Source organism: Sphaerisporangium sp. NPDC049003 (assembly GCF_043197795.1).
Classification (GTDB): domain Bacteria; phylum Actinomycetota; class Actinomycetes; order Streptosporangiales; family Streptosporangiaceae; genus Sphaerisporangium.
Genome location: NZ_JBICTU010000018.1, coordinates 1 through 57,671 on the forward strand (window position 1 = coordinate 1; position 57,671 = coordinate 57,671).

At 70.6% G+C, this 57,671-nt stretch carries 50 protein-coding genes (1 of these 50 running past the window's edge); 20 read left to right on the forward strand and 30 right to left on the reverse strand.

Going from position 1 to position 57,671, the window contains the following annotated elements:
- The 5 genes from ACGFIV_RS20465 to mshB form a co-directional block, all read right to left on the reverse strand.
- Positions 1–920: MBL fold metallo-hydrolase (locus ACGFIV_RS20465; protein WP_392836894.1), on the reverse strand; the 920-nt coding region annotated here is incomplete at its 3' end.
- A 159-nt stretch (positions 921–1,079) separates the two neighbouring features.
- On the reverse strand, positions 1,080–1,505 hold the full coding sequence (locus tag ACGFIV_RS20470) for a hypothetical protein (RefSeq protein WP_392836897.1): 426 nt from the start codon (positions 1,503–1,505) through the stop codon (positions 1,080–1,082).
- Positions 1,506–1,549: 44 nt separating this feature from the next.
- Positions 1,550–2,065 carry a flavin reductase family protein gene (locus ACGFIV_RS20475; RefSeq protein ID WP_392836900.1) on the reverse strand — a complete coding sequence of 172 codons (516 nt, stop codon included), beginning with the start codon at positions 2,063–2,065 and terminating at the stop codon, positions 1,550–1,552.
- 9 nt (positions 2,066–2,074) lie between these two features.
- Positions 2,075–2,542: a DUF6113 family protein gene (locus ACGFIV_RS20480; protein ID WP_358546258.1), complete on the reverse strand. Its 468-nt coding sequence runs from the start codon at positions 2,540–2,542 to the stop codon at positions 2,075–2,077.
- 10 nt (positions 2,543–2,552) lie between these two features.
- Entirely contained in the window at positions 2,553–3,461 is a 909-nt protein-coding gene (mshB, locus tag ACGFIV_RS20485) for an N-acetyl-1-D-myo-inositol-2-amino-2-deoxy-alpha-D-glucopyranoside deacetylase (protein ID WP_358546255.1), read from the reverse strand.
- 70 nt (positions 3,462–3,531) lie between these two features.
- Here mshB and ACGFIV_RS20490 point away from each other — a divergent pair, with 70 nt between their 5' ends.
- Positions 3,532–5,601: an LpqB family beta-propeller domain-containing protein gene (locus tag ACGFIV_RS20490; RefSeq protein WP_392836905.1), complete on the forward strand. Its 2,070-nt coding sequence runs from the start codon at positions 3,532–3,534 to the stop codon at positions 5,599–5,601.
- Between the two features lie 518 nt (positions 5,602–6,119).
- On the opposite strand, the gene ACGFIV_RS20495 is transcribed toward ACGFIV_RS20490, so the two are convergent.
- Positions 6,120–7,877, reverse strand: coding sequence for an ABC transporter ATP-binding protein (locus tag ACGFIV_RS20495; protein WP_358546282.1), 1,758 nt, complete (start codon positions 7,875–7,877; stop codon positions 6,120–6,122).
- Between the two features lie 143 nt (positions 7,878–8,020).
- Positions 8,021–9,712, reverse strand: coding sequence for an ABC transporter ATP-binding protein (locus tag ACGFIV_RS20500; protein ID WP_358546249.1), 1,692 nt, complete (start codon positions 9,710–9,712; stop codon positions 8,021–8,023).
- A 169-nt stretch (positions 9,713–9,881) separates the two neighbouring features.
- On the opposite strand from ACGFIV_RS20500, the gene ACGFIV_RS20505 reads away from it, so the two are divergent.
- From ACGFIV_RS20505 to ACGFIV_RS20515, 3 genes are all read left to right on the forward strand, one after another.
- On the forward strand, positions 9,882–10,115 hold the full coding sequence (locus tag ACGFIV_RS20505; RefSeq protein ID WP_114028781.1) for a helix-turn-helix domain-containing protein: 234 nt from the start codon (positions 9,882–9,884) through the stop codon (positions 10,113–10,115).
- Positions 10,116–10,117: 2 nt separating this feature from the next.
- Positions 10,118–10,678 carry a Clp protease N-terminal domain-containing protein gene (locus ACGFIV_RS20510; protein WP_358546246.1) on the forward strand — a complete coding sequence of 187 codons (561 nt, stop codon included), beginning with the start codon at positions 10,118–10,120 and terminating at the stop codon, positions 10,676–10,678.
- Between the two features lie 177 nt (positions 10,679–10,855).
- A complete protein-coding gene (locus ACGFIV_RS20515) occupies positions 10,856–11,449 on the forward strand; it encodes a hypothetical protein (RefSeq protein ID WP_358546243.1) in 594 nt (197 codons plus the stop codon).
- A 47-nt stretch (positions 11,450–11,496) separates the two neighbouring features.
- On the opposite strand, the gene ACGFIV_RS20520 is transcribed toward ACGFIV_RS20515, so the two are convergent.
- The 5 genes from ACGFIV_RS20520 to ACGFIV_RS20540 form a co-directional block, all read right to left on the reverse strand.
- The gene (locus ACGFIV_RS20520; RefSeq protein WP_358546240.1) at positions 11,497–11,958 is read right to left on the reverse strand and encodes a MarR family transcriptional regulator; all 462 of its coding nucleotides are present in this window, start codon (positions 11,956–11,958) and stop codon (positions 11,497–11,499) included.
- 795 nt (positions 11,959–12,753) lie between these two features.
- Positions 12,754–14,580 (reverse strand): glycoside hydrolase family 15 protein, encoded by a 1,827-nt coding sequence (locus tag ACGFIV_RS20525; RefSeq protein ID WP_392836911.1) that lies wholly within the window; start codon positions 14,578–14,580, stop codon positions 12,754–12,756.
- A 235-nt stretch (positions 14,581–14,815) separates the two neighbouring features.
- Positions 14,816–15,553: a succinate dehydrogenase/fumarate reductase iron-sulfur subunit gene (locus tag ACGFIV_RS20530; RefSeq protein WP_358546235.1), complete on the reverse strand. Its 738-nt coding sequence runs from the start codon at positions 15,551–15,553 to the stop codon at positions 14,816–14,818.
- A gap of 56 nt (positions 15,554–15,609) precedes the next feature.
- On the reverse strand, positions 15,610–17,535 hold the full coding sequence (locus ACGFIV_RS20535; RefSeq protein ID WP_358546232.1) for a fumarate reductase/succinate dehydrogenase flavoprotein subunit: 1,926 nt from the start codon (positions 17,533–17,535) through the stop codon (positions 15,610–15,612).
- Positions 17,532–18,320, reverse strand: coding sequence for a succinate dehydrogenase cytochrome b subunit (locus ACGFIV_RS20540; RefSeq protein ID WP_358546229.1), 789 nt, complete (start codon positions 18,318–18,320; stop codon positions 17,532–17,534). The genes ACGFIV_RS20535 and ACGFIV_RS20540 overlap by 4 nt, the downstream gene beginning before the upstream one ends.
- A gap of 309 nt (positions 18,321–18,629) precedes the next feature.
- Here ACGFIV_RS20540 and ACGFIV_RS20545 point away from each other — a divergent pair, with 309 nt between their 5' ends.
- The 7 genes from ACGFIV_RS20545 (at position 18,630) to ACGFIV_RS20575 (ending at position 26,687) form a co-directional block, all read left to right on the forward strand.
- On the forward strand, positions 18,630–19,568 hold the full coding sequence (locus ACGFIV_RS20545) for a LysR substrate-binding domain-containing protein (protein WP_358546226.1): 939 nt from the start codon (positions 18,630–18,632) through the stop codon (positions 19,566–19,568).
- Between the two features lie 150 nt (positions 19,569–19,718).
- Positions 19,719–20,915, forward strand: a complete 1,197-nt coding sequence (locus ACGFIV_RS20550; RefSeq protein ID WP_358546223.1) for a SpoIIE family protein phosphatase — start codon at positions 19,719–19,721, stop codon at positions 20,913–20,915.
- Between the two features lie 21 nt (positions 20,916–20,936).
- Entirely contained in the window at positions 20,937–22,514 is a 1,578-nt protein-coding gene (locus ACGFIV_RS20555; protein WP_392836917.1) for an ATP-binding protein, read from the forward strand.
- On the forward strand, positions 22,507–22,956 hold the full coding sequence (locus ACGFIV_RS20560; RefSeq protein ID WP_358546218.1) for a response regulator: 450 nt from the start codon (positions 22,507–22,509) through the stop codon (positions 22,954–22,956). Before ACGFIV_RS20555 ends, ACGFIV_RS20560 begins: the two co-directional genes overlap by 8 nt.
- Positions 22,957–23,179: 223 nt before the next feature.
- Positions 23,180–23,995 (forward strand): hypothetical protein, encoded by an 816-nt coding sequence (locus tag ACGFIV_RS20565; RefSeq protein ID WP_358546215.1) that lies wholly within the window; start codon positions 23,180–23,182, stop codon positions 23,993–23,995.
- Positions 23,996–24,003: 8 nt separating this feature from the next.
- Positions 24,004–25,911, forward strand: a complete 1,908-nt coding sequence (locus ACGFIV_RS20570; protein WP_358546212.1) for a fumarate reductase/succinate dehydrogenase flavoprotein subunit — start codon at positions 24,004–24,006, stop codon at positions 25,909–25,911.
- Positions 25,911–26,687: a succinate dehydrogenase/fumarate reductase iron-sulfur subunit gene (locus ACGFIV_RS20575; protein ID WP_392836921.1), complete on the forward strand. Its 777-nt coding sequence runs from the start codon at positions 25,911–25,913 to the stop codon at positions 26,685–26,687. The genes ACGFIV_RS20570 and ACGFIV_RS20575 overlap by 1 nt, the downstream gene beginning before the upstream one ends.
- 150 nt (positions 26,688–26,837) lie before the next feature.
- Here ACGFIV_RS20575 and ACGFIV_RS20580 read toward each other — a convergent pair whose 3' ends face one another.
- From ACGFIV_RS20580 to ychF, 11 genes are all read right to left on the reverse strand, one after another.
- Positions 26,838–28,073: a hypothetical protein gene (locus ACGFIV_RS20580; protein ID WP_392836924.1), complete on the reverse strand. Its 1,236-nt coding sequence runs from the start codon at positions 28,071–28,073 to the stop codon at positions 26,838–26,840.
- 96 nt (positions 28,074–28,169) lie between these two features.
- A complete protein-coding gene (locus ACGFIV_RS20585; protein WP_392836927.1) occupies positions 28,170–29,897 on the reverse strand; it encodes a hypothetical protein in 1,728 nt (575 codons plus the stop codon).
- A 153-nt stretch (positions 29,898–30,050) separates the two neighbouring features.
- Entirely contained in the window at positions 30,051–30,440 is a 390-nt protein-coding gene (locus tag ACGFIV_RS20590; RefSeq protein ID WP_392836930.1) for a (deoxy)nucleoside triphosphate pyrophosphohydrolase, read from the reverse strand.
- Positions 30,441–30,521: 81 nt separating this feature from the next.
- Positions 30,522–31,610, reverse strand: coding sequence for a bifunctional lytic transglycosylase/C40 family peptidase (locus tag ACGFIV_RS20595; RefSeq protein ID WP_358546197.1), 1,089 nt, complete (start codon positions 31,608–31,610; stop codon positions 30,522–30,524).
- The gene (locus ACGFIV_RS20600; RefSeq protein ID WP_358546194.1) at positions 31,607–32,257 is read right to left on the reverse strand and encodes a hypothetical protein; all 651 of its coding nucleotides are present in this window, start codon (positions 32,255–32,257) and stop codon (positions 31,607–31,609) included. The genes ACGFIV_RS20595 and ACGFIV_RS20600 overlap by 4 nt, the downstream gene beginning before the upstream one ends.
- 2 nt (positions 32,258–32,259) lie before the next feature.
- Positions 32,260–34,779: a hypothetical protein gene (locus ACGFIV_RS20605; RefSeq protein WP_392836936.1), complete on the reverse strand. Its 2,520-nt coding sequence runs from the start codon at positions 34,777–34,779 to the stop codon at positions 32,260–32,262.
- 58 nt (positions 34,780–34,837) lie between these two features.
- Positions 34,838–37,321 carry an ATP-binding protein gene (locus ACGFIV_RS20610; protein WP_358546188.1) on the reverse strand — a complete coding sequence of 828 codons (2,484 nt, stop codon included), beginning with the start codon at positions 37,319–37,321 and terminating at the stop codon, positions 34,838–34,840.
- 37 nt (positions 37,322–37,358) lie between these two features.
- Entirely contained in the window at positions 37,359–40,091 is a 2,733-nt protein-coding gene (locus tag ACGFIV_RS20615; RefSeq protein WP_392836941.1) for a TcpE family conjugal transfer membrane protein, read from the reverse strand.
- Positions 40,092–40,129: 38 nt separating this feature from the next.
- Entirely contained in the window at positions 40,130–40,417 is a 288-nt protein-coding gene (locus tag ACGFIV_RS20620; RefSeq protein WP_392836944.1) for a hypothetical protein, read from the reverse strand.
- Positions 40,418–40,516: 99 nt separating this feature from the next.
- Positions 40,517–41,347 carry a conjugal transfer protein gene (locus ACGFIV_RS20625; RefSeq protein WP_358546182.1) on the reverse strand — a complete coding sequence of 277 codons (831 nt, stop codon included), beginning with the start codon at positions 41,345–41,347 and terminating at the stop codon, positions 40,517–40,519.
- Between the two features lie 874 nt (positions 41,348–42,221).
- Positions 42,222–43,298 carry a redox-regulated ATPase YchF gene (gene ychF, locus ACGFIV_RS20630; protein ID WP_358546179.1) on the reverse strand — a complete coding sequence of 359 codons (1,077 nt, stop codon included), beginning with the start codon at positions 43,296–43,298 and terminating at the stop codon, positions 42,222–42,224.
- A gap of 83 nt (positions 43,299–43,381) precedes the next feature.
- Between ychF and rmuC the strand changes: the two genes are divergently transcribed.
- From rmuC to ACGFIV_RS20645, 3 genes are read left to right on the forward strand one after another with little or no spacing between them, the layout of a single operon-like run.
- Entirely contained in the window at positions 43,382–44,782 is a 1,401-nt protein-coding gene (rmuC, locus tag ACGFIV_RS20635; RefSeq protein WP_358546176.1) for a DNA recombination protein RmuC, read from the forward strand.
- Positions 44,783–44,832: 50 nt separating this feature from the next.
- Entirely contained in the window at positions 44,833–45,351 is a 519-nt protein-coding gene (locus tag ACGFIV_RS20640; protein ID WP_358546174.1) for a DUF6542 domain-containing protein, read from the forward strand.
- A 51-nt stretch (positions 45,352–45,402) separates the two neighbouring features.
- Positions 45,403–45,963, forward strand: a complete 561-nt coding sequence (locus ACGFIV_RS20645; protein ID WP_358546171.1) for a hypothetical protein — start codon at positions 45,403–45,405, stop codon at positions 45,961–45,963.
- Between the two features lie 59 nt (positions 45,964–46,022).
- On the opposite strand, the gene ACGFIV_RS20650 is transcribed toward ACGFIV_RS20645, so the two are convergent.
- Entirely contained in the window at positions 46,023–46,994 is a 972-nt protein-coding gene (locus ACGFIV_RS20650) for a 4-hydroxy-3-methylbut-2-enyl diphosphate reductase (RefSeq protein ID WP_358546168.1), read from the reverse strand.
- A 187-nt stretch (positions 46,995–47,181) separates the two neighbouring features.
- Here ACGFIV_RS20650 and ACGFIV_RS20655 point away from each other — a divergent pair, with 187 nt between their 5' ends.
- Genes ACGFIV_RS20655 through ACGFIV_RS20665 form a run of 3 tightly spaced genes read left to right on the forward strand, consistent with a single transcriptional unit; the run spans position 47,182 to position 49,509 of the window.
- Positions 47,182–47,994 carry a hypothetical protein gene (locus tag ACGFIV_RS20655; protein WP_358546165.1) on the forward strand — a complete coding sequence of 271 codons (813 nt, stop codon included), beginning with the start codon at positions 47,182–47,184 and terminating at the stop codon, positions 47,992–47,994.
- 26 nt (positions 47,995–48,020) lie between these two features.
- Positions 48,021–49,232 (forward strand): exodeoxyribonuclease VII large subunit, encoded by a 1,212-nt coding sequence (xseA, locus tag ACGFIV_RS20660; RefSeq protein ID WP_358546163.1) that lies wholly within the window; start codon positions 48,021–48,023, stop codon positions 49,230–49,232.
- 13 nt (positions 49,233–49,245) lie between these two features.
- Entirely contained in the window at positions 49,246–49,509 is a 264-nt protein-coding gene (locus tag ACGFIV_RS20665) for an exodeoxyribonuclease VII small subunit (protein ID WP_358546160.1), read from the forward strand.
- Between the two features lie 87 nt (positions 49,510–49,596).
- Here ACGFIV_RS20665 and ACGFIV_RS20670 read toward each other — a convergent pair whose 3' ends face one another.
- Both ACGFIV_RS20670 and ACGFIV_RS20675 read right to left on the reverse strand, forming a co-directional pair.
- Positions 49,597–50,169, reverse strand: coding sequence for a DUF4245 domain-containing protein (locus tag ACGFIV_RS20670; RefSeq protein ID WP_358546157.1), 573 nt, complete (start codon positions 50,167–50,169; stop codon positions 49,597–49,599).
- 48 nt (positions 50,170–50,217) lie between these two features.
- Positions 50,218–50,814, reverse strand: a complete 597-nt coding sequence (locus tag ACGFIV_RS20675) for a TetR/AcrR family transcriptional regulator (protein ID WP_358546155.1) — start codon at positions 50,812–50,814, stop codon at positions 50,218–50,220.
- A gap of 144 nt (positions 50,815–50,958) precedes the next feature.
- On the opposite strand from ACGFIV_RS20675, the gene glpX reads away from it, so the two are divergent.
- Positions 50,959–51,993 carry a class II fructose-bisphosphatase gene (glpX, locus tag ACGFIV_RS20680; RefSeq protein ID WP_358546152.1) on the forward strand — a complete coding sequence of 345 codons (1,035 nt, stop codon included), beginning with the start codon at positions 50,959–50,961 and terminating at the stop codon, positions 51,991–51,993.
- Between the two features lie 99 nt (positions 51,994–52,092).
- Here glpX and ACGFIV_RS20685 read toward each other — a convergent pair whose 3' ends face one another.
- Positions 52,093–52,788 carry a DUF1707 domain-containing protein gene (locus ACGFIV_RS20685; RefSeq protein WP_358546149.1) on the reverse strand — a complete coding sequence of 232 codons (696 nt, stop codon included), beginning with the start codon at positions 52,786–52,788 and terminating at the stop codon, positions 52,093–52,095.
- A gap of 188 nt (positions 52,789–52,976) precedes the next feature.
- On the opposite strand from ACGFIV_RS20685, the gene ACGFIV_RS20690 reads away from it, so the two are divergent.
- Positions 52,977–53,378: a hypothetical protein gene (locus ACGFIV_RS20690; protein ID WP_358546147.1), complete on the forward strand. Its 402-nt coding sequence runs from the start codon at positions 52,977–52,979 to the stop codon at positions 53,376–53,378.
- A gap of 144 nt (positions 53,379–53,522) precedes the next feature.
- Positions 53,523–54,722, forward strand: a complete 1,200-nt coding sequence (locus tag ACGFIV_RS20695) for an MFS transporter (protein WP_392836955.1) — start codon at positions 53,523–53,525, stop codon at positions 54,720–54,722.
- 23 nt (positions 54,723–54,745) lie between these two features.
- On the opposite strand, the gene iolD is transcribed toward ACGFIV_RS20695, so the two are convergent.
- The 3 genes in view from iolD to ACGFIV_RS20710 are tightly spaced (each overlapping or abutting the next) and all read right to left on the reverse strand, a layout consistent with a single transcriptional unit that may run on beyond the window.
- Positions 54,746–56,587 carry a 3D-(3,5/4)-trihydroxycyclohexane-1,2-dione acylhydrolase (decyclizing) gene (gene iolD / locus ACGFIV_RS20700; protein WP_392836958.1) on the reverse strand — a complete coding sequence of 614 codons (1,842 nt, stop codon included), beginning with the start codon at positions 56,585–56,587 and terminating at the stop codon, positions 54,746–54,748.
- A complete protein-coding gene (gene iolB, locus ACGFIV_RS20705; protein WP_392836960.1) occupies positions 56,584–57,462 on the reverse strand; it encodes a 5-deoxy-glucuronate isomerase in 879 nt (292 codons plus the stop codon). Before iolB ends, iolD begins: the two co-directional genes overlap by 4 nt.
- Positions 57,462–57,671: the 3' end of a deoxyribose-phosphate aldolase gene (locus tag ACGFIV_RS20710; protein ID WP_358546137.1), read on the reverse strand. The gene runs 672 nt beyond the window's last position; the window shows 210 of its 882 coding nt (coding positions 673–882); its start codon lies off the right edge, out of view; its stop codon occupies positions 57,462–57,464. Before ACGFIV_RS20710 ends, iolB begins: the two co-directional genes overlap by 1 nt.

Sequence of the window (57,671 nt, forward strand, 5' to 3'; positions counted from 1 at the left end):
GGTGCGCGGCCGCCGGCCAGCCGGCGCGCGCGGGCCTCCTCCCGCGGGCCCCTCCGCGCCACCCCCTCCCGCACCCCCCCCCCCGGGGGCGGGGCCCCCCCCCGCCGCCCCCCCCCCCCCCCCCACGCCTGCACGGCCTCGGCGGGATCCACGTGGGAGACGTGCATGAACCAGCGCGGCTCGTACGCGCCCACCGGCATCAGCGCGAGGTCGATACCCGGGTAGCGATCACCGATGAGCTTGAAGCGGTCGCCGTAGGCGGTGTCCCCGGCGAAGTAGATCCTCTGGTTCGGCGAGGTGAGCACCCAGCCGCCCCACAGCGACTTGCAGGTGTCGAAGAGCGTCCTGCGGCTCCAGTGGTGGGCGGGCACGAAGTCGAAGGTCACCTCGCCGATCTGGGCGCTCTCCCACCAGTCGAGCTCGGTGACGTTCGTGAAGCCCCTCTTGGTGAACCAGCTCGCCAGGTTGGCCGGGACGAAGACCGGAGTGTGCCTCGGCAGGCGGCGCATCGTCGGCGCGTCAAGATGGTCGTAGTGGTTGTGGCTGATCACGACGGCGTCCACCGGGGGCAGGTCGGTCCAGGCCACGCCGGGCGGCGTCAGCCGCTGCCGTACCCCGGGGATCTTCCGTGACCAGACAGGGTCCGTCAGCACCGTCAGGCCCCCGATGCGCAGCACGTACGTGGCGTGGCCGACCCACGTGACCGCGGCGTCCGTCGCGGCGACGGAGGGCAGACCGGCCCGGAGCACCGGGATCTGGTCGGCGTCTCCGATGTCGGGGCGGAACCCTCCATGCCAGGCGACGCTCATGACCTCGCGGAAGTCGGGCAGCGGGCAGGTCAGTCGGTCCTTGAAGTCGGTGGGAAAGGTCCGCTCACGCGGCGTGACCGGGGAGAACTCAGGGCTGACGGTTTGCGACATGCGACCCCTCCTGTTCGTCGCCGAGTGGGGGGCGGGCTGTTCCTCGGGAACAATCACCACTCTGCACTGATCATCCCCCGTGGGCGAAAAACATGCCTCAGTCGTACGAGGTATCCGTCATGTCCTCCCTGATGTGGATCGGATGGCGTTCATCCGCGTTTACTCCAGGGTGCGCCTCCTCCATCGGGAGGGATGCCTCGGGTAGCCCCCCTCGTCCAGGTCGGCCAGGCGTTCGAAGACGTTCCAGGAGGCGGGATGGCCGCACACGGCCACCGAGACCAGCAGGGCGAGGACGTACAGCGGCAGCAGGGGCAGGCCGACGCAGAAGGCGTACTGGGTGGCGTGCCGGGCCTCGTGCCTGAGCAGGGCGCCGGTCAGGTAGCCCTCCCGCTGGGCCGTCAGGACCACGTTGCCGACCGTGAAGGCGCCGGCGACCGGGAAGGGGATGCGGTATCCGTGGGCGTACAGCAGGCCGTGCTCGCCCCGCCGCACCTCCGCACGCCCGGCCACCGCGATGAGCAGTCCCAGCGGCGTCGAGAGGTTGACGTAGTTGAGCACCTGCCTTGCCCGGTGCCGTCCGCGCATGTCTCTGATTGTGACTCACGGGCCCCGGCGGCCGGTAGGGCGGCCTACCGGCCCGGCGTGCGCAGGCGGCGGTAGCGGCCCTCGTAGTAGATGAGCGGAGGGACGTCCCTCGGGGTTTCCGCCGACACGACACTCCCGACCACGATCGAGTGGTCGCCCCCGTCGTGGACGACGGTCGTACGGCACTCCAGCGTCGCGATGGCGGCGTCGAACAGCGCGAGCCCCAGCCCGCCCCGGCGATGCGCCCAGCGGTCGAGCTGTCCTTCGAGCGCACGGCCGCGCGTGGCGAAGGCCTGGGAGGCCTCCTCGCCGTCCTCCCCGAGGACCGAGACCCCCCACACCCCGGCGTCGATCACGGCGTCGTGGAACCGGGCGATCTTCTCCACGCAGACCAGCACCAGGAGCGGATCGAGGGAGACCGAGGCGAAGGAGTTGACCGTCATCGCGTGGTCGACGCCGTCGGCGAGGGTGGTGACGACGGCGACACCGGTGGCGAAGCGGCCCGTCACCCTGCGGAAGACCGCCTGATCAACCTGGCTCTCGACAGATCCCTGATACACGCGGCCAGCTTATGCGGACATTCCATCCGAAATGTTCATGCGGCGCCGCTTGCCATACGAACCCTGGTGCATCAGCCACGAACCGGACGACGGGATGAGCAGGACCGCGATCACCAGGGCCAGGGCCCCGCAACCGAGATACCAGTAGCCGGGGACGTTGCCGGCGACGACCAGATCGCCTTCGGGCCTCTTGACCGAGAACAGCAGCGCGGCCAGCATCCACCCCATGCCGGGGACGAAGGCGCCCATCTTGCTGTCCATGAGCCGCCCCGCCCCGTACAGCAGACCGAACAGCACCAGGGAGAGGGCGATCGGAATGGGCGGGACGACGTCGCCCACATCCCACGAATGCTCCAGCCCCGCCACGACGCCGTAGACGACGCCGAGGACGAAGAGCATGCCGTAGGCGGCGCCCGTGATCACGGCGTCGGACCCCCGCCGCGTCGCGGTCTCGCTCTCGACCTGCTCTTCCTCCATGGCTGAAAGGCTAGCCGATGCCCGCGAACAGATCGTCTTCGCGGACGTAGGGCTCGCCGAGACCGCCGGCCTCCTGCGGCAGGCCCCTTCCCGCGGGCCCGCGCTCACCGGCCTTGAGGATGAAGTGCTCGATGCCGAGCGAATCTTGGCCCATGCTGCTGGAGATCACGAACCACGGCGCGCCGAGGTCGATCTGCGAGCGATGGGCCCGCATGGCGTCGAGCTTGGCGGCGGCGTGGGCGCGGGCGTCGATCTCGGTGGTGACCTCCTCGTCGGCTGCCCCGAAGGGCAGGTCGTCGAGGGTCTCCTCGGTGAAGAAGTCGAAGTCGGTGTCGCGCATCGCCTCGGCGACCCGCCGCATCCCCGACTTGGGCATGGTCGTGAAGTAGAACTTGGCGATCTGCCAGGGCTCGCCCTCGCCGAAGGAGGGATCGGAGGCCAGCTCGAAGGCCCGCCAGGCGACGCGGTGCGCCTGGATGTGGTCGGGGTGGCCATAGAAGCCGTTCTCGTCGTAGGTGACCAGCACCTGGGGCCTGACCTCGCGGATGATCTCGACCAGCTCGCCGGCGGCCTCGTCGAGGTCGGCGCGCCAGAAGCACCGGGGGTTGTCGTTGGTGGCGACGCCCATCATGCCGGAGTCGCGCCAGCGGCCGGGGCCGCCGAGGAACCGGTGGTCGTCGACGCCCAGCGCCTTGCAGGCCGCTTCGAGCTCTCCGATGCGATGCTCGCCGAGCCTGTCTTCCTGGTCGGCGGCGAGGTGGGCCAGGTCGGGCACCACGATCTCGCCCTCCTCGCCGAGGGTGCAGGTGACGAGCGTGACCTGGGCGCCCTCCGCGGCGTATTTGGCCATCGTGGCGCCCGTGCCGCTCGTCTCGTCGTCGGGGTGGGCGTGGACGAGCAGCAAACGACGTTCAGTCATGCGGTCGAGGGTATCCCCAGGCTCCGACAGGAAGCATCTCCCTGCGTGTTGGCCTGGCACTATGAACGACATGAGTGAGAGCTTCCCGCGTCTTTACGCCAGGACCCGCCGTTTCACCCTCGGAGTGCCCCGTGGCTTCGTGATCGCTCCCGACGGCGACCGCGTCGTCTTCTTGCGCAGCAGGTTGGGCACCGACGCGGTGACCTGCCTGTGGGAGCTCGACCTGGCCTCGGGCGCGGAGCACCTGCTGGTCGACCCCGCCGACCTCGGCGCGGCCGACGAGGATCTGCCCGCCGAGGAGCGGGCCCGCCGCGAGCGCGCCAGGGAGCAGGCCGGCGGCGTGGTGGCCTTCGGCGCCGACTCCGCGCTCACCTCGGCGGCCTTCGCGCTGTCCGGCGGGCTTTACCTGGCCGACCTGAGGTCGGGCGCCGTGCGGCGGCTCGACACCCCCGGCCCGGTGATCGACCCCCGCCTGTCCCCCGACGGCTCCCGCGTGGCCTACGTCACCGGAGGCGCCCTCCACGTCCAGGAGGTCGCCACGGGCGACGACCGCGCGCCCGCGACCCCTGAGAAGGCCGGCGTGACGTACGGCCTGGCGGAGTTCATCGCCGCCGAGGAGCTCGACCGCATGCGCGGCTACTGGTGGTCCCCCGACGGCACGGCGCTGCTCGCCGAGCGGGCCGACGAGTCGCCGGTCCAGACCTGGCACATCGCCGACCCGGCCAATCCGTCCAGCACGCCGGTGCCGGTGGCCTATCCCTCCGCGGGCACGGCCAACGCCACCGTCGAGCTGTTCGTCCTCGGTCTCGACGGTTCCCGCACGGCGGTCCCGTTCGACGACGAGTACCTGGTGGCGGCCTCCTGGGACCGTCACGGCCTGTCCATCGTCACGATGCCCCGCGACCAGAAGGCCGTCCGCGTCCTCACCGTCGACCCCGCCACCGGCGCGACCGAGCTCGTGCGCGAGGACACCGACCCCGCGTGGGTCGACGTCGTCGGCGGGGTCCCCGCGCGCCTGTCCGACGGCACGCTGGTGTGGGTGGCCGACGCCGACGGCGGCCGGCGCCTGATCATCGGCGACGCACCGGTCACCCCTCCCACCCTGCAGGTCCGCGACGTGCTCGGCGTCTCGGGCGACACCGTGCTGTTCCGCGCGAGCGCCGAGCCCACCGAGATCCACCTGTGGACCTGGTCCGGGTCCGGCGGGGCCATCTCCCCGGTCACCAGCGAGCCGGGCGTCCACAACGGCCGCCTGTCCGGCGACACCCTGCTGGTCATCAGCCAGACCCTCGACAGCCCTGGCACCACGGTTCGGGTCGAGAACGGCCACAAGCGCCTGCACATCGCCTCGCTCGCCGAGCGCCCGAAGCTGGAGCCCCGCGTCTCGCTGGTCCGTACGGGTGAGCGCGAGCTGGCCACCGCCGTGCTGCTGCCGAGCGGGCACGTGCCCGGTTCCAGGCGTCTGCCCGTCCTCATGGACCCCTACGGAGGGCCCCACGCCCAGCGTGTGCTGGCCTCGGGCCGTGGCTTCCTTGAGTCCCAGTGGTTCGCCGACCAGGGCTTCGCGGTGATCGTGGCCGATGGCCGGGGCACCCCGGGCCGGGGCCCGGCCTTCGAGCGCGAGGTGCTGCACGATCTCGCGACCCCCGCGCTCGAAGACCAGGTGGACGCCCTGAAGGGCGCCGCCCAGCTCTACCCCGGCGACCTCGACCTGTCGCGGGTGGCCATCAAGGGCTGGTCGTTCGGCGGCTTCCTTTCGGCACTGGCCGTCCTGCGCAGGCCCGACGTCTTCCACGCGGCCATCGCCGGGGCGCCGGTCACCGACTGGCGGCTCTACGACACCGCCTACACCGAGCGTTACCTCGGCCACCCCGGCGAGCTTCCCGACGTGTACGACCGGTCGTCGCTCATGGCCGACGCCGAGAAGCTGGAGCGGCCCCTGCTGCTCATCCACGGCCTGGCCGACGACAACGTGGTGGCGGCCCACACGCTGCGCCTGTCGTCGTCCCTCGTCGCCGCGGGCCGTCCCCACACCGTGCTGCCGCTGTCGGGCGTGACCCACATGACCCCGCAGGAGGTCGTCGCGGAGAACCTTCTGCTTCTCCAGGTGGAGTTCCTCAAGAAGTCCCTGGGCGCCTGACCCCGGGAAGTCCCTGGACGCCGACCCGGCGCCCGTTCACCGAGCGGGCCCTCTCCTGGCCGACTTCCCGGCGAGAGGGCCCGCCCGGACCCGTTCCGGTGACGGCCGATGACGCGTTCGACGTTTCCGCTGTGAACGTTTCGCACGCTGCCGGGATGGCCGCCCGCACGCCTCTTTCTCGAAGCCGCAGGTAGAACGCCAAAAGTTTCCGTCCTGCCGCGCGAGGACGTCGAGGGTTTGTTGACTAGCCCAATTTAATCGGATTAGCTCCGTGGGCGCCCGTGGCCGCACCTCCGTGCGCCCGACCGGCGGCCCGAGCGGAGCGCGGCGGCCCGATCACCGCGGCCCGCACCGCGGCGGGCAAGATGTACGGCTTCCTGATCTACAATCCAGGCGGCCGGCTACACCCCGCAGAAGTATCTCGCCGGATCCGACGGCTGGAACCCCGTCGGCTGAGCGGAGGACCGTCATGGCGAGGACTCGCACGGTCGCGCTCTCGGTCGTGGCACTACGGCGCGCTAGCGGCTGGTGCCGTGCCAGCTGTCCCACAGGGCGGCGTAGGCGCCTCCCGCGGCGACCAGTTCCTCGTGCGAGCCCAGCTCGCTGATGCGGCCGTCCTCGACGACGGCGACCCGGTCGGCGTCGTGCGCGGTGTACAGCCGGTGCGCGATGGCGATGACGGTCCGCCCGTCGAGCACGGCCGCCAGCGACCGCTCCAGATGCCGGGCGGCGCGCGGGTCGATCAGCGAGGTGGCCTCGTCCAGCACCAGCGTGTGCGGGTCGGCGAGCACCAGGCGGGCGAGCGCCACCTGCTGGGCCTGCGCGGGCGAGACCGCGAGGCCGCCCGAGCCCACGACCGTGCCGAGACCGCCGGGGAGCGCGCCGACCCACTCCCACGCGTCGACGGCCTCCAGCGCCTCCTTGACGGCGGCGTCGTCGGCCTCGGGCCGCGCGATGAGCACGTTGTCACGCAACGTCCCCCGGAACACGTGGTGTTCCTGCGTGACGAGCGCGACGTGGCCGCGCAGCTCGTCCAGGGGCAGGTCGACCAGCGGGACGCCGCCGACCGTCACCGAGCCGGTGCGCGGGCCGTGGATGCCCGCGAGCAGGCGGCCCAGCGTCGACTTACCGGCCCCCGAGGGGCCGACCATCGCGAGCCGCTCCCCTGGGGCGATCTTCAGCGAGACGCCGTGCAGCACGTCGTGGCCCTCCCGGTAGGAGTACCTGACGTCGTCGGCGACCATCGTCTCGCCGGCGGGACGCTCAGCGCCCGCGTTGCGGTCGTCGGGCACGTTGGCCACGCCGAGGAGCCTGGCCATGGACGCGCCGCCGACCTGGAGCTCGTCCACCCACGACAGCAGCCGGTCGAGCGGGTCGATGAGCTGCTGGACGTACAGCGTGGCCGCGGTCACCTGGGCCAGCGACACCCATCCGTTCAGGTAGAACAGGCCGCCGATCAGCAGCGTCGCCACGACGGGGATCACGTAGCCGAACTCCACCGAGGGGAACCACACCGTGCGCAGGCCCAGGGTGTAGCGCTCGGCCGCCCACGACCGCGCGATGTCCCTGTCCGTGCGCTCGTGCCGGCGGCGCTGCAGGCCGAACGCCTCGACGGTCCTCGCGCCCTCCACGGTCTCGGTGAGGCCCTCGGTCATGTCCGCGTACGCGGCGTTCTCGCGCAGGTAGCCGTCCCTGGCCCGCTTGAGGTACCACCGGGTGGCGAACCACAGCAGGGGCACCGCGAGGAGCGTCGGCAGCACCAGCAGCGGCCCCACCAGGGCGAGCGCCCCCAGCACGAACACGCCCGCCACCACGGCGATCAGGGTCTCCGGCACGGCGTGCCGCACCGTGCGCGACAGCGAGTCGACGTCCCGCGAGGTGCGCGTGACCAGGTCGCCCGAGCCCGCGCGCTCGACGGTCGACAGTGGCAGGGAGAGCACGCGGTCGACGAACTCCTCCCGCAGCTCGGCGAGGACCTTCTCACCGAGCTTGGCCGAGACGTAGACGGCGTACCTGATCAGCACGGCCTGCACGACGACGAAGCCGGCGATCGTCAGCGCCACGGCGTCGACGCTGACGCCCGTGCCGTCGCGCACTCCTTCGACCAGCTCGCCGAGCAGGCGCGGCCCGGTGAGGCCCGCGACGGCGGCCAGGCCGTGCAGGCTCAGGGCCGCCGCGAGCCTGCGGGGGTACTTCAGCGTCAGCCGCCTGGCGTACGCCCGCACCTGCGCCTGGTCGGCGACCGGCAGGATGCGCCTCTGGTCGCCGCCCGTCACCGGTGCGCCGTGGGGACGTTCGGCGGCCTCGCCGTCGTCCGCACGGCCCTCGTCCCGCACGCTCGTACGGCCTTCGGCGGCGCGGACCTCGCCTGCCGGGCCCTCCGTCAGTTCGTTCTCACTGGCCTGGCCCACACTCACGATCAGACCTCCCCTCGGGTCACGGTCGCGGTGTAGTCGGGGTCGGTGGCGAGCAGCGAGCGGTGGGAACCCTCCGCGCGCGCCTTGCCGTCCCGCATGAAGATCACGGTGTCCGCCCGGTCGAGCACGAGCGGGCTGGTGGTGCAGACCAGCGTCGTGCGCCCGAGACGGGCCTCGCCGAGCCGCTCGGCGATGCGCGCCTCGGTGTGGGCGTCGACCGCACTGGTCGGCTCTACCAGGACGAGGACCTCGGGGTCGGCGAGCAGCGCGCGTACGAGCCGCAGGCGCTGCTGCTGGCCGCCGGAGAACTCCCTGCCGGACTCGGCCACGTGCGAATCGATGCCGCCGGGGAGCGCCTCGACGACGTCCTCCGCGCAGGCGGTGCGCAGGGCGCGCCGCAGGTCGTCCTCGGAGGCGGAGCCGGTGACGTCGAGCTGGTCGCGCAGGCGCCCGCTGAACAGCCTGGCGCCGTTGTCGGCCACCAGGATGCGGCGCCTGACCTCGGCGAGCGGCAGGTCGGCCAGCGGCACACCGCCGAAGGTGGCCTCGGCCGCCACGTAGCGGCCGAGGCGGTCGGCGACGGCGATGGCGTCCTCGGGCACCGAGCCGGCCAGGGCGGTGAACCGTCCCTCCCGCACGGTCACGCCGGACTCCGCGTCCACCAGGTCGCCCCCAGCCGTCACGGCCGTACCCGTGCTGCCGATCTCGGGATCGAGCGACAGGATGCGGATGACCCTGCGGGCCGCCACGTGGCCCTTGGTGAGCTTGTCGGCCGCCTCGGTCAGCGTGCGCAGCGGGCCGACCAGGAACAGGGCGTACCCGTAGAAGGCGACGAGCTGGCCGACCGTGATCGTTCCGTCCATCGCGTAGTGCGCGCCCCGCCAGGTGACGAAGGCGATCAGCATGCCCGGCAGCAGGAGCTGGGCGCCTTCCAGGGCGGCGTCCATCGACGCCACCCGCACTCCGGCGCCCCGCACCCTCTGGGACTCCTCGCGGTAGCGGTCGGCGAAGACCTGCTCGCCGCCGATGCCGCGCAGCACCCGGAGGCCGGAGACGATGTCGGAGGCCCGGGTGGCGAGATCGCCCTGAAGGTCGCGCTGCTCGTGCTGCCGGCGGTGCAGCGGCCTCAGCAGAGGGCCGACGGCCAGCGCCATCAGCGGCACACCCAGCAGCACCATCAGGCCGAGCGGGGGTGAGGTCGTGATGAGGATCACCGTGACGGCGATGATGGCGACGACCGAGCCGACGCCGCGCAGCAGGATGTCCATGGCGTTGCCAATGTGGGCGATGTCGGAGTTGCCGACGCTGATCACCTCGCCGGTCGACAGCAGCTTCGGCAGCGTCGCTCCGAGCCTGGTGGCCTGGCGCGCGGTGACCTGCACCGTGCGGTAGGCGGCGCACAGCCAGCTGAAGACCGCCAGCCGGTGGCGCATCACACCGCCGAACGCGGTCAGGACGCCGAGGCCGAGCAGCACCCCTGACCAGCGCATCAGCCCCTCGGTGTCGCGCATGGTGAGGCTGTCGACGGCCTTGCCCAGCGCCGACGGCACGAGCGCCTGAGCCAGCCACCACAGGATGGCGAACCCGATGCCGACGAGCAGGGGGCCCGCCTGGCCACGGGCCACCCACCACAGGTACCGGAGCGGGCTGCGGGCATCGGGAATGCCGGGATCGGCAAGAGGCAGGGAGCGCATAGCCCCTCCAGGCTGGCAAACCCGACGGTGGCCCGGCAAACGATTTTTCCGGCCTCATGAGGCCATACCAGCGAAAACATCCGGACTAGAACGGGGTTCGCGTAGATCGTCCGCGTTAGTTCGTCAACTATGGTTGACACTATCGCGGTGTCAACCTATATTGACACTCATGAGCGACACGGCACAGTTGGCCTCCGACGCGGGCAGCCGCGATCCGGCCGTCGGCCTCCGGGCCGTACGGGCGCTGCGGACGCTGGTCGAGCGGCTGGAGGCACTCCAGGTGGACAACGCCCGCGAACAGGGCTGGTCCTGGCAGGAGATCGCGGTTCTGCTCGGCGTGAGCAGGCAGGCGGTCCACAAGAAGTACGCAGGCGGGCGAGGACTACTGAGGCGGGAGAAGTAGGCATGTTCGAGCGGTTTCACGAGGACGCACGCCAGACGGTCGTGCTCGCCCAGGACGAGGCCCGGCTGTTCAACCACGGCCTAATAGGGACCGAGCACATGCTGCTCGCCCTCCTCCGGCAGCCCGACACGGTGGCGGCGCGGGTCCTGGCGCGGCACGGGCTCGACCATGACCAGATGGGTGACGCCGTGGCACGACTGCTGGTGGCGCCACCGGCCGACGATCTCGACGCGGGCGCGCTCGAGTCGATCGGCATCGACCTCGACGCGATACGCGAGAAGGTGGAGGCCGCTTTCGGGCCGGGCGCCCTCGACCGGGAGCCCCGGCCGCGCCGTAGCCGTCCGTGGCGCCTCGGCGGTCACCTCCCCTTTTCGGGGCGGGCCAAGAAGGTGCTGGAGCTCTCGCTGCGCGAGGCCATCTTGCTCAAGCACAACTACATCGGCAACGGCCACATCCTGCTCGCCCTGCTGCGAGAGGGCGAGGGGCTGGGCGCCCGGGTCCTCGCCGACGCGGGCGTCGACTTCGAGGCCCTCCGCCGAGAGGTCCGCGTCGAATTGCGGTGACCTGGCCATGACCGTCCCGTCCGGCACACGCGGCGCATGCAGGACCTGCGGGGCGGGAGACGCCTAATCTCGAACCCATACGACCACGGATTCGCGCGGTCACGCCTCCGTACAGCGGCGCATCCGTACGGCCACGGATCGGCGTGATCGCGGATCCGTACGCGGGGAGGGAGGCGGATGGACGAGCCCAGACCGGTCGCCACGATCGTCGAGGTGGAGGACAGCCTGTGGCAGGCCTCGCTCCCCGGCATCGGCACCGTCACGGTGGACGACCCGCGCATGGCGGCCTGGCAGCTCCAGGAGCTGATCGCGGAGCAGCGGGTCATCAACGTGCTCGACGTCTCCCCGCCCGCACTGGCCGGCGTCGGCGGGGAACCGGTGTTCGCCTTCCTGCTGCAGTTCACCGCCTGCGGGGCCGAAAGGGACGACCTCGATGTCTACGCCCAGGTCAAGGCCGGTCCGCCCTCGGGATGCCGGTGGTCTCCCGACGTCGACCACCCGGGGCTGCTCTGCCTGCGCCCGGGGTCCTCGCCGCTGGATGCCATCGCGGGAGTGGTGGCGGAGGTCAGAGACCGGTACGGCCTCGGCGCCGAGCTGACCGATCTCGGCTTCGACCGGTTGTGGGAATGGTTCGGCGACCACGAACGCCGCACCGAACTGGTCGCCCACCTGCTGCTCATGGCCGCCCACCGCGCCGGCCTCCTCGGGCTGGACCCGGACGACCTGGTGAAGTTCCTTCGCGAGGTCATGCCACGTCAGTCACCGGCATGAACACAGACCCAGCGCGCTGACGGACGACCACCGGCACGAACACAGCTCTACTGCGCTGATCGTGCCTCGGCCGGGAGGCCGTGCAGCGCCTCCACCAGAGGCGCGAGCTCGGGTGTCCGCTCCGCCTCGGCCAACGCGCCGGCGAGGACCGCGTCGTGGGTCGGCCTGGCCTTGCTCAGCAGCTCCCACCCCTGGCCGGTGAGCTCGGTGTAGATGCCGCGCCGGTCGTCCTGGCACAGGACGCGGTTCAGCAGGCCCCGGTCTTCGAGCCGGTTCACCAGCCGCGTGGTCGCGCTGCTGGAGAGCGCCGCGGCCCGGGCGAGCTGCTGCATGCGCATGTGCCAGCCGTCCTGCCGTGACAGCGCGTCCAGCACCGTGTACTCCACGACCGACAGGACGCACTCGGACTGCAGCTCGCGCTCCAGCGCGGCCTCGATCAGGCCGTGGAGCGTCGCCAGCGTGCGCCAGCCCTGGGCGCGGACCTCCACCGCGTCGTCCCCGATTCCCATGACGGCCTCCTGAGGGCCCTGGGCCATCCACCTGGGACGGCCGTTCACCTTCTGATCGCATTTTACACGCTTGTGACGATTAAGCGCGCGTGCAAGTATTTGGTCGCCACAGGGGAACGGACGTCGCGGCAAGGCGACGGGGGGTCGCTGGGGGGATGCCTGGGCGATCGGGCCTGGAGAGGAATGTCTCGGCGTCGCCCTGACTGTCACTACGTGGTTCGATGTGCGGCCGATCGATGTCTGGCCGATCGATGTGGCCGTATGTGGCCGTTTGATGCTTGGCGCTTCGATGTCTGGCCGTTTGATGTCTGCCGATGCCATCGGTTCGGATCCGGATGACGATGGTCTCAGTCGGCTCGGCCTGGCCTTTCCACATGCTCTTTGGTTTGTAGCTGCTTCAGTGTTTCAAGAGGACTGATCAGGCTTTCAATTTTCTAATTTCCGTACTGGCCGGGTGGTTTGCTTTTCTCAGTCCCAGGTGGTGCCGGGGGTGCGGCCGTAGCTGTCCCAGGTGGTGCCCGCGGTGCGCGAGTACGAGTCCCAGGTGGTGCCGGCGGTGCGCGTGGAGTTCGTGGAGTTCGTCATTTCTTCGTCTCTTTCCTTGAGGGCTGTGTATTTGTTCTCGCACAAACAACTCTGCGGGAATCGCAACCCACAAACCAGACGAACCGGCGGCAGCAAGCTGCACCATGCTGACCGCTTCCTGCCACCCCCACGAACGGCGGCGCTAGCCCAAGTCCTGGTCCAGACTGAAGGACGAGCTAGCGCAAGGTCTGGCCCGGGTGGGGGCAGGCGCTAGCCGAGGGCCTGGTCGAGGTTGAAGGCGGCGCTGATCAGGGCCAGGTGGGTGAAGGCCTGGGGGAAGTTGCCGAGTTGCTCCCCTGTGTGTCCGATCTGTTCGGCGTACAGGCCAAGGTGGTTGGCGTAGGTCAGCATCTTCTCGAAGGCCAGCCGGGCCTCGTCCACGCGCCCGGCGCGCGCCAGTGCCTCCACGTACCAGAACGAGCAGATCGAGAACGTGCCTTCGACCCCCCGCAGTCCATCCGGGCTCACGGCGGGGTCATAACGGTAGACCAGCGAGTCGGAGACCAGCTGCTCACCGAGCGCGTCGAGGGTGGACAGCCATTTCGGGTCGGTGGGCGAGACGAACTTGGCCATCGGCATCATCAGGACGGAGGCGTCCAGCACCTCGTCGTCGAAATGCTGGACGAACGCGTGCAGCCTGGACGACCAGCCATCCCGCATGATCTGCCTGTAGATCGTGTCACGGGCGTGCCGCCAGCGGGGTACCTCGGCTGGGAGCCCGCGATGGATGGCCACGCGCATGGCCCGTTCGATCGCCACCCAGCACATCAGCCGCGAGTACACGAAGTTCTTGCGCCCGCCCCGGGTCTCCCAGATTCCTTCGTCAGGCTTGTCCCAGTTCTCGCAGACCCAGTCCACCAGCGTGCAGACCTCGTCCCAGCGGCCACTGGAGATCGGCTTGCCCCATTTGTCGTAAAGGTAGATGGAGTCGATGAGCGCTCCGTAGATGTCGAGCTGAAGCTGGCCGATGGCCGCGTTCCCGACGCGTACCGGAGCGGATCCCTGGTAGCCCTCCAGGTGACCGAGCTCGCGTTCAGGCAGTTCGGTGGCTCCGTCGATGCCGTACATGATCTGCAGCGGCCCCGAGAGGCCGTCACCGCTGAGGGTGACGTGCTCGGACAGGAAGCCCATGAAGGCCTCCGCCTCCTCGGTGAACCCGAGCCTGAGCAGCGCGTACACGCAGAATGCCGCGTCGCGGACCCACACGTAGCGGTAGTCCCAGTTGCGCTCGCCGCCGAGTTGCTCGGGGAGGCTGGTCGTGGGCGCGGCGACGATCCCCCCGGTCGGAGCGTAGGTCAGCAGCTTCAGCGTGAGCGCGGAGCGATGCACCACTTCCCGCCACCGGCCGCGATATCGGGAGGCGGACAGCCACCGACGCCAGTACTTCACCGTGGCGGCGAACTCCGCTTCGGCCTCGACGACCGCACACGACCGCGCCGGCAGGTCGCATGCTTGGTCGAGCGCGAACACCGCCTGCTCGCCTTCGTGAAGCTTGAACTCCGAGCGCACATCCTGTCCGTCGCAGTCGACCGGCACGCTGGTGGTCAGTATCAGCGAGAGCCCCTCCGACTCGAAGATCGTACGACCGTCCTGTACGCGCGCGGTGTGCGGTTGGCTCGCGTAGCCGAACCGCGGCGCCACGAGGACCCGGAACGGCAGCGTTCCGCGCACGCACACCACCCGGCGGATCAGCCGGTGACGATCGACCTCGCGCGAGTCGTCCGCGATCGGCATGAAGTCCTGGATCTCGGCCACTCCGTCGGCGGCGAAGAACCGGGTGATCAGGACGTTGGTGTCGGGGAAGTAGAACTGCTTGGTCCTGGCCGGTACGTCGGCGGCCAGTTCGAATGATCCGCCGCGATCGGCGTCGAGTATGGAGGCGAACACGCTCGGCGCGTCGAAGCGCGGGCAGCAGTACCAGTCGATGGTGCCGTTCGTGCCCACCAGAGCCACGGTACGAAGGTCGCCGATCAACCCGTGATCGGCGATCGGAAGATAACCGGCGCCACCAGACCTGCAGAACCCCCCAGCCGCCATGTCGCCCTCTCCCCCATGAGACCCTCCCCAAGTTACGCATTTGAGGCATTTGTCCAGGTATGTTCCGCGCCAAATGGTCGCCAGGTTTGGCCCGGCAGTACGCCCTGAGGGCCGTACGGCCTTGGCGCCGCCTCCCGATCCACCTGGTGCTCCACACGCGACAGGCAGGCTGACCTCTGCCGGTTCCGCCGAGAGCCGTACCCGTCGGGGGGTACGGCTCTCGGTGTCGGAAGGGCTACTTGGCGGCCTTGAGGTAGTCGCGGTTCATTTGGGCGATCACGTCCAGCGAGATGCCCTTGGGGCAGACGGCGGTGCATTCGCCGGTGTTGGTGCAGCCGCCGAAGCCTTCGAGGTCCATCTGTTCCACCATCGCGATGGCGCGGGAGTCGCGCTCGGGCTGGCCCTGCGGCAGCAGGCCCAGGTGGGTGATCTTCGCGGCGGTGAACAGCGAGGCCGAGCCGTTCGGGCAGGCGGCCACGCAGGCGCCGCACCCGATGCACGTGGCGGCGTCGAACGCGTCGTCGGCGTCGTCCTTCTTCACCGGGACGCTGTGCGCGTCCGGTGCCGAGCCCGCGGGGACGGAGACGAAGCCGCCGGCCTGGATGATGCGGTCGAAGGAGCTCCGGTCGACGACCAGGTCCTTGACCACGGGGAACGGCGCGGCCCGCCACGGCTCGATGGTGATCGTGGCGCCGTCCTCGAAGTGGCGCATGTGCAGCTGGCACGTCGTCGTGGCCCGCTGCTCGCCGTGGGCGACGCCGTTGATGACCATGCCGCACATGCCGCAGATGCCCTCGCGGCAGTCGTGGTCGAAGGCGACCGGGTCATCGCCTTCCAGGATGAGCCGCTCGTTCAGCACATCGAGCATCTCCAGGAAGGACATGTCCGGCGACACGTCCTTAACCTGATAAGTCGTCATCCGTCCGCTGTCGGTGGGGCCGTTCTGCCGCCAGACCTTCAGCGTGAGGCTCATGCCCCGACGCTCCTGATCCGCCGCGCGGACCGGGCTCACCGTGTTCTCCGAAGCGCTCACTTGTAGCTCCGCTGGCTCATCTTGACGTACTGGTAGTCGAGCTCTTCCTTGTGCAGCACCGGGACGCCCTCGGGGCCGTGCTCCCAGGCCGCGACGTACGCGAAGTTCTCGTCGTCGCGCAGTGCCTCGCCGTCCTCGGTCTGGGACTCGGCGCGGAAGTGGCCGCCGCAGGACTCGGTGCGGTGCAGCGCGTCGAGGCACATCAGCTCGGCGAGGTCGAAGAAGTCCGCGACCCGCCCGGCCCGCTCCAGCGCCTGGTTGAGGCCCTCCTCGTCACCGGGCACCTTGACGTTGTTCCAGAACTCCTCGCGCAGCTCCGGGATGCGGGAGAGGGCCTTGCGCAGGCTCTCCTCGGTGCGCTCCATGCCGCAGTACTCCCACATGAGCTTGCCCAGCTCACGGTGGTAGGAGTCGGCGGTACGGGTGCCGTCGACCGACAGCAGGCGTCCGATCTTGCCGGTGACCTGGCCGAGCGCCTCGTCCACGGCGCCCTGGTCGACCTCCCCGAAGGGCCCGTCCGCCAGGTAGTCGCCGATCGTGGTCGGCAGGACGAAGTACCCGTCGGCCAGCCCCTGCATCAGCGCGGAGGCGCCCAGGCGGTTGGCGCCGTGGTCGGAGAAGTTGGCCTCGCCGATCACGAACAGGCCCGGGATCGTCGACTGCAGGTCGTAGTCGACCCACAGGCCGCCCATCGTGTAGTGGACGGCCGGGTAGATGCGCATGGGCCGGATGTAGGGGTCCTCGCCGGTGATGCGCTCGTACATCTCGAAGAGGTTGCCGTACTTCTCCTCGACCGCGTCCCTGCCGAGGCGGGCGATCGCGTCGGCGAAGTCCAGGTAGACGCCCAGCCCGCCCGGTCCGACGCCGCGACCCTCGTCGCACACGTTCTTGGCGGCCCGGGAGGCGATGTCGCGCGGAACCAGGTTCCCGAAGGCCGGGTAGATCCGCTCAAGGTAGTAGTCGCGCTCGGCCTCGGGGATGTCCCCGGGAAGCCGGTCGTCGCCCTTGAGCAGCGGCACCCACACCCTGCCGTCGTTGCGCAGCGACTCCGACATCAGGGTCAGCTTCGACTGGTACTCGCCGCTGACCGGGATGCAGGTCGGGTGGATCTGCGTGTAGCAGGGGTTGCCGAAGTAGGCCCCGCGCCGGTGCGCCCGCCAGATCGCCGTGGTGTTGCAGCCCTTGGCGTTGGTGGACAGGAAGAACACGTTCCCGTACCCGCCCGTGGCCAGCACGACCGCGTCGGCGAGGTGGGTCTCGATCTCACCGGTCACCAGGTCGCGGACGATGACGCCGCGCGCCCGGCCTTCGCTGATGACGAGGTCGAGCATCTCGTGGCGCGTGTGCATCTCCACGGTCCCGGCCGCGATCTGGCGCTCCAGGGCCTGGTACGCGCCCAGCAGGAGCTGCTGACCCGTCTGCCCGCGCGCGTAGAACGTACGGGAGACCTGGGCGCCGCCGAAGGAGCGGGTGTCGAGCAGGCCGCCGTACTCGCGGGCGAACGGGACGCCCTGGGCCACCGCCTGGTCGATGATGTTGGCGCTCACCTGGGCGAGCCGGTAGACGTTCGACTCGCGGGCGCGGAAGTCGCCGCCCTTGACGGTGTCGTAGAACAGCCGGTGGACCGAGTCGCCGTCGCCCCGGTAGTTCTTGGCCGCGTTGATCCCGCCCTGCGCGGCGATCGAGTGCGCGCGCCTGGGCGAGTCCTGGTAGCAGAACGACTTGACCTTGTAACCCAGCTCGCCGAGGGTCGCCGCGGCCGATCCTCCGGCGAGGCCGGTACCCACCACGATGACGTTGAGCTTGCGCTTGTTGGCCGGGTTGACCAGCCTGGCCGAGAAGCGGCGCTTGTCCCACCGCTCCTCGATGGGCCCCTCGGGGGCCTTCGTGTCGCGGATCGGCTCGCCGGTCGTGTAGTTCACTTCACAGCTCCGATCATCACGGCGACGGGGACGGCGACGAAGCCGAGAACGAGCACGGCGGAGAACACGGCGGAGAAGGCGTTGAGGACGTGCCGCCTGCGGCCGGTGGCCAGGCCGAGCGTCTGGAACGCGCTCCACAGGCCGTGACGCAGGTGCAGACCCACCATGGCCAGCGCCACGATGTAGAAGGCCGTCACCCACCAGCGTGAGAGGGCGAAGCCGGCCACGACACGGTCGTACGGAGTGGCGTCGAAGCCCTTGGGGTTGACCGCCCCGAGGGTCAGGTCGAGCAGGTGCCAGACCACGAACAGCAGGATGATGACGCCGCCGTACCGCATCGTGTGGACCACGTAGCCGCCGGACTGCGACTTGCGCTTGGCGACGTACTTCACGGGCCGGGCCTTGGAGGCGCGGCGGGCCAGCGAGACCGCCGACCACATGTGGAGCACCACCGCGAGGGCGAGGACGATCTCGGTGACGGTCAGCAGGCTCCTGCCGGGCACCGCGGGCTCGCCGACGGTGCGCAGCCACTCCGCGTAGGAGTTGAAGGACTCGGCGCCAAGGAAGATCTTGAGGTTGCCCAGCATGTGACCGATGAGGAAGAGCACCAGCACGGCGCCGGTCACCGCCATGACGGCCTTCTTGCCGTTGGACGACCTGAAGAGACCCCGGAACCCCGGAGACCTCCCCGGCGTTTTGGGGGGTGTGGCGCGGGGCGTCACCCTTGCGGTGGCCGCACCGCGTTCGATCGTCGATGTCACGTTTTTCGACGCTAGATAAGGCATCCATAAGCGTCCAAGTCATGAAATGCCTGGTCCCGATAGCCAGAAGCTATGCCCCGTGGCTCCGTGCGCGTGGCGCGCGTGCCCGGGGACTCGGATGCGAGCAATCTCACAGAGCGAACTCACAGAGCGAACCTACGGAGCCAACTCACGGAGCGAACTCACGGAGCGAACTCACGGAGCGAACTCACAAGGCCGAGATCTCGCAGCGGCCGAACCCAGAGCCGAGCCGCCGAGCTCCCCCGAAGGCCGAGCTTCACAAGGCCTTGCCCCCAGCGAGCCGTCCGGAGCCGCACCCGTACGCTGTGAGACGTGCAGCTACAGCAACTCGCCTCGTTCGTCGCTGTGGCCGAGACCTCGCATTTCACGCACGCGGCGGAGCGGATGCGGGTCGCCCAGCCGTCGCTGAGCAAGCAGATCAAGACCCTGGAGACCGAGCTGGGCGCGCCGCTGTTCAGCCGCGCGCGGGGCAACGTGACCCTCACGCCCGCCGGTGAGGCGCTGCTCCCACTCGCCCGCCGCATGCTCGCCGACGCCGAGACCGCACGCCGCGAGGTCGCCGAGCTGGCCGGGCTGCGCCGGGGCCGGGTACGGCTCGGCGCCACGCCTTCCCTGTGCGCGGGCCTGCTGGCCGAGGCGCTGGCCCGGTTCCACGGCGACTACCCCGGCATCGACCTGCTGGTGGAGGAGGGCGGATCGCGGGACCTCGTCCGCGACCTGGCGCGGGGCCAGCTCGACCTGGCGCTGATCATCCTCCCTCTTCACAGCAGTGATCCTTCGCTGGTCACCGAGGAGATCCTGAAGGAGAACCTCGTCGTCGCGTGCCCCGCCGCGACCCGGGGGCGCAAGCCGTACATCCGCATCGACGAGCTGCGCGGACGGCCGCTGGTGATGTTCCGCCGGGGGTACGACCTTCGTGAGGCGACGCTCAGCGCCTGCCGGCAGGCCGGGTTCGAGCCGCGCTTCGCCGTGGAGGGCGGGGAAATGGACGCCGTGCTGCGCTTCGTGGAGGCGGGGCTCGGGGTCGCGGTGGTGCCGTCGATGGTCCTCGACGGGCGGCCGGGCCTCGCGGGCACTCCACTCGCCCCCCCGGGGCTTCGGCGAACGATAGCTCTCGCTCACCGCAAGGACGTCGAACCTACCCGGGCGGCGCAGGCCTTCCGCGCTACGCTGCTTTCCTATCTGTCGGAAGCCGCCGAGGAGGGATCGTTGCCACAAGGTGTCGGGTTGGCCTCGCCGCCGGCCGAGTAGTCTTACCGGGTTACCCATCGGTAGCGCAGTGGCATTTCACATGCTTCATACCCCTAAATCACGGTTTCGTACTTTCATGCGTCTGGACGACTTTCGCTATATGGTGCAGGGCAACAGCCAAGGTCAACCATCACTTCACAAGAGGCACCAGTGACCGCGCTCTCGCCCGGCATGCCGGAGGCGCCGACCGAGATGCAGACGATCCTCCTCATCGAGGACGACGCGGGTGACGCGTTTCTGGTCGAGGAGCTGCTGGCCTCGGCCCCGACTCCCCCAAAGATCATCTGGGCGCGCAGTCTCGCCGAGAGCCGCGACCGGCTGACCGCCGAGGTCCAATGCGTGGTGGTCGACCTCTCCCTTCCGGACGCCACCGGCCTTGAGGCCCTGCGCCAGGTGCTCTCGATGGCCCCCGACACCGCCGTGCTGGTGCTCACCGGCCTCAACGACGCCCACGTGGGGGTCGAGGCCGTCGCCGCGGGCGCGCAGGACTACCTGGTCAAGCAGGACGTCGACGAGCGGCTGCTCGCCCGCGCCATCAGCTACGCCATCGAGCGCAAGCGCGCCGACCTCACCCAGCGCAAGCTGGCCGACGCCCAGCACCTCAGCCGCGAGAACGCCCGCCTCGAACACGGCCTGCTGCCCGTCCCCATGCTGAAGAAGGAGCTTGAGAGGGACGGCCTGCAGCACCAGGCCCGCTACCTGCCCGGACGCAGGCAGGCGCTCCTCGCGGGCGACTTCTGGGACACGGTCCAGACCCCCGACGGCGCCGTGCACGTGGTCATCGGCGACGTCTGCGGCCACGGCCCCGACGAGGCCGCCCTGGGCGTGGCCCTCCGCATCGCCTGGCGCACGCTGGTGCTGGCCGGCCACACGGGGAACGAGCTCCTCGCCACCCTCGACAGGGTGCTGCGCAACGAGCGCAAGTCGCCTGAGATCTTCACGACCATGTGCATGGTCGCGATCGATCCCGACCTGAGCCACGCCCGGCTCCACGTGGTCGGCCACCCGCCGCCCCTGTTCGTGCGGGGCGGGGTCCACCACGGCGTCCTCGACGTCGTGGCCGAGGCGCCTTCCGGACCGCCGCTGGGCATCTTCAGCGACGTCGAATGGACCACGATCGAGCTGGAGCTCGGCGACGACTGGTCGATGCTCCTCTACACCGACGGGCTGATCGAGGCCACGGTGGGCGGCGGGCCCGACCTGCTCGGCACCGAAGGGCTCATCGGGCTCATCCGCGAGCAGGGCGAGATCGACCTCGACAGGATCATCACCGCCGTCCAGGAGATGCACAGGGACGCCCTCAGCGACGACCTCGCCGCCGTACTGGTCGGCAGAGGCCCGCTGTGACCGGCTGACTCGGAGGCCACCGTGACCGACCTCGCCCCTCTGCCCCCGCCCGCGCCGCCGAGCGGCTTCGGGCGGCTCCCCCTCGGCCGGTGGTTCCTCGTCGCCGGGATGCTCGTCGCGCTCGCCTTCATCGTCGGCACCGGCCTCACCATCGCGACGATCAACGACATGCGCGTCGCCCGCGAGGCCGTCGTCGACGTGATCGACCCGGCCGTCCTCCGCACCCTGGAGATCGCGAACTCGCTGTCCGCGGAGGAAGGCTCCATCCGCACCTACGGGCGCACGAACGAGGACCAGTACCTCCAGGACTACAAGACCGGTCTCGCGGAGGAGGCGACCGCGACGGCCAAGCTCACCGCGCTGATGTCCCGCGTGCCCGAGGAGACGGCCAGGGCCGACCTCGCTCGCCTGGTCGACGCCTCGGCCGCCTGGCGCCGCGACTACGCCGACGTCGTGATCGCCAAGGTGCCGGAGCTGAAGAAGCAGACCGCCACCACCTACGCCCAGGTGAACAGCCTGCGCTTCACCGCCGTACGGGCCGCGCTCGACGCTCAGCAGCAGAACCTCGGGCGGCTGCACGACCAGGGCAGCGCCCGCATCGAAGCGGGCTGGCGGACCTTCTACCTCGTGCTGATCCTGCTGGCGGTCGTGGCCTTGGGCGCCGCGGTGACCTTCACGCTCATCGTCAGGTACATCGTGCTCCGGCCGATCTCCCAGCTCACCCAGCAGGTGCGGGCCGTGGCAATGGGCGACTTCGACCGCACGCTGCAGGTCGAGCGGCCGGCCGAGCTGGCGGAGCTGTCCGGCCGCGTCGACGCCATGCGCGGGCGCATCGTGCGCGAGTGGCGCCGCGCCGCCGAGGCCCAGCGGCAGCTGTCCGACCAGACCGCCGAGCTGCGCCGCTCCAACGCCGAGCTGGAGCAGTTCGCCTACGTCGCGAGCCACGACCTGCAGGAGCCGCTGCGCAAGGTCGCGAGCTTCACGCAGATGCTGGAGCAGCGGTACGGGGACCAGCTCGACGACCGCGCGAAGCAGTACGTCACCTTCGCGGTGGACGGCGCCAAGCGCATGCAGCTACTGATCAACGATCTCCTCGACCTCTCCCGCGTCGGCCGCGTGGGCGGCGAGAAGGCCCCCACGGACGTACAGAAGGTGCTGGACACCGCGGTGGGGAACCTTTCAGCGCAGATCGAGGACACCGACGCCACCGTGACCCACGACGAGCTCCCGGCGGTCTTCGGCAACCGCGTGCTGCTCACCCAGCTCTTCCAGAACCTCATCGGCAACGCTCTGAAGTTCCGCTCCGGAGAGCCGCCCCACGTCCACATCTCCGCCAGGGAGCAGGGGGACATGTGGGAGTTCGCGTGCGCGGACAACGGCATCGGTGTCGACAGCAAGTACGCTGACCGAATCTTCCTGATATTTCAGCGTCTGCACCCACGGGACGTGTACCCGGGGACAGGCATCGGCCTGGCGCTGTGCAAGAAGATCGTCGAATTCCACGGCGGGAAGATCTGGCTGGAAGACTCGGTCGCCGGCCGGTCAGGCACGACGTTCCGCTGGACCCTGCCCGCGATTCCTGGAGAACTGCATGGATGACTACCGCTTCATCGACGTCCTGCTCGTGGAGGACGACCCAGGAGACGTCCTGCTCACGCAGGAGGCGTTCGAGCACAACAAGGTCCAGAACACGCTGCACGTGGTGAGCGACGGCGAGCAGGCCATGGCGTTCCTGCGCCGCGAGGGCCAGTACGCGGAGGTGCCCCGGCCCGACCTGATCCTCCTCGACCTCAACCTGCCCCGCAAGGACGGCAGGGAGGTCCTGGAGGACATCAAGGCCGACGCCGACCTCAGGAGCATCCCCGTGGTCGTCCTGACCACCTCGGAGGCCGAAGAGGACATCCTGCGGAGCTATCATTTGCACGCGAACGCGTACGTCGCCAAGCCGGTGGACTTCGACCAGTTCATCCGGGTGGTACGGCAGATCGATGATTTCTTCGTGACAGTCGTGAAACTGCCAAGAACCGGTCAACGTTCCTGAGCCTGACTGCGACGTGACGGGAATCACACCAGGTCAGTCGAAAAAGTGAGTGACCCTTCTCACACAGAGGGATCCCACCGCCGTAACGTAGGGCCCCACCGGCACGCGCGCGGCTGTGTGACCGGCGCGACACCACAGCGCGCGCGGCACCCAGCCAAATGTGAAAGCCCGGACCCCGCACCCATGAGGCGAGGGGGGTCCGCGGGAGGTGGAGAGTTCTCCGATGACCCAGACAACGGCCGGTCGGCCGACCAATGAGCCGGCGCAGAGGAAGCAGCGGGCCCAGATCAAGGCCCGCACGCTGCGCACGGACCGATGGTGGTTGGCCCCGGCTATCACATTCGCGGCGCTCGCGTCGTTCCTTGTCTACGGCCTGTGGGCGATCTTCGACAAGAGCTACTTCGTCGAACCCTACATCGCCCCTTTCTCGTCGCCCTGTCTCGCGACGTCCTGCCCCGAGGGCGCGCGGTTCCTCGGGCTCGCGCCCTTCGGCGACTGGTGGAAGCTTCCGCCCGGCATTCTGATCCTCGGCCTGCCGGCCGGGTTCCGCTTCACCTGTTACTACTACCGCAAGGGCTACTACCGCGCCTTCTGGCTCTCGCCGCCGGCCTGTTCCGTGGCCGAGCCGCACAAGAAGTACACCGGTGAGACGCGCCTGCCGCTGATCATCCAGAACGTCCACCGCTACTTCTTCTACGGCGCCATCCTCATCGCCGCGGTGCTGACCTGGGACGCGGTCCTCGCGCTGCGCGACGCGCACGGCAACTGGGGTCACTTCGGCCTCGGGACGGCCATCCTGTGGATCAACGTGGTGCTGATCTGGGCGTACACGTTGAGCTGCCACTCCTGCCGCCACATCACGGCCGGACGGCTCAACCACTTCTCCAAGCACCCCGTGCGCTACAAGGCGTGGACCTTCGTCTCGAAGCTCAACTCCAGGCACATGCTCCTGGCCTGGCTGTCCATGTACTCCGTCATGCTGGCGGACCTCTACGTGCGGCTCGTCGCCAAGGGCATCATCAACTTCCCGTTCGCTTAAGGATCACAGTGGAAATCGAGCGTCACGAATACGACGTCGTCGTCATCGGAGCGGGCGGCGCCGGACTCCGGGCGGCAATCGAGGCCCGGCAGCAGGGGAAGCGCACCGCCATCGTCTGCAAGTCCTTGTTCGGCAAGGCCCACACGGTCATGGCCGAGGGCGGGGCCGCCGCGGCCATGGGCAACGTCAATCCCGCCGACAACTGGATGGTGCACTTCCGTGACACCATGCGCGGCGGGAAGTTCCTCAACAACTGGCGGATGGCCGAGTTGCACGCCAAGGAGGCCCCGGACCGCGTCTGGGAGCTGGAGGCCTGGGGCGCGCTGTTCGACCGCACCAAGGACGGCAAGATCAGCCAGCGCAACTTCGGCGGCCACGAGTACCCCCGGCTCGCCCACGTCGGCGACCGTACGGGCCTGGAGCTGATCCGCACGCTCCAGCAGCGGGTCGTCGCCCTCCAGCAGGAGGACGAGAAACTGCACGGCGACCCCGAGGCATACATCAAGGTCTTCGCCGAGTGCACGATCACCCAGCTGCTGAAGACTGCTCCCACCGAGGACGCCCCTATCAGCGGCGCCTTCGGCTACTGGCGCGAGACCGGCCGTCTCATCTGCTTCGACGCGCCCGCGGTCGTCCTCGCCACCGGCGGCATCGGCAAGTCCTACACCGTGACCTCCAACTCCTGGGAGTACACCGGTGACGGGCACGCGCTCGCGCTGCTCGCCGGGGCGAAGCTGATCAACATGGAGTTCATCCAGTTCCACCCGACGGGCATGGTCTGGCCGCCGTCCGTGCGCGGCATCCTGGTCACCGAATCCGTACGCGGTGACGGCGGGGTGCTGCGCAACTCCGAGGGCAAGCGGTTCATGTTCGACTACATCCCCGAGGTGTTCAAGGACAAGTACGCCACCACGGAGGAGGAGGGCGACCGCTGGTACAACGACCAGGCCAACAACCGCCGCCCTCCGGAGCTGCTGCCGCGCGACGAGGTCGCGCGGGCGATCAACTCCGAGGTGAAGGCCGGGCGCAACTCCCCGCACGGCGGCGTCTTCCTGGACGTGTCGAGCCGGCTTCCCGCCGCCGAGATCGTCAAGCGGCTGCCCTCGATGCACCACCAGTTCAAGGAACTGGCCGACGTCGACATCACGGCCGAACCTATGGAGGTCGGCCCGACCTGCCACTACATCATGGGCGGCGTGGAGGTGGACGCCGACACCGGCGCCTCGTCGGTGCCGGGCCTGTTCGCGGCCGGTGAGGTCTCGGGCGGCATGCACGGCTCCAACCGCCTCGGCGGCAACTCGCTCTCCGACCTGCTGGTCTTCGGCCGCCGCGCGGGCGCCGGGGCCGCCGAGTACGTCGACGGCCTCGCGGCCAGGCCCGTCACGGCGGAGGAGACGCTGAAGAACGCCGAGATCGAGGCCATGGCCCCCCTCTCGCGGACGGGCGGGGAGAACCCGTACGAGGTGCACCACGAGCTCCAGCGCACGATGAACGAGCTCGTCGGCATCATCCGCAAGGCCGAGGAGGTCAAGGAGGCCCTGGAGGTCGTCGAGAAGCTCAAGGAGCGGGCGGCCAACGCCGGGGCTCCGGGCGGGCGCATCTACAACCCGGGCTGGCACCTCGCGATCGACCTTCGCAACATGCTGCTCGTCTCCGAGTGCGTCGCCCGCGCGGCGCTGATCCGCGAGGAGAGCCGCGGCGGGCACACCCGCGACGACTTCCCCGGCATGTCGGCCGAGTGGCGGCGCAAGCTGCTGGCCTGCGGGGTCACCCCGGACGGCGCGGTCACGATCGAGGAGAAGCCCCAGCCTCCCATGCGGGAGGACCTGATCACGTTGTTCGACCGGGCGGAGCTCAGCAAGTACGTCACAGCCGACGAGCTGGCGGACTTCGACGCGCTCGTTAAGGAGTCCTGATGGGTTACAAGGCCAAGTTCCGCATCTGGCGCGGCGAGGGCGGCGAGGGCAGGCTTGAGGACTTCGTCGTCGAGGTGAACGAGGGCGAGGTCGTCCTCGACGCCATCCACAGGCTGCAGGCCACGCAGACCCCCGACCTCGCGGTCCGGTGGAACTGCAAGGCCGGCAAGTGCGGCTCCTGCTCGATGGAGATCAACGGCAAGCCCCGGCTCGGCTGCATGACGCGCATGTCGACGTTCGAGGAGGACGAGACGATCACCGTGACCCCGATGCGGACTTTTCCCGTCATCAAGGACCTGGTCACGGACGTGTCGTTCAACTACCAGAAGGCCAGGGAGATCCCGTCCTTCACCCCGCCGGACAACGTGGAGCCCGGCGAGTACCGCATGCAGCAGATCGACGTCGAGCGGTCGCAGGAGTTCCGCAAGTGCATCGAGTGCTTCATGTGCAACAACGTCTGCCACGTGATCCGCGACCACGAGGAGAACAAGGCGGCCTTCGCCGGCCCGCGCTTCCTCATGCGCATCGCCGAGCTGGACATGCACCCGTACGACGTGGCCGACCGCAAGGACTCCGCGCAGGAGGAACACGGTCTCGGCTACTGCAACATCACCAAGTGCTGCACCGAGGTCTGTCCCGAGCACATCAAGATCACTGACAACGCGCTGATTCCGATGAAGGAGCGCGTGGTCGACCGGAGGTACGACCCGCTGGTCTGGCTCGGCAACAAGATCTTCAAGCGCTCGTCGAGCGCGTCGGGCTCCAAGGCCGGCTAGAACCGGCCGTACGTGGCGACGGGCCGCTGACCGTGATGGTCAGCGGCCCGTGCGCGTTTGAGCGGCCGTACAGCGCCCGTGGGCTGCCTGGAACGGAGAGGGTCGTCGTACGGGGCTGTGAGCGCCGTACGGCAGCGGCTGTGCGACGCCTCAGGAGGAGCCGCGGCGGAAGCGGCCCAGGAGGCCCCGGCTGGGCTTGCCGTCCGGCAGAGGGGCCTGCAACGTGGCCTGCTGCCCACCCGGCGGTGGCGGGTTCACCCCACCCGACGCTGGCGGGTTCACCCCACCCGACGCTGGCGGGTTCACCCCACCCGACGCTGGCGGGTTCACCCCACCCGGCGGTGGCGGGTTCACCCCGGCCGGCGGCTCGCCGGGGAGCGGCTGGGGCCCTGCGGCCGGGAAGGTCGGCGTGGACTCGGGGCCCTGCCCGGGGTGCGGGTGGTCCTCCCTGCGAGGCCACGGCTCGGAGGGGCCCACTGCGAGCGGGAGCGGCCCGCTCAGGCCCTGCTCGTACGCGATGCCGTACCCCTGCGGGTCGTACGGGACGCCCGGCCCGCCGGGATACCCCTGGACCGGCACGAAGCTGATGATGGGCGCGTACGCCGTGCCCCCGTGGTAGATCGGGTAGCCCGGCATGGGATAGGCGCCGGGGACGTCGTCACGGTGCCGGCCCGGCGAGCGGGGCCCGGCCCTGCGTACGGCCGCCGCGTGCGCCGTGCGGCGGATACGGCCCTCGAAGATCAGCACGCCCAGCATCACGAGGACGGCCAGCAGGACCCCCGGGATGGCGAGCTTCTTGCTCAGCTCCATCTGGTTGTACTCGGGGGACGCGTTGCGGATCTCGATGGCCACCGAGTCGGGCGTCGGCTCGTCGAAGGACGGACTCGGCTCGGAGGTCTCGGACGGCGTGGAGGTCGGGCTGACCAGGGCGAGTGACACCTGGGGCTCGGGGGCCACGCTCTCGGCCGGAGGCTGGGTCGTAGGCACGAGAGGCTCGCTGGTGGGAATGGCCGGCGGACTCACCGGCGGGGGCTCCAGCGTCGGCGTCGGCGGCTCGATCGGGGAGGTCTGCGTCGCCGTCGGCTTGGGCGTCTTCGTCGCCTTCGCGGTCGGCTTCGGGTCCACCGTCTTCGTGCGGGTGACCGTGGGATCGGGGCTCTCGGTGATGGTCACCGTGACGGTCGGCTCGGGCTCCGGCGACTGGTCGGCCGGACTATCTGTGATGTCAGGATTCCCGGGCTCGACCCACGTGGGATCGACCAGGGCGACCTGCGCCGCGTTCGCCCTGGGAGCCGTCATCGGCGCCGTCACGAGCAGGACGGCGCCGGTGAGGCCGATCGATGCCGCCACCGCGGACACGGCCGTCATACGCGCGCGTCCGCTCACCGCTGCCCTCCGCCTCGCCACTCTTGCCGATCAAACTAGAGAACATCCTAGTTGGGCAAAAGTAACAGGAAAGGGCGTTCAGCGACACCGATCCATTCAGAGTCCCAATTTCCTGGAAGCCCGCCTGCGCCGGAGCCTCATCTGCAATGCCAGTGCTCCCAGCAGCAGCCCGACTGCGGCGACGGCGGCGGGGAGCCCGCGCACCATTTCGAGGTCATCTTCCTCGGTCCCTGCCACCAGGTTCGGGGTCGCGGGGCGCATCTCCTGGGGGAGCGGCGCTCCCATCGCCGGAACCTGCGGCGCGCCCGCCCCGGGAACCTGACCGGGCGCCGCCATCTGGCCAGGCGCCGCCATCTGGCCGGGGAAGGGCGCCTGGCCGGGGATCGGCATCTGACCGGGGACTGGCCGCTGACCCGGGATCGCGCCCTGCGCGCCTCCCGGCAAGGACGGCTGGATGCCCGGAGCCAGTACGGTGCCCGGCGCCGGGTTGGGCACCGGGGTCGGGACCGGCGCGGGCGGCATCGCGACCGCCGGCGGCATCTGGATCCCCGCGCCGTTCAGAGGCATCATCCGCGGACCCTGGACGGGCGCGGGCATGGGCGCCTGGAGCGGCATCGGCGCGGGAACCGGGATCATGGGCGCCGGGTGCGCGACGGCCTTTCCGGGCCTGGCGGGAGCGCCGGGCGCCGGGTGCGGGATCGCGGACGGCGCCTTGAGCTTGGCCCCCGGCCGCCGCGACGCACCGGTGATCGGCTGCGCGTCGTCCGGCGTCATCCGGGAGCCCGGACGCGACTTCGGCGTGGCGTCCTGGTCGCCGTCGGCCTGGGACTCCGGGCCGGTCAGGTCGACGGCCCTCTCGGCCGGTCGCGGAGTGCGCTCTGCCGGGATCTGGCCCTCAGCGGGCGTCGCGGCCTCCACCGGCTGGGCGGCTCCCTCGGGGTCGCCCACGCCCGCGGATCCGGTCAGGCCCTTGGCGCTCTCGGTTTCCTTGGGGTTCGCGGTGTCCTTGGCGCTCTCGGTTTCCTTCAGGTTCGCGGTGTCCTTGGCGTTCAGAGTGTCCTTGGCGCTGCCGATGTTCTCTGCGCTCTTGACAGGCGTCTCGGCCGTGCCGACGGTCTTCGGCAAAGGGCCGCTCAGGCCCAAGGGCAGGGGGTACTCGCCGGCCTGCTCCTTGGGGGCCCCGCCCTTCGCGACGTCCCCCTTGAGGGCGTCTTCCCCGCCGGCGAGCGGGCCTGCGGCCGTACCGAGACCGGCCTCCCCCGGCTGCTGTCCCTGCGGGATCGATCCGGGGCCGAGCCCCTGGATCTCGCCTTCGTTCCTGGACTTGGGGGCGGGCACACCCGACTCCGGCTCCGGGCCCCGCGGGCCGGACAGCCCTGATGGGCCGTCCAGCTTGATGTTGACGTCCGCCATGCGGCGGATCCACTGCACGCCTCCCGGGTCGCGCATCTGGGCGACGGCGAGGACGCCGACCTCGCCCGCCCGGCGCGGAACCCTCAGCGCGACGTCCACGGTCCTCGGACCCGAGATGTCGCCGAAGTCGCACAACTGCGGGCGCGAGGCCGGTTTCACGGGCAGGCCGGCGGGGGTGTCGCAGCCGACCGAGGAGAACGCCTCCCTCGGAGTGGCGGCCACGGCCAGGAGCGCGCCCTCGGCCGGGCCGTCCAGCCTGACGCGGAAGTGCAGGAGATCGCCCTCACGGATCGGCCTGCCGTGCCGGCCATGCTCGCCCACGCCCATCAGGCGCACGCTGAGCTGGGCGCCGTCGGCCGCGTCCGGCGGCTCCACGGAGCCGTATTCCGACCCCGTCGCGGCGAGAGACACCCCCCCGCCTCCCAGCGCCAGCGCCCCAACGCCGACCACGGACACCACATGGGCACGTCGCCACCAACCGGCCACCGCAGATCCCCGTCCCCCGATACGATGCGCGACAAACTAGTCACGCTGTGTAACTGTTATCTCACACCGTACTGGGGATCACGCCTCAGGGATCAGATTCTGTACAGCCCGCACAATGGGCAGGTCAGCGGGAAGCCAAGGGATGTCGAAGAGCTCGTCAGGACCGAGCCAGCGCAACGCCAAGTGCTCATGGGGGTGCGGAATGCCCGAGATGAGCCGTGCGAGCCAGACGCGCATCACGTACCCAGGGCTGAGCGGCCAGTCGCCGCCGATCCTGTCGCCCACCGCGATGTCGACGCCGAGCTCCTCCTGACACTCCCGGACCAGCGCCTCGTGGTCGCTCTCGCCCGGGTCGACCTTGCCGCCGGGGAACTCCCACCCCCCGGCCACCTCCGGAGGCGCGGCGCGCTGGGCGGCCAGGAGCCTGTCCCCCTCGACGATGGCCGCCGCGACAACAATCTTCTCCATGTGGGTAAAGACTAAGGAGTCTGCCCCGGGTCTGGCTCCTCCCCATATCGAGAATGCGGCAAGTGGGCGGAATGACCCGTTCTAAGTGAGGCCCAGCCGCTTGAGTTGCCCGACAACGGCCGGATTCTGGAGCGGGCGGGTGTAGCCGACGATGTTGGGGCGGTCGCGGTACGTCGTCATCTTGATCGGTCCGCAGAGCGTGCACCGGGCCTCCACCATCTTGCCGGGCGAGACGATCAGGCCGACGTGCCCCGGACTGTTGGAGGAGGTGCCGGGCCCGGCGTTGAAGAAGACCAGGTCTCCCGGCTGCTCGGAGCCCTTGGCGACCTTCGCGCCGAACGGCCACTGGCCGAAGGTCGTACGCGGGATCGACAGCCCGGCCGCGCGGTAGGCCATGTAGATGATTCCCGAGCAGTCGAAGGCGTCCGGCCCCGTGCCGCCCCAGCGGTACGGCTTGCCTCGCTGGGCCAGGGCGTACTCAAGGATCTTGCGGACGATGTCGGTCGGGGCCGCCTCCACGATGGGCGAGTCGCATTCCGGGTTCGCGTCCGGGGGCAGCTCCAGCGTCCCGTCGGAGGCGTACCGCCTGGCGATCACCAGCACCTGCTCCACGTACCACATCGCGTGGTTGTAGACGAAGAGCGCCCGCTTGAGGTCGTCGGGCGCTCCGTTGCGCTTGAGCATCTTGGCCGCGCCGAGGATCGCGTCGGCCGGGTTGTACACGTCGGCCCAGCCGTCGTCGTCGCCGTCCGAGGCGTACCCGCTGAACTTCGACGGGATCTTGATCTTGGCCTTGCCGCCCCACGTGCTGATCAGGAACTGCATGGGACCGGCGGCGCCCGCGTAGTTCGTGCCGCTCTTCACTCCGGCGAGGTTGGACCGGCCGTGGTCGGTCTCACGCTTGCCCACGGCGGCGAGCACGGTCCACTGGACCCCGGTCTTCTTGCCCCACTTCTTGTACAGCTCCAGGTAGTTCGCCGGGATGTCCGACTGAGCGGTGGTGGAGACGTTCGTGACCTTCGTGACCGTGTCCGTGCAGTCACCGCCGGCCGTGCCGCCGCCACTGAGGAACGAGGGGAACGTGCTCATGAGCATCGGCGCCATGATCAGCGTGACCAGCACGACCCCGGCGAGCCCGATGAGCAGCGCTATGCGCACACGGGAGGTCACTGCGTGGTCCCGTCGCCGGTGTCCCCGTCCTGGCCCGCGTCGGCGCGCTGCATGTCGAACACCCGCCACTCGGTCCCGACCTGGGTGAGGGTGATCGCGTAGTCGGTGCCGCGCTCCTGCGGCCCGCTCTTGGCGGTGATGTTCTGCACGACGGTGACCACGAACACGATCGAGCCGTCGGAGATGTTCCTTATGGTCCTCAACCGCGCCGATCCCTGGGAGACCACCTCGTCGGCGCGGTCCTGGTCCACCTTGGCCGGCGTGGTGACGTCCCGCGCGAGGACCGCACCCATCTCGGCCGTGGTGAACCCCTTCAGCCGCTCAGCGTAGGACGCGGGGTCCTCGTCGTACCGGTACGTCGCGTAGGAGGTCGCGAACCGCTGGGCCGCGTCCGCCGCCAGGGCGATCTGCTCCTTGGGGATGGGCAGGAACCTGTAGATGTCGAACGAGCCGGGACTGACCGCCGGAGCGGGAGACGCACCCGACTGCGGAGCGGCGAGGGTCGAGACCACCGCCGCCCTGCCGGAAGGGTCGCCGTCCTGCGAGCCACCGGAGGCGGGCCGCATGGACAGATAGATGCCTACGGCCGCCAGTGCGACGACCACACCGGCGAAGACGAGCCCTCGCCGGTCGTTGACCTGCACCATCGTCAGTCCTTGTCGCGATCGGCCGGGCGCAGCCAGAAGGGCGCCTGCTCGGCCTCACCGCGTCCGGAATCGGAGCGTGGCGGCAGCCAGAGCGGTGGAGCCTCACCGGAGGACCCCGACCGCCCGTTCCCGGACAGCCAGCCGGACGACCCGCCCGACGACCTGCCCGACGAACCCGAGGACCTGCCCGGCGAGCCGCCCGATGACCTGCCCGACGAACCGTTCGACCTGCCGGACGAGCCGCCGAACAGGCTGCCCGACGACCCGCCGGACGAACGGCCGGACGAGCCCGAGGATCCGCCGGACGACCCGCCCGACGAACGCGGCGCGGAACCACCGGAGGAACGTCCAGGCGACCCGCCGCCGCCCGAAAGGCCACGGGGCCCGCCGGCCGTGGAGCGCGGAGCCTTCGGCGCCGCCCCCTCGGAGCGGCGGGAACCCCCGGAGGACCCGCCGGACGAGCCGCCCGAGGAGCCGGACCGTGAGGCCCACCCGCCACCGGACCTGCCGCCGAACCAGCTACCCGTCGACCCTCCGCCTCCCGTGCCCGTAGTGCCGCCGCCGGTGCGGGTCGCGGGGCGCGGGCTCGGGACGTTGGTGGCTCCCCCGCCGGGCCCCGCGCCGCCCGGACGGCCGGAGCCGCCCATGCGCCCGGACAGGTTGAGCGGCGGAGCCGCCCCGGGACGCGGGACGGCGGTGCCGCGCCCGGTCGCCTTGCGGCGCAGGCCCGCCTGCCCGTCGGCGTCCAGCGGGGCCGGCTGGGCGCCAACCGGGACGCGCGTGCCGGACTGCTGTGTGGCCCCCGGGGTGACCTCCTCGCCCCTGACGCGGCCTTGGGCGACCGTGGAGGCCGTCGCCGCCGCCGCGCCTCCGGCCGCCATGGCCGCCGCGTTGATGACCGGCTCGGCCTTGCGCAGGCCCCAGCGGCCCATGCGCGCCGCGGCCACCGGCGGCAGCGCGTTCGCGGCCCGGGACAGGGTCGGCGCCGAGGCCGCCTCTCCCAGCATCCGCGTGGCGAGCGTGTGCCCGTCCATGGAGGAGAACAGGTGCTGGAACGGACGGCGGTAGAAGAACACCGCGATCGTCAGCAGCGCGATGAACATGATCTGCATACCCCACGGGAGGTTCGTGGAGATGATCAGCGCGTAGCCGTACACGAGCACGCCGAGCACCAGCGCCAGCACCGCCTGGCGGAGCAGCGTGCCGACCAGCATCTCGACCCAGCGCATGGCGATGATGCGCCCGGAGCCGGGATGGACGCCGATCAGCAGGAACACCGGCCCGAGGATGAGCAGCAGCAGGAAGCCGATCTTGAGCGCGATGAGCGACACCGCCACGAGGAAGATCAGCACGCCCGTGACCATGGCCGCCATGAGCGCGCCGATCGCGATGCCGAGCCTGCTCGTCCAGTCCTTGCCCTGGAAGAGGAAGAACATCGGGGTGCTCTCCAGCGGCTTGGCGACCTCCTCCTCGAACCTCGCCTGGTGGGAGCCGGAGCTCGGCTTCTGGCCCGAGGTCTGCTCCTGGACGTCGGTCGCCTGGATGTCGAGCGTCTTGGCGCCGAAATCGCGCACGATGTGGGCGGAGGGGTCGGCGGTGCCGAACTCGCCCATGAGCCACGGCTTGCAGACGAGCGTGGACCACAGCGCGTCGGCGTTCTGGGCGACGCCCGGGGTGCCGCTCTGACCGTAGCCGCCGGGTCCCGCCTTGGCGTTCGTCTCGCCCTTGGTGGGCAGGCAGGACGCGCCCCCGGCCCCTGGCAGCCCGCTGAACGCCGAGTTGACGATCTCGCCGGTCTTGTCGGTCACCGTCTTGCCCAGGCCGGTGAAGTCGCCCGGGCGGCTGAAGAACCACACGGCGACCGTGACGGCCAGGATCATCCAGATCACGCCCTCGGCCGTCGTGCTGGCACGCTTGCGGATCAGGCCGTACCACGCCAGCCACACCGCGCCGAGCAGGATGACCACCCGCAGGTACGGCCAGTACATGGCGTTGGCGAGGTTCGTGACGATGTCGTCGACCATGTCCTTGATCGACTGGAGCGGTCCCTCGGTGGCCGCCGCCTGGTAGGTCGTGATGGTCATCCGGTCGATGGCCTTGGCCCAGGAGAAGACCGTGTTGGCCCACGCGTTGCCGAGGACCGCGGCCACGTCGTTGCAGCCGAGGCCGTAGGTGTGCCAGAACTGCCCGGCCATGCCGTACCGGTCGTAGTTGGTCAGCGGCTCCGCCACCTTGCCGGCCGTCGCGGTGCCGGTGGCCGGCGAGTACGCGTCCGGCGACCCGGCACCGCCCGTGCCCCCCGTGCCGCCCGCGCCCGTCGCGCCCGTACCGGGCGCGGGGTCGGGCGGGGGTGGCTTGACGAGCCCGTCGACGCCACCGCCGACGATCTCGGGCGCGAGGTCCGGTGACAGGTCACACGGCCCGGCCGCGCCGGCCACGGTCGGAGAGAACGCGATCGGCACCACAAGGACGCTCGCGAGGATTGCGAGGACCAAAACGATCTTGTGCCGCAACCGTCTCATGCGCTCGCTCCACTCGCGCGCCCCAATGGCGCCCTCGGTCCACGGTGCTTGTGACGTCTCATGACCGCACCTCCTGCGCAGCCCCCGGCCTACTCGCCCGCCCACGAGGATCATGCACGCTCTCGTCGGGTTTGTCGTGGGTCGGATTGGTGTCCAGCCAACGCAGCAGGTCCTCGGAGATGAGGTCCACCCCTATACGGCCCGCGCGGCCGTCCAGATCACGGAAGATGCACTCACCGTTGCCCAGGGCCCGCAGCGCCCCCTTGTGCTCCTCGGACGGCTCCACGCCGAGCAGTGCCATCACGTGGTCCACCTCGACACGCTCGGTCGAGCGGAAGGCGAACACCGAGGAGAGACAGTTGGTGACCTGCTCGTTCAGCAGGTCGCCCGCGTTCTGGGAGACCAGAACCAGCGCGGTGTTCCTCGAACGGCCCATGCGCGAGACCTCTGGCACGAGCTTGGCGCCCTCGGGCGTCGAGGTGATCGCCCAGGCCTCGTCGAGGAAGATGGCCTTGGGCGCGCGACGGTCGAGGCCGTTCATGAGCCGCCGGGCGAACTGCGACACCAGGTACAGCAGCGCGACCGACAGGCGCTGCTCGTAGGAGTAGTCGTCCCGAGCCGTGGCGACGTCGGGCAGGGTCAGCCCTCCGAGGGTGAAGACCGTGGTCCAGCCCTCGGTGTCGATCTGATCGCCGCCGGAGGGGTCGAAGCAGAGCCGGGCCAGGTGCATCTCGGCCATCGAGCGCAGCACCGCGCCGAGGTTCCTGGAAGCGGGGTCCTCGGCCTCCTCCAGGTGGTCGACGACCTTGCCGAGCGACGGATCGGGCGCGTTGGACACCGTGGACACGGCCTGGATCATCGCCGACTCGCGCTCCTCCGACATGCGCGGAAGCAGCAGCCGCAGGGTCTCGGTCGCCATGGTCTTCTTGGCCGCGATGTCGTCGCCGAAGGAGAACGGATCGAGCAGGCCGGGGGCCGCCGAGCCCAGCGGGATGATGCGCGCCTTGCGCCCGCGGTTCTGCAGGAGCTGGACCAGGGACTCGGCGTCGCCCTTGGGGTCGATGACCGCGACCGTGACCCCGCGCAGCGCCATCTGGTAGATGAGCAGCAGCGCGAGCGTGGTCTTGCCCCCACCGGGCTCTCCGGTGATGGCGATGGCGGTCGGCCGGTTGCGGGTGGCGGCCACCAGCGGGTCGAAGTGCACGATCGAACGGGCGCGCCCGAGGGTCTCCCCGATGTACGGCCCGGCCCACCCGGCCCCGCTCTCGTCGATGCGGTCGCCGAGGTCGACCGTGGCCGTGGCCATGCCCCCCGCGATCGTCCGCAGCGGCTGCCGCTGGGCGTAGGCGTTGACGCGCACGCGCTCACCCGGCAGCGCCTCGCAGAACAGCGAGAACTGGTCGCCCGTGGAGTTGACGATGTCGATGCCCATGTCGCGGTAGTGCTCCACGACGGCCTCGACGCGCTGCACGCACATCTCCTCGGTGGGCGCGGCCACGATCAGCCGGTGCCAGCCGTACACGAAGGGCAGCCGCTCCTTCGTGATGCCGTGCTCCAGCATGCGTGCCGCGTCGATCTGCTCGGCCAGCGCGATGGGCGCTTCCGCGCCGGCCTCACGGATGTGGATGTCCATGTCACGGGCGTGCGCGAGCTTGCGCGCGACGTCCTTGCTCGCCTTGACCGGGGGGATCAAGCGCATCCGCGAGCTGACTTCCACCGGAAACGGTAACTGGTCGATGAAGTGCAGCCACGGCTCCCCGTCGGGGAACGGCATCAGGTCGGGGAACCTGGCGAACGACAGGTGCGCGACATAGGAGTCGCCCGCGGGCTGCTGGATGCGCAGCAGCGACCTGCCGTTGTGGATCTGACCCTCGACCAGCGACTCGACCTCGCCCTTGCCCCACCGCCTGGACGGGGTCGCCGACGACGGCGGGTCGCCGAGCGAGCCCGACGCCGCGTGCCGGAACAGCCAGGCGACCTCACCGGACGAGGCGTGGCGCGCGTACAGGGCGCTGGAGCCGAGGGCCCGGCCGAGGCGCTCCGCCTGGTCGGTCCACTTGTTGATCTCGTTGTCGGGGACGTGGTCGTCCTCCAGGCCCAGGGTCTTCTCGCTGCGCTGGTAGAAGCCGAACAGCTGGGCGAGCACCCCGGTGCCGAGCTGCGCGCCTCGCGGCCCGAGCCGCACCCCGAGGTAGACCTCCTTCGACCAGAAGTCCTTGGCCCAGACGTGCCGGTACATGTCCTCCAGGTAGTCGCGCCAGCCGTCGCCCTCGTCGGAGGTGGAGTTGAGCGCCATCGCCCAGTCGGCCGCGGGATAGGCCCGGTGGGCCACCCGCAGGTGTACCTCGGCGTCGGTCATGCGGATCGCGGCGAGGGCGATGGTGATGTTGGTGGCCAGGGCCTCCCGCTCCTCCGCGGTGACGAATTCATAGCTCACCGTCGGAAGCCGGAAATATGCCCATGCCGATGAGTCGGTGAGGAGGATCCGGTCGTCGAAATAACGGACGGCCAGCCTGCTCCTCGACCGCGACGATCTCGCCATCAGCCGGCCCGCTCCCCGCGCTGGGCACGCTCCCTGGTCACTGGGCCACTTCCTCCTCGCTCGGGCGGCTCGCCGCCGCCAGGCCGCTTGCCACAACTCCCGCGAGGGCGACGTACGCCCTGCGGCCTCCGGCCCGGAGATGGGTCAGCTCGGCGGGGCCGGGATGTCCGGGGGCGAGCTCGTCCTCCCAGGGGACGCGGACGATCGCGCGGCACCGGCCCCGGGCCACGGCCTCCGCCTGCTCCACACCGCCCATGCTCCGGCGGCTCACACCGTTGATCACCATGATCGCCCGCCGCCGGAGCTCGGTCGACCCGTGCCCGTCGAGCCAGTCGAAGGTCATGGCCACCGCGTCGGGCGCGTCCTCGCTGGCCGGGGCCACCAGGATCAGCTGGTCGGCGTACGGCAGCATGCGCGCGGCGACGGCCGCGGCGGGGTCGACCAGGATCAGCCTGTAGTGGCGGTCGAGCACCCGCATGGCCTGCGCCAACCGCTGGTCGGAGAACAGGCCCTGGTCGGCGAGCCTGCGGGCCGCCGCGGTGTCGGAGTCGGAGGCGATGACCTCAAGGCCCGACTCGCAGCGAGTGGTGTACGCCCGCATGCTGAGGTAGCCGCTCACGCCGTCGAGCCCCGCCAGCAGGGAGGTCAGCGTCTCGGGCGAGTCCGCCGGGATCCGGCCGGTCAGCGTGTGGTCCCCGGTGTTCGCGTCGACCGCGACGACGCGGTCCTCGCGGTAGCGGGCCAGGGTGTGACCGAGCATCAGCGTGGTCGTGGTCTGCCCCGCGCCGCCGGTGCAGCCGAGCACGACGACTCGGCGGCTGCCGGTGAGCACCGTGCGGGCCCTCGCCTCGTCGGTCTCGATGCCGTCGTTGCGGCTGGGACCGCCGCCTCCGACCACCACCTGGGCAAGGCGCCGCCAGCCTCCGGACTGGTCACGGCCGACGACGGACTCGACGCGCCGCACGCGCGGCTCGTCGCCCGTACGGGGAACCGGCACGGGAACGGACGGCGCGGCCGGATCGGCGGTCGTGCCCGGCCCCGGCACCGCCCGGATGGACAGCGGCGGAGGCGCCTGCTCACGCGCCGCCGGTCGCACCGGACTCCTCGGCGACACAGGCTCGGACACGCCGGGCCTGACCGTCTCCGGCCTGACCGTCTCGGACCTGACCGTCTCCGGCCTAACCGTCTCGGGCGTGCGCGACCGGGAGACCGGCCAGACCGTACGGGCCTCCGGCAGCCGCGTGTAGGCGGCGGGGCGCGGCGGCTGTCCCTTGCGGTGCTGCTCGCGAACCTCCGTCTCCGCATCGGGATCGACAGAGGCGGAAACGCCCCCGGCCGCCGCGTGCTCCAGCGTGCCGCCCTGAGGCTCGGGTGCGGCCATCTCACGCTCGGAAGCGGCAACCCGGGGCTCGGAGACGGCCGGCTCACGCTCAGAGATGGCCACCCGGGGCTCGGAGACGGCCACCTGGGGCTCGGAGACGGCGAGCTCACGCTCGGAGACGGCCGGCTCGGGCTCAGGGGCGGCCACCTCGGGCTCGGAGGGGGTCAGGTGGGGCTCGGGCGCGGCGGGACGGCGTTCGGAGGAAACGGCCTGGGGCCTGGGCGTCGCCGGACCACGGCTCTCCGCGGACGCCGCGAGCCTGCGCAGGCGGCGCAGCGCCTCGGTGCCGATCGGAGCGGTGGCCGGAGCGGCGCCGCCGGTCTCCGCGGTCGCGGGTTCCTGGACGGGCCGGTCCGCCTGCGGGGAAGCGGGGGGCATCGCCAGACCCTCGACCGGCGCGACCCACTTGGGCACCGGCACGTCGGCGACCCGATCACCCTTCGGCACCGGAACATCGACGACCCGATCACTCTTCGGTGCCGCAACATCGACGACCCGATCACCCTTCGGCGTCGCGACACCGGCGACCCGATCACCCTTCCGGACCGGAACGTCGATGACCCGGTCGGGCTTCGACACCTCGGCGGTGCGGTCGGGCCCCGGCTTCGGCGGGATCTCGGTGACGCGGTCGGAGGTGGGCCTTGGGGGTTCGAGGGCCAGGGGCGACATGGTGGCGTCGGGCGAGGTGACGGGAGGAAGGCCGGGAGCGGACTGGCCAGGGACGGACGGGGTGGCCACGGCGCCCCAGGTGAGGCGGGGCCGCTCGGACAGCCGGACCGGGGCCTCCGCCGCGGGCAGCGTGTGCACGGCCGCCGCGGCGGCGGCCACGGCGGGACGTACCTCGCCCGGGACTGCCGCGCCCCTGCGGGAGCCCGCCTTGACGGACGGGAGCTGGCGTGAGGGGCTCCAGACCTCCAGCCCCTTTCGGCGGGGCGCCGTGTGCCGGGGCTTCGCCCTGGCGCCGCGCCGCGCCCTCGCGGCGGACTTCGCGGTGTCGGCGGACGCGAGAAGCGCGACCTGCGGGGCCGACCGCCACACCCGCGCGGAGAACGTGATCTCGTCGGGCTCGTCGACCGGCGCCAGGCGGCACCAGGCCTTCGGCTCGCCGAGGTAGCGGATCTGGGACTGGAGCAGCTCGTTGAGCCGCTTGCTCTCGATCACCGGACGCGTCGACAGCCACGTCACGACACCCGGCGGCACGAGGTAGAGCACGTGCCACGGCGCGTCGAAGGGAATCCTGACGAGCCACAGAAGGATCGACCATGGGACCAGAACGCCCACGAACACACCGATCCAGACGATCGGAAGCGGCATCGGCAGCCGGAGGTCGTACAGCTTGTAGAGCCGCTTCTCAATCCGCCAGATATTGGTATAGGTAGGCAGGTCCACCCGATCCTCCTCTCCCTCTCACGGCCTTCCGGGTGCGCTCACTTGATGCCGAGCGCCCCCGCGATCGCCCTGGCCGTCACCTCGATGACGTTGGGCACATAGAAGATCACACCGATCGCGACCGCCAGGATGATGAACTGCACGAATCTGGTGATCTCCCGCGTGAAGAGGAAGAAGATCGCGACGACGGAGACCACGACGAGGAACAACGGCGCGAAGAACTTGCGCAGGAAGTCCGCGAGGCCCGCGGTGTTCACCCCGCCGGACGGTGGCGCCGACGGCGTCACCAGCGCCAGCGAGTGCTCCACGATGGTATTCAGAATCAACTTTCGTCCTCCTGCTCATGGTCGCGCTGGCCGGTCGTCGAACCGGTCCGGGTTGTCGCGCTCCCTTTGCCGCTCCCTCGCTCCCATCGCCGGCCGGCCTCACTCCGCGGACCGGGTCGCACCGCGGATGCTCTTGATGTACCAGTTGTCACCCTGCTTCTCCACGAGGAGCCGGTAAGCCTGCTCCAGCCCGGCCGCCTGCGCGCCGGGATCGGTGTTCGTGGCGGCGGGAGACGGAGTGGCGCCCGTGGAGACGGCCCACACGACCACGGCGGTGATCTCCCGGCTGGTGCCGCCGGGGGGAGCGCTGACGCTCTTGAGCTGGGCCAGCGTGACGGTGCCGTCGAAGCCGTCGAGCGTCACGCCTTGGGCGACATAACGCTGCAACTGCGTGGCGTCCCCGGCGGCGTACGCCTTGAAGAAGCCTTCGAGCTGCGGTCGCAGCTCGCCCTCGGCGGTGTCGTCGTGCTCCACCTGTGCGGGCTGGGGCAGGCCCGCGGGCCCTCCGGCCGGCAGCAGGGCGGGCTGGCCGGAGACCACGAACTTGCCATCGGAGTAGTAAACCGGCACGGAAAGCTTCCAGCGCTGCGCACCGGATTGGGCAAAAACGGTCACAATGGCATTTTGGGAGTCAATGATCTCGATACCGGAGAACTGGTAAGCACCCGATGACATGCGGCCGAAGCCATTCCAGCCGAACTGGCGCTCGGCGCCCACGGGAAGAAATGGCTTCAGACGCTCGGCCCTGTCGTCGGGCTTCGCACCGTCGAAACTCAAATAGGCCGCCGCGAACTGGCCCGCGAACGCCGCGGCGTCGGCCTGGGGGAACCCGGTCACCGTGGGGCTCGCGGTAGCGCCCGTGGGCTCGCTTCCCTGGGCCATGCGCTCGATCGGGGCGCGGACGCCGTTGACCACGATCACGATGATCACGGCCCAGAGCACGGCCCTGCCCGTCCAAACCAGCCAACGCCCGCCCCCACCGGACCATCCGCCGCGGCGGGGCGCGTTACGTCCCCGTGCCGGCATGAGCTCAGGGCCTGGATCGTAGGGCGACGGAGGGTACGCTGAACGCTCGGGTTCGCCAGAGGTCCGCAGACCGTGCTGGACGTTTGACCTGCGAGCCATCACGCCTCCGCTCGCGCCGATCCCCCCGGCTGACGCGCTGTCGTCTTACTGTCGATCCTGTTATCCATGGTGAAGTATTCACTTTAGCCGCCTCACCAATTGTTCCAGGAAAGCCACGCCCATGCTGCAGGCATCCACGTAGCAGACCAAGTCGGTCTTCCTCCGGTTTCGGGAACGCGCCCGCCGAGTTCACCCAGGACACGGGGCCCTTGTTCACCGGTGAGCCATCAGCCAAATTCGCGACAAAGCACGCATTAGGGACAAAGCTCGCACCAGGCAGAAACCGCTTGCGCAGGAGGCATGATCCCTGCTCACGCAGGTAAACGGACCGCGCGCGCCGATCCGCGAAGACCTCTCGATGGAGACGATGGAGACGAAGGCGGCAGGCTCGGCCGGGAGGCAGCGAACCGTCCGCACGCACCGGCCTCCCTTCCGCCAGGCTGCTCGTGCGGGTCGGCGCACGGCGGCCATGTCACGGCCGTCAGACCCCGGCGGGGCACACAACCGACCCAAACACTGGAGATTACGCGCGGCGGGAAGCCGTGCTCGATTACCTGACAGCCAGGCATTGCTATCCGCGGGTCACAAGGTCACGCGCCGGCCGGCCCGTTTCGGGACAGCGGGCCCGGCGCGGCCGTGGCGTGTCGTCGCGTGGCGTTGCCTGGCGTGGCGTGGACGGTCACACGTTGAAGCGGAACTCCACGACGTCGCCGTCGCGCATCACGTAGTCCTTGCCCTCGATGCGGGCCTTGCCGGCCGACCGCGCCGCCGCCAGCGACCCCGCCTCCACCAGGTCGTGGAAGGAGGTCACCTCCGCCTTGATGAAGCCGCGCTGGAAGTCGGTGTGGATGACCCCCGCCGCCTCCGGGGCGGTGGCGCCCTTGCGGATGGTCCAGGCCCTGCTCTCCTTGGGCCCGGCGGTGAGGTAGGTCTGCAGGCCGAGGGTCTCGAAGCCCACGCGGGCGAGCTGGGTCAGGCCCGACTCCTCCTGGCCGACCGACTGGAGCAGCTCCAGCGCCTCGTCGTCCGGCAGCTCGACCAGCTCCGACTCGATCTTGGCGTCCAGGAACACGGCCTCGGCCGGGGCGACCAGCTCGGAGAGCCGGGCGCGCAGGGCCTCGTCGGTGAGCTCGTCCGCGTCGAGGTTGAAGACGTACAGGAACGGCTTGGCCGTCAGGAGGTGCAGCTCGCGCAGGTCGGCGAGGTCGAGGCCCGAGGCGTAGAGCGTCGTGCCGCCGTCGAGCACCTTGGAGGCGGCCTCCGCCGCTTCGAGCGCGACCTTGCGGTCCTTGTTGAACTTCGCCTCCTTGGCGAGCCGGGGCAGCGCCTTCTCGATCGTCTGGAGGTCGGCGAGGATGAGCTCGGTGTTGATCGTCTCGATGTCGCGCCGGGGGGAGATCTCACCGTCGACGTGGGTGACGTCGGGGTCGGTGAAGACCCGGATCACCTGGCAGATCGCGTCGGTCTCACGGATGTTGGCGAGGAACTGGTTGCCCCGCCCCTGCCCCTCGGAGGCGCCCTTGACCAGGCCCGCGATGTCGACGAACTCGACCTTCGCCGGAAGGATCTTGGCGGAGCCGAAGATCTCGGCCAGCTTGCCCAGCCGGGAGTCGGGCACGCCGACGATCCCCACGTTGGGCTCGATGGTGGCGAACGGGTAGTTCGCCGCTAGAGCGTTGCCGCTCTTGGTCAACGCGTTGAATAGCGTGGACTTGCCGACGTTGGGCAGGCCGACGATGCCGATGCTCAGGCTCACGTTCGCCGAGTTTACGGTGCCCCAGCCGTACGGCGGACACGCGCGGGGGCCGTCCGACTGGAATCATGCGGGAGGTGGACGTCATGGCACTCGCCTTCCAACTCGCTGTCGGACTGGCCGCGGGCCTGGTCATCGGCTTCTTCCTCGGCCGGGCGCGCGCGATGGCCAGGGCCTCGGAGGCCGAGGGCAGGGTCGCGCTGGCCGAGGCCCGGGTCCAGGCCGCCGAGGACAAGGTCGCCTACGTCGAGGAGCAGATGACCCAGCGCTTCCAGTCCCTGTCCACGCGGGCTCTGGACGTCAACAACCTGCGCTTCCTCGAACTGGCCGAGAGCAGGCTCTCGGCGTCCCGCGCCGACGCCGCGGGCGACCTGGAGCAGCGCAGGCAGGCCGTGGAGAACCTCGTCGCCCCGCTGAGAGAGACCCTGGCCAAGGTGCAGGACCAGCTCCGCGACAGCGAGACGGGCAACCGCGTCGCCCAGGCCGAGCTGGGCAAGCAGATGGAGTTCGTGCGGCACAGCTCCGAGCAGCTCAAGACGCAAACGACGGCCCTGGTCAGGGCGCTGCGGCGGCCGGAGGCACGCGGGCGCTGGGGAGAGCTCCAGCTCCGCAGGGTCGCCGAGATCGCCGGCATGGCGAGGTTCTGCGACTTCGACGAGCAGGCGAGCGCGATGACCCCCGATGGGGTCGTACGGCCCGACATGGTGGTCCGCCTCGCGGGCGGCAAGAACATCATCGTGGACTCCAAGGTGTCGCTCGCGGCCTACCTGGAGGCCGCCGAGGCCGGTGAGAGCGACATGCAGGAGGCGCGGCTCGACGCCCACGCCCGCCACGTGCGCGACCACGTCGACAGGCTGGCCGCCAAGGCCTACTGGCAGGCGTTCACCCCGGCGCCCGAGTTCGTCGTGCTGTTCATCCCCGGCGAGGCGTTCCTCGCCCCCGCGCTGGAGCGCGACCCGGGCCTGCTGGAGTACGCCATGAACAAGCGGGTCCACATCGCCACCCCCACCACGCTGATCACCATGCTGCGCACGGCCCAGTACGCCTGGCAGCAGGAGGCGCTGAGCGAGAACGCCCGCGCGGTCTTCGACCTCGGCAAGGAGCTCTACGAGCGGCTCGGCGCCATGGGACGCAACGTCGACGCGGTGGGCAAGGCGCTGAGCCGGGCGGTCATGGCCTACAACAAGACGGTCGGCTCGCTGGAGAGCCGCGTGCTCGTGAGCGCGCGCAAGCTGAACGACCTCGGCCTGGTGGACGGCGCGCTCCCCCAGCCTGAGCTCGTCGAGGAACTGCCCAGGCGGCCCTCCATGCCCGAACTGGTCGGCGAGGACCCCGGGGAGCCGCAGCCGCCCGGCGACGCCGGGGAGCCCCATCGGGAGCCGCAGGGACCGCCGGGGGCAGAGACCCCGCAACCGCAGGGTGAAGAGACGGCAAGCCCGTTCCCGGCCCCGCCTCCGAACGGTAAGTTGGCGCGAGACTTGTCGTAGGGCCAGCCTGCCGGCCGTGAGGCCGCCGACCAGGCTCGGAGGGGGCGACAGTGGTAGCAAAGGAGCAGGCGCGACCGGGAGTCAGGCTGACCGCCCGGGGTGCCATGGCGCTCATTTTCGTGATCACGCTCCTGTCCGAGGTGACCGGGTCGACGACGATCATCGGTCTCGTCTTCTCCGCCGCCTGCCTGGCCGCCGTCTTCCTCGTACAACCACGCGACCTGCTGTCCCTTGTGGTGACGCCGCCTCTGATCTTCTTCGCCGCGACCCTCATCAGCGCCGTCGCCGGCGCGCTGGGAGCGCCGTCGATCGTCCAGGCGCTGGGCCTCGGCCTGGTCACGAAGCTGTCGGCGGCGGCGCCCTGGCTGTTCGGAGGCGCCGCGCTCGTGCTCGCCGCCGCCTGGTTCCGCGGCCTGCCCGCGAACGTCAGCGATCTCCGCGCCGACCTGCGCGCGAGCCGCCCCGCGCCCAAGCGCAGGCAGCCGGGCGACGACCAGCCCTTCGCTCCGGAGCCCGAGGGCTATTTCGAGCCCCGCGTGTACGGGTCCCCGAGGGAGCAGCACGACTGACTCCCCGGCTAGGCCGCCCGTAGACCTGCCGAGCCGAGCGTGGATCCGAAGATGGAGTCGCTGAGCGTGCCGGAGCTCGCCGTACGGCTGCGCGCGGCGCGGGCCGGGGTGGTCGCCGTGGACGGACCGTCCGGGTCGGGCAAGACGACGCTGGGCACTGCGCTCGCGGGGGAGCTGGGGGCGGCGCTGGTCCACATGGACGACCTGTACCCCGGCTGGGACGGCCTGCGGGACGGCGTCGACCGGCTCGTGGAGTGGGTCCTGCGCCCGCTCTCCGAGGGAAGGCCCGCCCGCTGGCGCCGCTACGACTGGGCGCTCGGGGCTTACGCCGAGTGGCGCGAGACGGCCCCCACGGAGGTCGTGGTCGTCGAGGGTGTCGGGACCGGGGCCTTGGCCGCGGCGCCGTACGTGTCGTTCCTCGTCTGGACCGAGGCGCCGCTCGCCGTACGGAAGGCACGGGCGCTGCGCCGGGACGGCGAGGCCTACCGCCCGCACTGGGAGCGGTGGGCACGCCAGGAGCGTGCCTACTTCGCCGCCGACGGCGTACGGGCGCGCGCCGACGCGGTCGTCGGCACCGCCCCCGAGGCGGACCCGCGGTACGCGGAAGGCTGACCGCCGCCGGCTGGGCGGGTGCGACCACCCGCCTTCAGGCCCGAACGGCGGCCGGTGGGTCAGCGGGTGGTGGCGCGAAGGTCGCGGCGGAGCTCGTGGGGCAGGGCGAAGCGCACGCTCTCGGCAACCGACTCGACCTCCTCGACGTCGCCGAAGCCGTGCCCGGCCAGGTGGGCCAGCACCGCCTCGACGAGCTCCTCGGGGACCGAGGCGCCGCTGGTGACGCCCACCGTGGTGACGCCGTCGAGCCACGCGTCCTGGATGAAGGAGGCGTTGTCCACGAGGTAGGAGGCGTCGGCCCCGGCGTCCTTCGCGACCTCGACCAGGCGCTTGGAGTTGGAGGAGTTGGTCGAGCCGACGACGATGACGAGCTGCGACTCGCGGGCGATCTCCTTGACGGCGATCTGGCGGTTCTGCGTGGCGTAGCAGATGTCGTCGCTCGGCGGGTCGATGAGGTTGGGGAAGCGCTCCCTGAGCCGTGTGACCGTCTCGTTGGTCTCGTCGACCGACAGCGTGGTCTGGGAGAGCCAGACGAGCCGCTCGGGGTCGCGCACCTGGACGGCGCCGACTCCGTCGAGGCCGTCGACGAGCTGGATGTTGTCGGGGGCCTCGCCCGCGGTGCCCTCGACCTCCTCGTGGCCCTCGTGGCCGATGAGCAGGATGTCGTAGTCGTTGGCGGCGAACCGCTTGGCCTCGTTGTGCACCTTGGTGACCAGCGGGCAGGTGGCGTCGATGGTCTTCAGGGACCGCCGTGCGGCCTCGTCGTGGACGGCCGGGGCGACGCCGTGCGCGGAGAAGACGACGATCGCGCCCTCGGGCACCTCGTCGGTCTCCTCGACGAAGATCGCGCCACGCTCCTCAAGGGTCTTGACCACGTGGGTGTTGTGGACGATCTGCTTGCGGACGTAGATCGGCGCGCCGTAACGCTCCAGAGCCTTCTCGACCGCCTGGACTGCTCGGTCGACACCCGCGCAGTAACCGCGCGGCTTGGCCACCAGGACACGACGGGGTGTGGAGGTCTCCGGAATCATGTCCTCAATGCTATGCGCTCGCGGATTCCTTGCCAGCCTCATGCTCGGCATCCGTAAACACGCACTGTTTATCTGCTTTCCTATGCTTGAGGGAGTGTGCGACCGCCCTGTCCGTCCTCTCCTTGTCCTCATGCGGCACAGTCTGGCGAGGCTGGTCGTCCGATATCAGACCCTCTAGGGAGCCGGTATGTCAGTGACCGACATCGTCCGCACCATAGCCAAGACCGTCACCCATCCGAGCGAGCTGAAGGAGAAGGCCAAGGAGCTGCCCCTCAACGTGCTGCAGACCGCGCTCACCGGGGTGGGTCAGGCTCTGATGCTGGGCGACCGCATCCGTACGGGCCTCAAGCGGCTGCTGAGCGAGGACGAGAGGGCGGCCTCCGAGGTGCGGGCGGCCGGTGCCCCGGCGGCGGCGCCGGTCGTGGCCGAAGACCGGGAGGAGAAGCCGGCGAGGCGCGAGCCGGTCATCTTCGCCCCCCGTCCGAGCACGCCGAGTGACAGCCTCAACGGGTCCACGCCGAAGACCGAGCCGGCCGTGACCGTCCCGCCCACGCCGCCGGCCCCCCAGATGAGGCCCGCACCGGTCACGCCCGAAGCCACCGCCACCAAGCCGGAGGCCGCCCCCGCCGGATCGAAGGCCAAGGCGGGCACCGCGGAGCCCAAGCCCCGCACGCGGAAGCCCAGGGCCGAGGCGGGCAAGCTGGCCGAGGCCGTCCAGAACGGCGTCGCGCCCGAAGCGACGACCCCCGCGAGCGCGCCGTCCGCGGCCCCCTCCCCGGGCGACGCACCCGCGGCCTCCCCCGCCGGCACGACCTCGACGCTCGCCGAGCCCCTTCCCGGCTACTCAAGCCTCACCATGGCGTCCCTGCGCGCCCGGCTGCGCGGCAAGTCCGCCGAGCAGATCCGGTCGCTGATCGAGTACGAGCGGCAGACCTCGGCCAGGGGCGACATCGTCCAGATGTACGCCAAGCGCCTCGCCAAGCTCGAAGCAGGGGAATAGCCGCGGATGGTTTGTAGGCTGCCCGCATGACGGCCAAGACCTCACCGGAGCAGCCACTGCCCATCCGCTCGGTGTTGCAGATGGTGGCGCAGTGGATCGGCAAGCTCGGCACCGTCTGGGCCGAGGGGCAGATCACCGACCTGTCCTCGCGGGGCGGCACGGTGTTCCTCACGCTGCGCGATCCGGTCGCCAACGTGTCCGCCCGCGTCACCTGCCCGCGCAACGTGTACGAGGCGACGGTGCCCCGGCCGGTGGACGGCGCGCGAGTGGTCGTGCTGGTCAAGCCGGACTTCTGGGTGAACAGGGGCTCGTTCGCGTTCACCGCCCTGGAGATCCGCCCGGTGGGCATCGGCGAGCTGCTGGCCAGGCTGGAGCGGCTCCGGCAGATCATCGTCGCCGAGGGCCTCGCCAACACCGATCGCAAGCGCCGCCTGCCGTTCCTGCCGGGCACGATCGGCCTCATCTGCGGGCGCGACTCGGCCGCGGAGCGTGACGTCCTGGAGAACGCCCGCCGCCGCTGGCCCGCCGTGCGCTTCAAGGTCGAGACCGTCGCCGTCCAGGGCCCGTACGCCGTGGGCGAGGTCACCGACGCTCTCCACAGGCTCGACACCGACCGCGAGGTCGACGTGATCGTCATCGCCCGGGGCGGCGGCTCCCTGGAGGACCTGCTGCCGTTCTCGGACGAGTCGCTGGTGCGCGCCGTCTCGGCCTGCCGTACGCCGGTGGTCAGCGCCATCGGCCACGAGCAGGACAACCCGCTGATCGACCTGGTGGCCGACGTCCGCGCCTCGACGCCGACGGACGCGGCCAAGAAGGTCGTCCCCGACGTCGGCGAGCAGCTCGCCCTGGTCGGCCAGCTGCGCGACCGGGGGCGGCGCGTGGTGGTCGGCCGGCTCGACCGCGAGGCGTCCTGGGTCGCGGCCGTACGCTCCCGGCCCTCGCTGGCGGACCCCGTCCGCGAGATCGAGCGGCGGGCGGAGCAGGCCGAGAGCCTTCGCGACAGGGCACGCCGCTGCCTGACCTCGTCCCTGGACCGCGCCGAGGACTCCCTGGCGCACGTGCGCGCCCGCCTGGTCACGCTCTCGCCCGCGGCCACCCTCGAACGCGGCTACGCCATCGTGCAGCTTCCCTCCGGTGAGGTCGTACGGCTGGCGTCGAGCGTCAGGGCCGGCGAGGAGCTGAGCGTGCGGTTCTCCGACGACCGCGTCGACGTCACGGTGGCGAAGCCTTCGGCCTGAGGCGTCTGGGGCCATGGCTGCCAATAGGGTGGGTGACGTGGCTGAGGAGAAGGCTGAGACCCCGTCGTACGAGCAGGCCCGCGAGGAGCTGACCGAGGTGGTTCGGCGGCTGGAGACGGGCGGCCTCACCCTGGAGCAGTCGATCGAGCTCTGGGAGCGTGGCGAGAAGCTCGCCGCCATCTGCGAGGAGTGGCTCCAGGGAGCCAGGGTCAGGCTGGCGGCGGCGATGGCCCGCCGCGAGGAGCCGGGCGCCGAGCCGGAGAACGCCCCCTTCTAACCGCCTTTCACGACTTCCAGCGGTTTTTCACCACGCGGAGTGCTCCTTCACGACGCGGAGTGCTCCTTCACGACGCGGCGGGCTCTTTCACGACGCGGCGGGGCTCGCCGTCGACGGCTGGGTGGGCTCGATCGTGGAGCTCCCCCTGGGCTGGGCCTTCAGGGAGCCGGCGAGCCGCGCCAGCTCGTCCCATTCGGCGAGGCCGGTGACGACGATCGTGACGCCGGACTGGAAGCTGACCAGCGAGCGCTGGTTCTTGTCGGGGCGGAAGCGCTCCTGCCAGGTCTGCCCGTTGATCTGCCGGGTGCCCGTGACCTTGTCGCTGTTGGCGAGCCGGTTGGCGAAGTCCTGGCCGGGCTGGTCGCTCTGGGCCAGCAAGGCGTGGGAGCGCTTGGCCGTCGCGAACCCCAGCCGCCAGGTGACGTACGGCTTCTCCTCGACGGTGGAGCTGTTCGGCACCCAGCCGGCGGGGACGGGCTCGGGGACCCGCACCTCGTACGGCGCGACGCGGCGCAGGTTGGCGAGGGTGATCGAGTAGTCGACCCTGGGGATGTGCTCTTCGCGGCTCTGCGGCGCGATCAGCAGGAAGACTCCGACGAGCGCCAGGCAGACGAGCACGGCGAACGCGTATCCGTAGAAGCCCTCGGTGAATCGACGCACAACCAGCGAGAATACCGGCCGGGAAGGGCGGCCCGAGACGCGCGGCCCCTACGGGCGCCGGATCCGGGCGATGATCGTGAGGACGTCCTCGGCGAGCCGCCTGGAGGCGGTCACGTCGTCGGACAGCGCCACCTCGGACACGGCGGCGGCCAGCGCGCCCGTGACGACCACCACCAGGGCTCCCCTGTCGTCCTCGAACAGGGCGGCGTTGCGCCGCGCCCACTGCCGCATGCGGTCGCGCATGATCACCTCGAAGCCCGGGGGCCCGTCTCCGCGCAGGAACAGCGCGGCGAGCTCGCGCTCGTCGAAGCACCCTTCGAGGTAGGCGCGGGCACCGGCGATGAACAGGCGCATCGGGTCGGACTCGCCCTCGGTGCGCGCCGCCTGGACCGCCTGCTTGGTGCGCTGGGTCTGACGGGTCTGGAACTCGTCGAAGAGCGTGAGGTAGAGGTCGGCCTTGCCGGAGAAATGGTGATAGAGGCTGCCGACGCTGGCCCCCGCACGGGAGACGACATCGGTGACCCCGGCCTCGGCGAAGCCCCGTGTGACGAATGTCTCCCTGGCGGCGTCCAAGAGGGCGCCGCGCGTGGCGGCGCCGCGCTCGGAGGTGCGCACAGTCACGGGCCGTTCCGTGTCGCTGCTCATGCAGGTGACAGTATCCCTCCGTCGGCCGCGGAAGTGGGACAACTACGATCGTTGGAGTCGGCTGGATTAGAAAGCGCGGAACCTGGTAGGTCCAGTACAGGGCGTCCCGATCGCCGATCGTACGAATTAGAGGGGCTTGTAACCATGTCGGAGCAGACGTCCGTACCGCCCGCGCTGGCCACAGAAGACCGCGCGCCCGATCGCAACCTCGCTCTGGAGTTGGTCCGCGTCACCGAGGCGGCGTCGATGGCCGCGGCACGCTGGGTGGGCCGGGGCGACAAGAACGGCGCCGACGGCTCGGCGGTCAACGCGATGCGACAGCTGATCAACACGGTCTCGATGGACGGTGTCGTGGTGATCGGCGAGGGCGAGAAGGACAACGCCCCCATGCTCTACAACGGCGAGCGCGTCGGTGACGGCAGCGGCGCCGAGTGCGACGTCGCCGTGGACCCGATCGACGGCACCCGCCTGACCGCGCTGGGCATGCCCAACGCCATCTCCGTGATCGCCGTGAGCCCGCGCGGCTCGATGTACGACCCGTCGGCGGTCTTCTACATGGACAAGCTGGTGACCGGTCCCGAGGCGGCGGACGCGGTGGACATCGACGCTCCCGTTGCCGCCAACGTCGCCGCCGTCGCCCGCGCCAAGGGATGCTCGCCGTCCGACGTCATGGTGGTGGTCCTCGACCGGCCCCGCCACGAGCGGCTCGTCAAGGAGATCCGCGAGACGGGGGCGCGCATCAAGTTCATCACCGACGGCGACGTGGCCGGCGCGATCATGGCGGCTCGCCCGGACACCGGCGTCGACCTCATGCTCGGCGTCGGCGGCACACCCGAGGGCATCATCGCGGCGTGCGCCCTGAAGTGCCTCGGGGGTGTGATCCAGGGCAAGCTCTGGCCGCGTGACGACGACGAGCGCCGCCGCGCGCTCGACGCGGGGCACGACCTCGACCGCGTGCTGACCACCGACGACCTGGTGACCTCCGAGGACGTGTTCTTCGCCGCCTCGGGGATCACCGACGGGGAGCTGATGGCCGGCGTCCGCTACCGCAGCGGGGCGGCGGTCACGCACTCGCTGGTCATGCGCGGCCGTTCCGGCACCGTGCGCAAGGTGGAGAGCGAGCACCAGCTGTGGAAGCTCCGGGCCTACAGCGCGATCAACTTCGACACCGCCACCTGACCCCGGCCGGTCCTCGTGAGGACGTACGGCCCCTGAGACGCGGACGGCCGCCCTGCGACGCGGGGCGGCCGTGCGACGGCGAGCGGCGCCGGCTCCCGGTCAGGGCCTGTCGCGCCGGGTCCAGCCGCGTCTCGGCGGCTTCGGGACCTTCGCCACGACGTTGCCCATCATGATCATGCCGGTGATCTCGATCACGGGGGCGTCGGGAGGGGCGGAGTCCGGTACCCGGTTCTTCTTCCCTCCGAGGACGGCGGACGCGGGGATGTCCACGCGTACGCCCGCAGGGACGATCAGCGTGAGCGTCGCGCCCACCACGGTGGCCTGGACGGTGATGTGGCTGCTCTGGAGCAGCGCGTCACGCAGGTCGAGCGTGACGCCGGTGCCGACGGCCGTGACCGAGTAGTTCGAGGGCACCACCCAGCGGCCCTCGCGCTGCTCTGAGCGGAACAGCGCCATCACCGGCCGTCCGTCGGCGCGCAGCGGCTGGAGGTGCTCGGGCAGCAGGTCGGCGGTGAGGGAGGCCAGCTCGCCGAAGGTGCGGGCGTTGTAGACGGCCTCGACGCGTTCCTCGTGCTCGGCGTGGGTGAGTCTGCCGTCGGCCACGGCACTGGCCAGCACGGTGACCACGCGTTCGCGATCGGCGTCGGAAGCTCTCAGCTCGTGGGGAGCCGGGCCCTGCCGGTCGGCCGCCACGCCGTTGAGCACGCCGGACAGGAACTGGCGGAGGGCCGGTGCTCCCTGCCGGCTCCAACGGTCGTTCCAGCGGTCGTAACGCGGTCCGCGTTGGGGTTCCACGCCTCGACATTAACCCGCGAAGCGACCCGTGACGTACCCCTACCGCCATTACTTGGCGGAATACCACCAGGTACGAAGCACATCAGGACAGAAGATCCGTCAGAATTATCTGACTCGGCCGTTATGGCCGCCCCGCTCACCGGGGCCGCCGTGATGATCGCCGACCTGTTCGAGGAGGAGCCGACCGCGTGAGCTACCGGGACGATGCCGCTTTCTGGGCGTGCCCCCACGGGCAGGATGCCCGCCACGGCTGTGTCAGCTGCTATGAGGAGTCGGCCGATCCGGACCCCGGACTGCCTGTCTGGGACGTCGCCGTATGGTTCACCTCCGACCAGCCGATCCCGGTCAAGGCCCTTCAGGATGTCCACCGCCACGGCCGCCGGTTCCTGCTCGACAAGCTGTCGGCTCCCCGCATCTACCTTCTGACCGGCCACGCGAACGCCGCGGTGGGCGGGCAGGCCGTGGCCGGGGTCGTCGGCTTCCTGGTCCACAACCGGCACGTGGTGGACGCCTTCACCGTCCAGGACACCCGAGCGGTACGCCTGTCGCCGTCCTCGGACGTCCCGAGCGGCGAGAGAGTCTGGCCCTGAGCGAGCCGGCCCTGGGCGAGCCGGCCCTGGGCGAGCCGGCCCTGGGCGAACGGCGTCCCCGCGGGGCCATTGACCGGCGTGGGCCATGACCATACCCTGGCGAAACCTGAATTAGCCTCATGTTTCCCCTTCTCGGAGGCCGCGGTGCCTACCCCACGTGACCGGCGCGCCCGCCTCGCCACCTTCGCCGTCTTCTTCGTCCAGGGGCTGACGTTCGCCACCTTGCTCACCCAGGTCGCGGCCCTGCAGAAGAAGCACGGGCTCAGCGACGGCGAGCTGTCCATCCTGCTGCTGATCGTGCCCGTGATCGCGGGTGCGGGCAGCGTTCTCGCGGGGGAGATCGCCAAGCGGTACGGCAGCCGGGTGGTGCTCCGGATCGCCCAGCCGCTGGCCGGTCTCGCGGTCGTGCTGGCGGGGCTCGCGGCCACCGTCCCCGAGTTGGTCGCCGCGAACGTGCTGTTCGGCCTGTGCCTCGGCGCGGTGGACGCGGGCATGAACATGCAGGCCGTCACGATCGAGCGGAGGTACGGCAGGGCGATCCTCACCGGCTTCCACGCCCTGTGGAGCGCCGCGGCGGTCATCGGCGCGGTCTGGGCCTCGGCCGCCGGTGGCATGGGGCTGAACCTTCCCGTCACCTTCGCCGTCGCCATGGTCACCGGCGTCGCCATCGCCGTCGTCGCCGGTCCCACCCTGTGCGCCCCCGAAGAAGAGCATGTGCGACCGGCGGAACCCGCACCCGGCACGGACGTACCCGCTGGAGGCCGGTTCCCGTGGAGGCCGATCCTGCCGCTGTGCCTGGCGATGGCCTTCCTCTACGTCGGCGACGCGTCGATCTCCAACTTCGGGTCCGTCTACATGGACAAGATCATGCATGCGTCCGCGGCGGTCGTCCCGCTGGCACTCGGGGCCTACCAGGCCACGACCTTCGTGGTCAGGGCCGGCGGCGACCTCGCCGTCCGCAGGTACGGCCCCGCCGCGATCGTCCGCATCGGCGGGGCGCTCGCCGCCCTGGGCTTCGCCGGAATCGTCGCCGCGCCGAACGAGCCGCTGGCCATCGTCGCCTTCGGCGTGACAGGGGTGGGCCTGTCCGTCGTCGCCCCTCAGTCGTTCTCGGCGGCCGGACGGCTCGACCCCGCCGGTACGGGCGTGGCGATCGCGCGCGTCAACATGTTCAACTACGTGGGCTTCATCGTGGGAGCGGCCCTGGTCGGCGGCATCGCCGACGCCGCCGACTACCAGGTGGCCTTCGCGGCACCCCTCGTCCTCGCCGCGGCCATCATCCTCCTGGCCCGCGGCTTCCAGCCGTCACGAGCCCTTCTGGCGCCGCGGCCCAGTGAGGCCTGAGCCCTGCACAGCGCTGCACAGATCTACAGGTACGGGCGCTGCCCGCGCTTGGCCTCGTTGTAGCGGTGGTGGAGGTCGGGGGTGGAGGAGACCTCGGCGACGGGGACGTCCCACCAGGCGGTCGTGTCGGGAGAGGGGCCGGGCACGGTCTCGACGTACACGACGGTCGTGACCGCGGACTCGCGCGCCTTGGTGAGGGCCACGCGCAGGGAGCCGGGGCCGGAGGCGCGCAGGACGTCGGCTCCGAGGCTCGCGGCGTTGGCGGCCAGGTCCACCGGCAGGTACGGCCCGTCGAGCCCTCCATCCGGGGAGCGCCTGCGGTAGGCCGTGCCGAGCCGTCGCGCGCCCACGGACTCCGAGAGGCCGCCGATCGACGCGAAGCCGTGGTTGTCCACGATCACGACGATCAGCTTGACGCCCTCCTGGACGGCGGTGGCGATCTCCTGGGCCATCATGAGGTACGACCCGTCGCCGACCAGCACGAACACCTCGCGCTCGGGCGCCGCCAGCTTCACACCGAGACCGCCCGCGATCTCGTATCCCATGCACGAGTAGCCGTACTCGACGTGGTAAGCCTTCGGATCGGAGGACCGCCACAGTTTGTGCAGGTCGCCGGGCATCGACCCGGCGGCGTTGACCACCACGCCGTCCGTCCCCGCGACCTCGTTGAGCACGCCCAGCACCACCGGCTGCGTCAGCATGTCCCCCGCGTACAGCGCCGACACCTTGTCGTGCCAGGCACGGCTCAGCCCGGTGGCCCGGGAGGTCCACGACGGGTCGGCCGTCCAGCCGTCCAGGTCGAGCACCGCGAGTCCTTCGCGGGCGTCGCCCACCAGCATGATCCCGGCGTGCTTGGCCGCGTCGAAGGCCGTGACGTTGAGGTTCACGAAGCGCGCGTCGCCGAAGAGCGTGCGCGAGGCCGTCGTGAAGTCGGTGTAGCGGGTGCCGACCCCGATGACCAGGTCGGCCTCGCGGGCGATCGCGTTCGCGGCGGCCGTGCCGGTGTGCCCGATCGCCCCGAGCGCGCACGGATGGTCGTACGGCAGGACGCCCTTGCCCGCCTGGGTCTCCCCGACGGGCACGCCGTGGGACTCGGCGAAGGCGGTGAGCTCCTCCCACGCCTCGCTGTAGATCACGCCGCCGCCCGCGACGATCAGCGGGCGCCGGGAACGCCTGATCGCCTCCGCGGCCCGCTCCACGGCGGCCGCGTCGGGGATGGGCCTCGCCACGTGCCAGACCCTGCGGGCGAACATCTCGGCGGGCCAGTCGTACGCCTCGGCCTGCACGTCCTGCGGCAGGGCGATCGTCACCGCGCCGGTCTCGGCGGGGTCGGTGAGCACCCGCATCGCCGCCATCAGCGCCGAAGGGAGCTGCTCGGGCCGGTTGATCCGGTCGAAGAAGCGCGACACCGGCCGCAGGCAGTCGTTGACGCTGACGTCGTACGAGCGTGGGTCCTCAAGCTCCTGCAGGACGGCCCCGGCGGCGCGGGTCGCGAAGATGTCGCCCGGCAGGAGGAGCACCGGGATCCTGTTGATCGTCGCGAGCGCGGCGCCGGTCACCATGTTGGTGGCGCCCGGACCGATCGAAGACGTGCAGGCGAAGGTCGAGAGGCGGTTGCGCGTCCTGGCGAAGCCCACGGCCGTGTGGACCATGGCCTGCTCGTTCCTCGCCAGGTAGTAGGGCAGCGGATCGCCGAGGCCCGCGCCGCGCTCCGCGAGCGCCTGGCCGACGCCGGCGACGTTCCCGTGCCCGAAGATGCCGAAGCAGCCCTCGATGAGCCGCTGCTCCACCCCGTCGCGCTCGCTCCACTGCTCGCCGAGGAACCGCACCAGCGCCTGGGCCACGGTCAGCCGGATCGTCGTCATGCCTTCGCCTCCGGCTCGCCGTTCGTGGATGCCGGCTCGTGGGTCCTCGGGGGCCGGGTCATGGGGACGCGGGGGTCCACCGGCTGGTCGTGCCAGGTGGAGCGGATCCAGGCGTGGCGGGGGTCGTCGCAGAAGGCCATGGAACGCTTCGGCGCCGGCCCGGCCAGCACGTTCAGGTAGTACAGGTCGTAGCCGGGAGCCGCCATCGAGGGCCCGTGGTAGCCGTGCGGCACCAGCACCACGTCCCCGCAGCTCACCTCCGCCAGCACGTCGATGGGCCTGCCCGGCGATCCGTACACCCGCTGGTATCCGGGGCCGCCCTCGAAGTAGTAGATCTCCTCCAGCACGGCCTCGCCGTCGCCCGGCGTGTCGTGCTTGTGCGGAGGGTAGGACGACCAGTTGCCCTCGGGGGTCAGCACCTCGACCGCGACGAGCTTGTCGCACTCGAAGGCGTCCGGGGCGCAGAAGTTGTTGACCTGGCGGCTGGCCCGCCCCGCTCCCCGCACCTCCACGGGGACGTCCTCGGCCGGGCCGTACCGCACCGGGAGCCGCCGCGTCGCGACGGCCGACGGCAGGGCGAAGCGGCCCCGCCCGCTCAGCCGGACGCCCGACCCGATGGGCAGGTAGGCGAAGTCCGTCACGGCGCCGAAGACCGACTCGCGGCCCCGCAGGTCGAGGCGTACCCCATCGCACTCGACGAGGCAGGACCCGGACAGCGGGACGACGAGCATCTCCTCGTCGCCGGTGCCGAACTCGACCGTCTCGCCGGAGATGTTGAGCGCCCGGAGCCCGGCGTAGGTCCATCCGGCGGTCTCGGGCGAGATCCGCAGCGCCCAGGGAGCCTCGGCGGTGGAGCCGGCGGGGATGTAGGACATCAGGTCACCTCCAGCAGCCCGGCGGCGATGTCGACGGCCGCGGCCACATCGTCGTCGGGCGGGTAGAGCAGCGCGCGTCCGACGACCAGGCCGCGCACACCGGGAAGCCGCAGCGCGTCGCGCCACGATGAGTACACCCGGTCGGGGGCCGCCGTGGGGTCGCCGCCGAGCAGCAGGGTGGGCAGGGTGGTCGCCTCGGTGACCCGCTC

Bases quoted from the DNA above. Each gene is read 5' to 3' on its own strand.
- ACGFIV_RS20505 (WP_114028781.1), top strand. From the start codon at position 9,882: ATGAGCGACACGGCACAGTTGGCCTCCGACGCGGGCAGCCGCGATCCG.
- ACGFIV_RS20605 (WP_392836936.1), bottom strand. From the start codon at position 34,779: ATGAGACGGTTGCGGCACAAGATCGTTTTGGTCCTCGCAATCCTCGCG.
- ACGFIV_RS20645 (WP_358546171.1), top strand. From the start codon at position 45,403: ATGGAGTCGCTGAGCGTGCCGGAGCTCGCCGTACGGCTGCGCGCGGCG.
- ACGFIV_RS20610 (WP_358546188.1), bottom strand. From the start codon at position 37,321: ATGGCGAGATCGTCGCGGTCGAGGAGCAGGCTGGCCGTCCGTTATTTC.
- mshB (WP_358546255.1), bottom strand. From the start codon at position 3,461: ATGACTGAACGTCGTTTGCTGCTCGTCCACGCCCACCCCGACGACGAG.
- ACGFIV_RS20525 (WP_392836911.1), bottom strand. From the start codon at position 14,580: ATGGCGGCTGGGGGGTTCTGCAGGTCTGGTGGCGCCGGTTATCTTCCG.
- ACGFIV_RS20560 (WP_358546218.1), top strand. From the start codon at position 22,507: ATGGATGACTACCGCTTCATCGACGTCCTGCTCGTGGAGGACGACCCA.
- ACGFIV_RS20590 (WP_392836930.1), bottom strand. From the start codon at position 30,440: ATGGAGAAGATTGTTGTCGCGGCGGCCATCGTCGAGGGGGACAGGCTC.
- ACGFIV_RS20520 (WP_358546240.1), bottom strand. From the start codon at position 11,958: ATGGGAATCGGGGACGACGCGGTGGAGGTCCGCGCCCAGGGCTGGCGC.
- ACGFIV_RS20565 (WP_358546215.1), top strand. From the start codon at position 23,180: ATGACCCAGACAACGGCCGGTCGGCCGACCAATGAGCCGGCGCAGAGG.
- ACGFIV_RS20665 (WP_358546160.1), top strand. From the start codon at position 49,246: ATGGCTGCCAATAGGGTGGGTGACGTGGCTGAGGAGAAGGCTGAGACC.
- ACGFIV_RS20490 (WP_392836905.1), top strand. From the start codon at position 3,532: ATGAGTGAGAGCTTCCCGCGTCTTTACGCCAGGACCCGCCGTTTCACC.
- iolB (WP_392836960.1), bottom strand. From the start codon at position 57,462: ATGTCCTACATCCCCGCCGGCTCCACCGCCGAGGCTCCCTGGGCGCTG.
- ACGFIV_RS20675 (WP_358546155.1), bottom strand. From the start codon at position 50,814: ATGAGCAGCGACACGGAACGGCCCGTGACTGTGCGCACCTCCGAGCGC.
- ACGFIV_RS20600 (WP_358546194.1), bottom strand. From the start codon at position 32,257: ATGGTGCAGGTCAACGACCGGCGAGGGCTCGTCTTCGCCGGTGTGGTC.
- ACGFIV_RS20540 (WP_358546229.1), bottom strand. From the start codon at position 18,320: ATGCCTTATCTAGCGTCGAAAAACGTGACATCGACGATCGAACGCGGT.
- ACGFIV_RS20575 (WP_392836921.1), top strand. From the start codon at position 25,911: ATGGGTTACAAGGCCAAGTTCCGCATCTGGCGCGGCGAGGGCGGCGAG.
- rmuC (WP_358546176.1), top strand. From the start codon at position 43,382: ATGGCACTCGCCTTCCAACTCGCTGTCGGACTGGCCGCGGGCCTGGTC.
- ACGFIV_RS20515 (WP_358546243.1), top strand. From the start codon at position 10,856: ATGGACGAGCCCAGACCGGTCGCCACGATCGTCGAGGTGGAGGACAGC.
- glpX (WP_358546152.1), top strand. From the start codon at position 50,959: ATGTCGGAGCAGACGTCCGTACCGCCCGCGCTGGCCACAGAAGACCGC.
- ACGFIV_RS20530 (WP_358546235.1), bottom strand. From the start codon at position 15,553: ATGAGCCTCACGCTGAAGGTCTGGCGGCAGAACGGCCCCACCGACAGC.
- ACGFIV_RS20470 (WP_392836897.1), bottom strand. From the start codon at position 1,505: ATGCGCGGACGGCACCGGGCAAGGCAGGTGCTCAACTACGTCAACCTC.
- ACGFIV_RS20500 (WP_358546249.1), bottom strand. From the start codon at position 9,712: ATGCGCTCCCTGCCTCTTGCCGATCCCGGCATTCCCGATGCCCGCAGC.
- ACGFIV_RS20480 (WP_358546258.1), bottom strand. From the start codon at position 2,542: ATGGAGGAAGAGCAGGTCGAGAGCGAGACCGCGACGCGGCGGGGGTCC.
- xseA (WP_358546163.1), top strand. From the start codon at position 48,021: ATGACGGCCAAGACCTCACCGGAGCAGCCACTGCCCATCCGCTCGGTG.
- ACGFIV_RS20655 (WP_358546165.1), top strand. From the start codon at position 47,182: ATGTCAGTGACCGACATCGTCCGCACCATAGCCAAGACCGTCACCCAT.
- ACGFIV_RS20510 (WP_358546246.1), top strand. From the start codon at position 10,118: ATGTTCGAGCGGTTTCACGAGGACGCACGCCAGACGGTCGTGCTCGCC.
- ACGFIV_RS20650 (WP_358546168.1), bottom strand. From the start codon at position 46,994: ATGATTCCGGAGACCTCCACACCCCGTCGTGTCCTGGTGGCCAAGCCG.
- iolD (WP_392836958.1), bottom strand. From the start codon at position 56,587: ATGACGACGATCCGGCTGACCGTGGCCCAGGCGCTGGTGCGGTTCCTC.